General features: G+C 41.5%; 56 protein-coding genes, 3 rRNA genes and 1 riboswitch (1 of these 60 running past the window's edge). Of the genes, 40 read left to right on the forward strand and 19 right to left on the reverse strand.

From position 1 onward, the window contains the following. From AOG27_RS17200 to ung, 15 genes are all read left to right on the forward strand, one after another. Positions 1 to 216 (forward strand): 23S ribosomal RNA (locus AOG27_RS17200); the annotation flags it as partial. A 124-nt stretch (positions 217 to 340) separates the two neighbouring features. Next, positions 341 to 455, forward strand: a 5S ribosomal RNA gene (gene rrf, locus AOG27_RS17205). Between the two features lie 155 nt (positions 456 to 610). Then, positions 611 to 725: ribosomal RNA gene (rrf, locus tag AOG27_RS17210) — 5S ribosomal RNA — on the forward strand. Between the two features lie 290 nt (positions 726 to 1,015). Further along, positions 1,016 to 2,050: an IS110 family transposase gene (locus tag AOG27_RS17215; protein ID WP_152967166.1), complete on the forward strand. Its 1,035-nt coding sequence runs from the start codon at positions 1,016 to 1,018 to the stop codon at positions 2,048 to 2,050. Positions 2,051 to 2,740: 690 nt separating this feature from the next. Beyond that, a complete protein-coding gene (locus AOG27_RS17220) occupies positions 2,741 to 3,169 on the forward strand; it encodes an FKBP-type peptidyl-prolyl cis-trans isomerase (protein WP_054554236.1) in 429 nt (142 codons plus the stop codon). Positions 3,170 to 3,253: 84 nt separating this feature from the next. Beyond that, positions 3,254 to 3,871, forward strand: a complete 618-nt coding sequence (locus AOG27_RS17225; RefSeq protein WP_054554237.1) for a histidine phosphatase family protein — start codon at positions 3,254 to 3,256, stop codon at positions 3,869 to 3,871. A 12-nt stretch (positions 3,872 to 3,883) separates the two neighbouring features. Next, positions 3,884 to 4,022, forward strand: a riboswitch (cobalamin riboswitch). Between the two features lie 80 nt (positions 4,023 to 4,102). Continuing rightward, positions 4,103 to 4,933, forward strand: a complete 831-nt coding sequence (locus tag AOG27_RS17230) for an ABC transporter ATP-binding protein (protein ID WP_054554238.1) — start codon at positions 4,103 to 4,105, stop codon at positions 4,931 to 4,933. After that, a complete protein-coding gene (locus tag AOG27_RS17235) occupies positions 4,926 to 5,915 on the forward strand; it encodes a FecCD family ABC transporter permease (RefSeq protein ID WP_152967167.1) in 990 nt (329 codons plus the stop codon). The genes AOG27_RS17230 and AOG27_RS17235 overlap by 8 nt, the downstream gene beginning before the upstream one ends. Positions 5,916 to 5,918: 3 nt before the next feature. Continuing rightward, the gene (gene cobT, locus AOG27_RS17240; RefSeq protein WP_054554240.1) at positions 5,919 to 6,980 is read left to right on the forward strand and encodes a nicotinate-nucleotide--dimethylbenzimidazole phosphoribosyltransferase; all 1,062 of its coding nucleotides are present in this window, start codon (positions 5,919 to 5,921) and stop codon (positions 6,978 to 6,980) included. After that, a complete protein-coding gene (locus AOG27_RS17245) occupies positions 6,934 to 7,788 on the forward strand; it encodes an adenosylcobinamide-GDP ribazoletransferase (RefSeq protein WP_235372651.1) in 855 nt (284 codons plus the stop codon). The genes cobT and AOG27_RS17245 overlap by 47 nt, the downstream gene beginning before the upstream one ends. Continuing rightward, positions 7,785 to 8,312, forward strand: a complete 528-nt coding sequence (gene cobU / locus AOG27_RS17250; protein ID WP_054554242.1) for a bifunctional adenosylcobinamide kinase/adenosylcobinamide-phosphate guanylyltransferase — start codon at positions 7,785 to 7,787, stop codon at positions 8,310 to 8,312. Before AOG27_RS17245 ends, cobU begins: the two co-directional genes overlap by 4 nt. After that, positions 8,312 to 9,796: a cobyric acid synthase gene (locus AOG27_RS17255; RefSeq protein ID WP_054554243.1), complete on the forward strand. Its 1,485-nt coding sequence runs from the start codon at positions 8,312 to 8,314 to the stop codon at positions 9,794 to 9,796. The genes cobU and AOG27_RS17255 overlap by 1 nt, the downstream gene beginning before the upstream one ends. A 9-nt stretch (positions 9,797 to 9,805) precedes the next feature. Beyond that, positions 9,806 to 10,405 (forward strand): cob(I)yrinic acid a,c-diamide adenosyltransferase, encoded by a 600-nt coding sequence (gene cobO, locus AOG27_RS17260; protein WP_054554244.1) that lies wholly within the window; start codon positions 9,806 to 9,808, stop codon positions 10,403 to 10,405. A 1-nt stretch (position 10,406) separates the two neighbouring features. Further along, positions 10,407 to 11,264: a cobalamin-binding protein gene (locus AOG27_RS17265; protein ID WP_054554245.1), complete on the forward strand. Its 858-nt coding sequence runs from the start codon at positions 10,407 to 10,409 to the stop codon at positions 11,262 to 11,264. Next, on the forward strand, positions 11,261 to 11,953 hold the full coding sequence (gene ung / locus AOG27_RS17270) for a uracil-DNA glycosylase (protein WP_054554246.1): 693 nt from the start codon (positions 11,261 to 11,263) through the stop codon (positions 11,951 to 11,953). Before AOG27_RS17265 ends, ung begins: the two co-directional genes overlap by 4 nt. Here ung and AOG27_RS17275 read toward each other — a convergent pair whose 3' ends face one another. Together AOG27_RS17275 and tal are read right to left on the reverse strand one after the other, a co-directional pair. Next, the gene (locus AOG27_RS17275; protein WP_054554247.1) at positions 11,954 to 12,142 is read right to left on the reverse strand and encodes a DUF3545 family protein; all 189 of its coding nucleotides are present in this window, start codon (positions 12,140 to 12,142) and stop codon (positions 11,954 to 11,956) included. Positions 12,143 to 12,328: 186 nt separating this feature from the next. Beyond that, entirely contained in the window at positions 12,329 to 13,279 is a 951-nt protein-coding gene (gene tal, locus AOG27_RS17280; RefSeq protein ID WP_054554248.1) for a transaldolase, read from the reverse strand. 222 nt (positions 13,280 to 13,501) lie between these two features. On the opposite strand from tal, the gene yaaA reads away from it, so the two are divergent. Further along, complete coding sequence (gene yaaA / locus AOG27_RS17285; RefSeq protein ID WP_054554249.1) at positions 13,502 to 14,281, forward strand: peroxide stress protein YaaA; 780 nt, start codon at positions 13,502 to 13,504, stop codon at positions 14,279 to 14,281. A 117-nt stretch (positions 14,282 to 14,398) separates the two neighbouring features. Next, positions 14,399 to 15,334 (forward strand): mechanosensitive ion channel family protein, encoded by a 936-nt coding sequence (locus AOG27_RS17290; RefSeq protein WP_054554250.1) that lies wholly within the window; start codon positions 14,399 to 14,401, stop codon positions 15,332 to 15,334. 91 nt (positions 15,335 to 15,425) lie between these two features. Here the strand turns inward: AOG27_RS17290 and AOG27_RS17295 are convergent, their stop codons facing one another. Next, the gene (locus tag AOG27_RS17295) at positions 15,426 to 16,220 is read right to left on the reverse strand and encodes a DUF3800 domain-containing protein (protein ID WP_054554251.1); all 795 of its coding nucleotides are present in this window, start codon (positions 16,218 to 16,220) and stop codon (positions 15,426 to 15,428) included. A 312-nt stretch (positions 16,221 to 16,532) separates the two neighbouring features. On the opposite strand from AOG27_RS17295, the gene AOG27_RS17300 reads away from it, so the two are divergent. After that, complete coding sequence (locus AOG27_RS17300) at positions 16,533 to 16,811, forward strand: type II toxin-antitoxin system RelE/ParE family toxin (protein WP_054554252.1); 279 nt, start codon at positions 16,533 to 16,535, stop codon at positions 16,809 to 16,811. Beyond that, complete coding sequence (locus AOG27_RS17305) at positions 16,811 to 17,104, forward strand: HigA family addiction module antitoxin (RefSeq protein WP_054554253.1); 294 nt, start codon at positions 16,811 to 16,813, stop codon at positions 17,102 to 17,104. Before AOG27_RS17300 ends, AOG27_RS17305 begins: the two co-directional genes overlap by 1 nt. Positions 17,105 to 17,372: 268 nt before the next feature. On the opposite strand, the gene serA is transcribed toward AOG27_RS17305, so the two are convergent. The 5 genes from serA to AOG27_RS17330 form a co-directional block, all read right to left on the reverse strand. Next, complete coding sequence (serA, locus tag AOG27_RS17310; RefSeq protein ID WP_054554254.1) at positions 17,373 to 18,602, reverse strand: phosphoglycerate dehydrogenase; 1,230 nt, start codon at positions 18,600 to 18,602, stop codon at positions 17,373 to 17,375. A gap of 14 nt (positions 18,603 to 18,616) precedes the next feature. Beyond that, positions 18,617 to 19,270 (reverse strand): ribose-5-phosphate isomerase RpiA, encoded by a 654-nt coding sequence (rpiA, locus tag AOG27_RS17315; RefSeq protein WP_054554255.1) that lies wholly within the window; start codon positions 19,268 to 19,270, stop codon positions 18,617 to 18,619. Between the two features lie 54 nt (positions 19,271 to 19,324). Next, a complete protein-coding gene (locus AOG27_RS17320; protein ID WP_054554256.1) occupies positions 19,325 to 19,921 on the reverse strand; it encodes a 5-formyltetrahydrofolate cyclo-ligase in 597 nt (198 codons plus the stop codon). A gap of 13 nt (positions 19,922 to 19,934) precedes the next feature. Further along, positions 19,935 to 20,501, reverse strand: coding sequence for a hypothetical protein (locus AOG27_RS17325; protein ID WP_054554257.1), 567 nt, complete (start codon positions 20,499 to 20,501; stop codon positions 19,935 to 19,937). A gap of 118 nt (positions 20,502 to 20,619) precedes the next feature. Beyond that, positions 20,620 to 22,137: a S10 family peptidase gene (locus tag AOG27_RS17330; protein WP_054554258.1), complete on the reverse strand. Its 1,518-nt coding sequence runs from the start codon at positions 22,135 to 22,137 to the stop codon at positions 20,620 to 20,622. A 500-nt stretch (positions 22,138 to 22,637) separates the two neighbouring features. Here AOG27_RS17330 and AOG27_RS17340 point away from each other — a divergent pair, with 500 nt between their 5' ends. The 5 genes from AOG27_RS17340 (at position 22,638) to mrcB (ending at position 28,364) form a co-directional block, all read left to right on the forward strand. Then, on the forward strand, positions 22,638 to 23,867 hold the full coding sequence (locus AOG27_RS17340; RefSeq protein ID WP_054554259.1) for a diguanylate cyclase domain-containing protein: 1,230 nt from the start codon (positions 22,638 to 22,640) through the stop codon (positions 23,865 to 23,867). A gap of 181 nt (positions 23,868 to 24,048) precedes the next feature. Further along, positions 24,049 to 24,387, forward strand: a complete 339-nt coding sequence (locus tag AOG27_RS17345) for a P-II family nitrogen regulator (protein WP_054554260.1) — start codon at positions 24,049 to 24,051, stop codon at positions 24,385 to 24,387. Positions 24,388 to 24,396: 9 nt separating this feature from the next. Then, entirely contained in the window at positions 24,397 to 25,626 is a 1,230-nt protein-coding gene (locus tag AOG27_RS17350) for an ammonium transporter (protein WP_054554261.1), read from the forward strand. A 160-nt stretch (positions 25,627 to 25,786) separates the two neighbouring features. Continuing rightward, positions 25,787 to 25,948 carry a YqaE/Pmp3 family membrane protein gene (locus tag AOG27_RS21300; protein WP_082401591.1) on the forward strand — a complete coding sequence of 54 codons (162 nt, stop codon included), beginning with the start codon at positions 25,787 to 25,789 and terminating at the stop codon, positions 25,946 to 25,948. 91 nt (positions 25,949 to 26,039) lie between these two features. Continuing rightward, positions 26,040 to 28,364, forward strand: coding sequence for a penicillin-binding protein 1B (gene mrcB, locus AOG27_RS17355; protein ID WP_054554262.1), 2,325 nt, complete (start codon positions 26,040 to 26,042; stop codon positions 28,362 to 28,364). Here mrcB and AOG27_RS17360 read toward each other — a convergent pair. From AOG27_RS17360 to AOG27_RS17385, 6 genes are all read right to left on the reverse strand, one after another. Then, positions 28,348 to 30,186 carry a methyl-accepting chemotaxis protein gene (locus tag AOG27_RS17360; RefSeq protein ID WP_152967168.1) on the reverse strand — a complete coding sequence of 613 codons (1,839 nt, stop codon included), beginning with the start codon at positions 30,184 to 30,186 and terminating at the stop codon, positions 28,348 to 28,350. The genes mrcB and AOG27_RS17360 overlap by 17 nt on opposite strands. 118 nt (positions 30,187 to 30,304) lie before the next feature. Further along, a complete protein-coding gene (gene hemL, locus AOG27_RS17365; RefSeq protein ID WP_054554264.1) occupies positions 30,305 to 31,585 on the reverse strand; it encodes a glutamate-1-semialdehyde 2,1-aminomutase in 1,281 nt (426 codons plus the stop codon). Positions 31,586 to 31,657: 72 nt separating this feature from the next. Next, the gene (locus AOG27_RS17370) at positions 31,658 to 32,674 is read right to left on the reverse strand and encodes an aspartate carbamoyltransferase (protein ID WP_054554265.1); all 1,017 of its coding nucleotides are present in this window, start codon (positions 32,672 to 32,674) and stop codon (positions 31,658 to 31,660) included. A gap of 104 nt (positions 32,675 to 32,778) precedes the next feature. Next, the gene (locus AOG27_RS17375) at positions 32,779 to 33,213 is read right to left on the reverse strand and encodes a CopD family protein (RefSeq protein WP_054554266.1); all 435 of its coding nucleotides are present in this window, start codon (positions 33,211 to 33,213) and stop codon (positions 32,779 to 32,781) included. Positions 33,214 to 33,233: 20 nt separating this feature from the next. Beyond that, positions 33,234 to 34,916: a chloride channel protein gene (locus tag AOG27_RS17380; RefSeq protein ID WP_054554267.1), complete on the reverse strand. Its 1,683-nt coding sequence runs from the start codon at positions 34,914 to 34,916 to the stop codon at positions 33,234 to 33,236. Positions 34,917 to 35,046: 130 nt separating this feature from the next. Then, positions 35,047 to 37,422 carry a diguanylate cyclase domain-containing protein gene (locus tag AOG27_RS17385; protein WP_054554268.1) on the reverse strand — a complete coding sequence of 792 codons (2,376 nt, stop codon included), beginning with the start codon at positions 37,420 to 37,422 and terminating at the stop codon, positions 35,047 to 35,049. 179 nt (positions 37,423 to 37,601) lie between these two features. Here AOG27_RS17385 and erpA point away from each other — a divergent pair, with 179 nt between their 5' ends. The 3 genes from erpA to AOG27_RS17400 all read left to right on the forward strand — a co-directional run bounded on the left by erpA (position 37,602) and on the right by AOG27_RS17400 (position 42,209). Then, positions 37,602 to 37,940, forward strand: a complete 339-nt coding sequence (gene erpA, locus AOG27_RS17390; protein ID WP_036966451.1) for an iron-sulfur cluster insertion protein ErpA — start codon at positions 37,602 to 37,604, stop codon at positions 37,938 to 37,940. Between the two features lie 100 nt (positions 37,941 to 38,040). Beyond that, the gene (locus AOG27_RS17395; protein WP_054554269.1) at positions 38,041 to 39,132 is read left to right on the forward strand and encodes an efflux RND transporter periplasmic adaptor subunit; all 1,092 of its coding nucleotides are present in this window, start codon (positions 38,041 to 38,043) and stop codon (positions 39,130 to 39,132) included. Between the two features lie 2 nt (positions 39,133 to 39,134). Further along, positions 39,135 to 42,209, forward strand: a complete 3,075-nt coding sequence (locus tag AOG27_RS17400; protein ID WP_054554270.1) for an efflux RND transporter permease subunit — start codon at positions 39,135 to 39,137, stop codon at positions 42,207 to 42,209. A 42-nt stretch (positions 42,210 to 42,251) separates the two neighbouring features. Here the strand turns inward: AOG27_RS17400 and AOG27_RS21645 are convergent, their stop codons facing one another. Next, positions 42,252 to 42,425, reverse strand: coding sequence for a hypothetical protein (locus AOG27_RS21645; protein WP_171043836.1), 174 nt, complete (start codon positions 42,423 to 42,425; stop codon positions 42,252 to 42,254). A 312-nt stretch (positions 42,426 to 42,737) separates the two neighbouring features. Between AOG27_RS21645 and AOG27_RS17405 the strand changes: the two genes are divergently transcribed. After that, positions 42,738 to 42,977 (forward strand): helix-turn-helix domain-containing protein, encoded by a 240-nt coding sequence (locus tag AOG27_RS17405; protein ID WP_054554271.1) that lies wholly within the window; start codon positions 42,738 to 42,740, stop codon positions 42,975 to 42,977. A 108-nt stretch (positions 42,978 to 43,085) separates the two neighbouring features. Here the strand turns inward: AOG27_RS17405 and AOG27_RS17410 are convergent, their stop codons facing one another. From AOG27_RS17410 to AOG27_RS17425, 4 genes are read right to left on the reverse strand one after another with little or no spacing between them, the layout of a single operon-like run. Continuing rightward, entirely contained in the window at positions 43,086 to 44,474 is a 1,389-nt protein-coding gene (locus AOG27_RS17410) for an AmpG family muropeptide MFS transporter (protein ID WP_054554272.1), read from the reverse strand. A gap of 36 nt (positions 44,475 to 44,510) precedes the next feature. Beyond that, on the reverse strand, positions 44,511 to 45,128 hold the full coding sequence (locus AOG27_RS17415; protein ID WP_054554273.1) for a peptidylprolyl isomerase: 618 nt from the start codon (positions 45,126 to 45,128) through the stop codon (positions 44,511 to 44,513). Positions 45,129 to 45,130: 2 nt separating this feature from the next. Beyond that, positions 45,131 to 45,682 carry a YajG family lipoprotein gene (locus tag AOG27_RS17420; protein ID WP_054554274.1) on the reverse strand — a complete coding sequence of 184 codons (552 nt, stop codon included), beginning with the start codon at positions 45,680 to 45,682 and terminating at the stop codon, positions 45,131 to 45,133. Between the two features lie 13 nt (positions 45,683 to 45,695). Then, entirely contained in the window at positions 45,696 to 46,829 is a 1,134-nt protein-coding gene (locus AOG27_RS17425; RefSeq protein ID WP_054554275.1) for a methyltransferase, read from the reverse strand. 41 nt (positions 46,830 to 46,870) lie between these two features. On the opposite strand from AOG27_RS17425, the gene AOG27_RS17430 reads away from it, so the two are divergent. The 12 genes from AOG27_RS17430 to AOG27_RS17485 all read left to right on the forward strand — a co-directional run. Further along, a complete protein-coding gene (locus AOG27_RS17430; RefSeq protein WP_054554276.1) occupies positions 46,871 to 47,458 on the forward strand; it encodes an alpha-ketoglutarate-dependent dioxygenase AlkB family protein in 588 nt (195 codons plus the stop codon). Between the two features lie 73 nt (positions 47,459 to 47,531). Further along, on the forward strand, positions 47,532 to 47,843 hold the full coding sequence (locus tag AOG27_RS17435; RefSeq protein ID WP_054554277.1) for a BolA family protein: 312 nt from the start codon (positions 47,532 to 47,534) through the stop codon (positions 47,841 to 47,843). Positions 47,844 to 48,087: 244 nt separating this feature from the next. After that, positions 48,088 to 49,281 (forward strand): enoyl-ACP reductase FabV, encoded by a 1,194-nt coding sequence (fabV, locus tag AOG27_RS17440; RefSeq protein ID WP_054554278.1) that lies wholly within the window; start codon positions 48,088 to 48,090, stop codon positions 49,279 to 49,281. Positions 49,282 to 49,629: 348 nt separating this feature from the next. Next, positions 49,630 to 50,973, forward strand: coding sequence for a Na(+)-translocating NADH-quinone reductase subunit A (locus AOG27_RS17445; RefSeq protein ID WP_054554379.1), 1,344 nt, complete (start codon positions 49,630 to 49,632; stop codon positions 50,971 to 50,973). A gap of 4 nt (positions 50,974 to 50,977) precedes the next feature. Further along, positions 50,978 to 52,180: an NADH:ubiquinone reductase (Na(+)-transporting) subunit B gene (locus AOG27_RS17450; protein WP_054554279.1), complete on the forward strand. Its 1,203-nt coding sequence runs from the start codon at positions 50,978 to 50,980 to the stop codon at positions 52,178 to 52,180. After that, positions 52,173 to 52,925: a Na(+)-translocating NADH-quinone reductase subunit C gene (locus AOG27_RS17455; RefSeq protein ID WP_054554280.1), complete on the forward strand. Its 753-nt coding sequence runs from the start codon at positions 52,173 to 52,175 to the stop codon at positions 52,923 to 52,925. The genes AOG27_RS17450 and AOG27_RS17455 overlap by 8 nt, the downstream gene beginning before the upstream one ends. After that, a complete protein-coding gene (locus AOG27_RS17460; RefSeq protein WP_054554281.1) occupies positions 52,925 to 53,557 on the forward strand; it encodes an NADH:ubiquinone reductase (Na(+)-transporting) subunit D in 633 nt (210 codons plus the stop codon). The genes AOG27_RS17455 and AOG27_RS17460 overlap by 1 nt, the downstream gene beginning before the upstream one ends. Before the next feature lie 10 nt (positions 53,558 to 53,567). Then, on the forward strand, positions 53,568 to 54,176 hold the full coding sequence (gene nqrE / locus AOG27_RS17465; protein ID WP_016708692.1) for an NADH:ubiquinone reductase (Na(+)-transporting) subunit E: 609 nt from the start codon (positions 53,568 to 53,570) through the stop codon (positions 54,174 to 54,176). A gap of 19 nt (positions 54,177 to 54,195) precedes the next feature. Next, positions 54,196 to 55,422: an NADH:ubiquinone reductase (Na(+)-transporting) subunit F gene (nqrF, locus tag AOG27_RS17470; protein ID WP_054554282.1), complete on the forward strand. Its 1,227-nt coding sequence runs from the start codon at positions 54,196 to 54,198 to the stop codon at positions 55,420 to 55,422. 112 nt (positions 55,423 to 55,534) lie between these two features. Then, on the forward strand, positions 55,535 to 56,566 hold the full coding sequence (locus AOG27_RS17475; protein WP_054554283.1) for an FAD:protein FMN transferase: 1,032 nt from the start codon (positions 55,535 to 55,537) through the stop codon (positions 56,564 to 56,566). Between the two features lie 336 nt (positions 56,567 to 56,902). Next, on the forward strand, positions 56,903 to 57,103 hold the full coding sequence (gene nqrM / locus AOG27_RS17480; RefSeq protein WP_054554284.1) for a (Na+)-NQR maturation NqrM: 201 nt from the start codon (positions 56,903 to 56,905) through the stop codon (positions 57,101 to 57,103). 62 nt (positions 57,104 to 57,165) lie between these two features. Next, positions 57,166 to 57,671, forward strand: partial view of a transposase gene (locus tag AOG27_RS17485; RefSeq protein WP_054554285.1) — the 5' portion only. The gene runs 472 nt beyond the window's last position; the window shows 506 of its 978 coding nt (coding positions 1–506); its start codon is at positions 57,166 to 57,168; its stop codon lies beyond the right edge, outside the window.

The raw sequence follows: 57,671 nt of genomic DNA on the forward strand, positions 1-57,671 counted from the left end.
TTCGGGTTGTCATGCCAATGGCACTGCCCGGTAGCTACGTTCGGAACTGATAAGCGCTGAAAGCATCTAAGCGCGAAGCAGGCCTCGAGATGAGTTCTCACTAGACTTTTAAAGTCTCTGAAGGGCCGTTGAAGACTACAACGTTGATAGGCAGGATGTGGAAGTGGTGTGAGCCATTAAGCTAACCTGTACTAATTACCCGTGAGGCTTAACCATACAACGCCAAACGCGTTTTATGACAGCGTAACGAACAGAAGTTAAGTTACTAAAGTAGACATTTACTCGATATCAGAATTCCAGATTTTAGTTAATTGCCAAGGCGATTAACGAACCAAATTTGCTTGGTGACAATAGCGTTTTGGACCCACCTGACCCCATGCCGAACTCAGTAGTGAAACGAAACAGCGCCGATGATAGTGTAGCAGCTGCTATGTGAAAGTAGGTCATCGCCAGGCTCCAAATTAAAGTGTTAGGTTTCTCTTAGCAGCTGCTATGTGTCTCTCTACCGCTGTGGGCACTTGGTCATATCCAGGCTCCAAATTCAGTCGCAAGACTTTAAATAAAGTCGAAAGACTATAAATAAAATAATAAGAAAATTGAAAAGAATTTTCTTGGTGACAATAGCGTTTTGGACCCACCTGACCCCATGCCGAACTCAGTAGTGAAACGAAACAGCGCCGATGATAGTGTGGCATTTGCCATGTGAAAGTAGGTCATCGCCAGGATCCTATTAAAGAAAGCCCGATTCGAAAGAGTCGGGCTTTTTTGCGTCTGGGAGCTGTCAGCTTTCAGCCGTCAGACGTCAGCTGAAACACAGAGATATCAGAGGTTAGAGATTAGATGTCAGAGTTAGCGAGTTGCAAGTTAGCAAGGGTAAAGTTGAACTGTTAGGTTGTTTAGTACAGAGACTCCCTCAGCAACATCCCCGTAGGAGATGTATGGACTCCTCCCCCAAACAGGGTGAGTACGGTATAAAGAGATTGGACAATTACTTTTACCAATAAGGAATCCATACATGTCAAAATTTAACCTAATTAGTATCGACTTGGCAAAAAATGTTTTTCAAGTCGCTAAGTTTCTTCATCAAAACCTACAAAGTAATAAAGCGGTGAGCAGGAAAGAGCTACTGTCGATACTCACCACCTCTCCTCGTTGTAAAGTTGTTATGGAATCGTGTGGCGGTGCTCATTATTGGGCATGCAAAGCGCGTAGTGTTGGTCATGAAGTCGTGATTCTAGACCCTCGATTTGTCAAAGCATTCAGAGTTGGCCAGAAAACGGATGCAAATGATGTAATTGCAATAGCTGCCGCTTCTTTCTCGCCTAATGTTCGCCCGTGTAAATCACTGACACAAGCACAGCAAAGCTTACAGTCAATAGAGCGAATGCGCGCCTTAGCTGAAAAGCAGAAACGACAGCTGGCTAATCAAATCAGAGGCTTATTACTTGAATTTGGGATTGTAATCAAGCAATCAGAATGCGCGTTTAGGCAAGCTATTCCTGAGATTTTAGAAGATAGCGATAATGGGTTAACCGCTGGTTTAAGGCAGTGTCTAGCTCAGTGCTATGAATTATTTAAAGCGCAATCAACATTAAAAGAAACATTAAATGAGTTACTGACAGGTTTGGTAAAACAAGATGAGCAATGTGAACGCTTACTGGAACTTGAGGGTGTCGGGCCTATCACAGCGGTTGGTTTATTAATAAGCTTAAGTGACACAACCCATTTTACGAGCGGACGCAATGCGGCAGCCAATGTTGGTGTCACCCCTCGCCAACACTCAAGTGGTGGAAAAGTGCGAATAGGTCATATAGCCAAATACCGTGGCGAGATAACATTACGCAGCCACTTGTTTCTGGGAGCCAGAGCGGTCATCAGTCAGCTAAAGCATCGAGAGCCAAAAACGAAAAAAGAACAATGGCTCAAAGCATTAGTTGAAAGACGAGGTGTGAAGTGTGCCGCCATTGCATTAGCAAATAAAACAGTTAGGACAGCGTATGCCATGCTTAAAAAGGGCACGAGTTATGAACCCAGTTTACTAGCCAATTAATATTTAGCCTTCAATAACAGAAACAACAGTATTGACCAAGAACCTGCGTTAAGCGGTTAGACCCACCCTTGATAGCCTGTAAAGTGCCTGGCGTGTTAAAACACCGAGTAGGAGAAGAGGCACAAGGGCGCGAATACATCAAAGGGCCGAGGTAGCTCCTCATTATGAGCCCGCATATAAGCACGCAGTCTGACAAAATTAACGAAGGGTATTGTGCAATAGGAGGAGTCCATATAAGGCACTTCAGTGCCGAATTAATAAAGCAAAACATTCATGGCTAAAGCCATTCCTACAAGTACACTTTACCTAGAGCCTAGAGCCTAGAGCCTAGAGCCTAGAGCCTAGAGCCTAGAGCCTAGAGCCTAGAGCCTAGAGCCTAGAGCCTAGAGCCTAGAGCCTAGAGCCTAGAACCTAGAACCTAGAACCTAGAACCTAGAACCTAGAACCTAGAACCTAGAACCTAGAACCTCCGGCAGAGGGAGACTCTGCCCCAAACACCCACACCGCGCGGCTGAACGCTGACGGCTGAAAGCTGATAGCTCTGTGTTGGGTTTCGCTGTGCTCTACCCAACCTACGCCAGATCCTCAAACTTTCCCCTTCTAACTTGCAACTTTACTCTCGCAAACTTGCTTCCCTTACCTTGTTATGCGATAAAGCGTTTTATATTTGTAATACAATTAAGGTTTATTGTGTCTCGTAAGAAAAAGACCAAGTCAAAAGGCTCTTCAGGTTTAAATCGTAAAAATAGTGAAGCATTTATTGCTAAGTTCTCATCGCATCCAGATACACATCTATGCCCGTCGGGTTTAATGTATAAAGTGATTGATGAAGTTGAAGGTGATCGAGTAACAGAGTTCGATACTGTGGTTATTAACCAACGTATTATGCTTGCTGATGGTAATGTGATTGCCGACAGTTATAAAGCGGTTATGCCTGAGGTGTTCGCATTATCCGAAGCTATAGAAGGGTTAAGAGAAGGTTTGTTATTAATGAATATCGGCTCTCGTTATGAATTTGTGATCCCCCCAGAGCTTGCTTGGGGTAAAAAAGGTAACGGTGGCAAAATTGGCGCAAATGCAGTGCTGCATTTTGATGTTCGTTTAATGCGTTTAGCTTAACTCTCTGAGCATAACAGCCTTAGCATAAGTCGACAGAGTATTTAAAACGCGTTAACGTTCACTAATGGTTTACTGAGGAACATTATGGACGCATTTACTTCACGAGTTTACTTTCTTCGCCATGGCGAAATAGCTACGCCTGGAATTCTTTCTGGGCAAATCGATGTCGATTTATCAGAGCTTGGTCATAAGCAAATGCGCCAAGCCTCTGCTGAGCTCATAAATTTAAATGCCATATATAGCTCACCACTAAAGCGTTGCTCAGTCCACGCTGATTATTTAGCAAATCAGCACTCACTGCATGTACAGTATTATAACGCGCTGAAAGAGTTTAATTTTGGTGATTGGGATGGCCAAGATTACCAACAGCTTTGGCAGCAAACAAGTAAGCCTCATATTGGTGATTTTTGGCAGCACCCATGGCAAGTAAAAGTACCAAATGGTGAATCTATGGCAGACTTTTACGCCCGGGTAGAGGCATGGTGGCAAACATTTTTACAATCACTATGTGAATCTAAGCATGAACAGTCATTGGTAATTAGTCATGCTGGAGTGATCAAACAAATTCTCGCTATTGTTTGTCAGATGCCAAAACAATCAGCCACGCATTTAAATGTTTTTCATCTTCCTTATGCAGGGCTTATTACACTTGATGTATATATAGATGAACAAGGAGAAGCTTGGCCTAAAATTGTTTTTTAGCCATCTAGAGCGATATTCATTGAATTATTTACTTAGCCCGCCATAATACTCATATGCTATGGAATGGAGTGAAATTCTCCAGCTGTTCCCGCAACTGTAATCCATCTAAATAATGGTCAGCCAGATACTTAGCACTAACAATTAATCATCGAGCGGGTCAACTCACGTCATTTTCTGGTACTTACCAGTGCTTTCTTGTGCGTTGCGATTGCTCGTCAAGAGAGAATAAGCTTGCAACAAAATAGCCTTAGCGCTGCGCCATTAATATCAGTGTCTGATTTAAGTTGGGGTACTGCGAATAAAACTATACTTAAATCAATTAACCTTGAGTTAAAAGCAGGGCAGTTTATCGGTCTACTCGGCCCTAATGGTGCGGGTAAATCAAGCTTGCTGCGTTGCCTTTATCGTTACTTGAAACCTCAGCAAGGGGTTGTGCTGCTAAGCGGTCAAGATATTTGGCAAATCAGTGCTGATGAATATGCAAAGCAGGTTGCAGTGGTTTTACAAGAGTCTCCATCGCAGTTTAATTTGTCTTTGTTCGATGTAGTGAGTTTAGGCTTAACACCTCATAAGCGACTTTTCAGCGGCACGTCTGCCAATGATAAGCAGCGAATATATCAAGCTATAGAGCAGGTTGGTTTATCTCATCACAGTGAACAAGCATTTGATTCGCTCTCTGGTGGCGAAAAGCAAAGAGCGCTCATTGCACGCTCTATCGTACAACAACCTAAGTTGCTCATCATGGATGAGCCTACCAGCCACCTTGATGTTAAATACCAAATTCAAATAATGGAGTTAGCAAAGTCCCTTGATGTGACTGTGCTTGCCTCGTTTCATGACTTAAATCTCGCAGCAAGTTTGTGTGATGAACTCATCGTGATTGATGAGGGGTGCTTGGTTTGTCAGGGGCAACCAAAAGCGGTACTTACTGAGCAGCTGTTGAGTGATGTATTTGGTGTCTGCGCAGCGGTATCTGCTCACCCGCAATCAAGTATTGATAAGTTTATTCCGCACATCACTTATTTTTATGGCTATCAGACACAGGAGCATCAACATGACTGATGCAATGCGTTTAAGTATCTGTGTTGTCGTAGGGCTTATTAGTTGTTTTTTAGCATTGAGCTTTGGTGCTGCAAATACGCCACTGAGTGATGTTTTTAATGGTTTGTTTAGCCAAGGTAGCGATGAATTTGTGCAGCGTATTATTTGGCAGTTACGTATGCCCAGAACAATGCTGGCATTTTTAGCAGGTTCTGGGCTGGCTCTTGCAGGATTAATTTTGCAGACCGTAACCCGAAACCCGCTTGCTGACCCTTACTTGTTTGGTATTTCTTCTGGGGCTTCATTTGGTGTGGTGTGCTTTATAGCCCTAACCGGTGTGAGTTTTGGCTTTAGTATGTCAGTTGCAGCATTTGCCGGAAGCTTACTTTCTATGCTGTTGCTTATTGCTATTGCAGGGCGTCGCCATGTTGGCCAAGTTGAAGCCATGTTACTCGCTGGTGTTGCTTTATCTTTCTTATTTAGTGCTCTGACTAGTCTGCTGCTTTATTTTAGCGATCCACAAGCCATCACCGCTATCTTGTTTTGGACGATGGGCAGTTTTTCTCGTGCTCAGTGGGACACTCTTTGGCTGCCGTTTGCCGTTATTATTGCCTGTATGACTTTGATGATTGCATTTCGTCGTCAGCTAAATGCGATGCTGCTTGGTGATGAAAGTGCAGCGACTTTGGGGATTCATGTACAACGCTTTCGGATCATGATGCTACTGCTAAGTTCATTAATAACAGCGGTGCTTGTTGCTATGTGTGGTGGCGTTGGTTTTGTCGGCCTGATGATCCCACATATTGTGCGCTACTTTTCGCCGCAAGGCAGCAGCCATAACTTAGTTATGACATCCTTGGTCGGTGGCATTTTTATGGTGTGGGTCGATGTGTTATGCCGAACCCTATTGAATAACCAAGAACTACCTGTTGGTGTGATCACAGCCGCTATCGGTAGTGTGTTCTTTTTATTCTTACTTTATTTTCGTAAACAGAGCAGGTAGCTAATGTTTAATATCATGCCTATTGATCAGCAATTTTCAGCTGTAATTCAACAAAAAATAGACCTTAAAACAAAGCCGCTAGGCGCTTTAGGTCAGCTTGAAAGTTGTGCCAAACAATTAACGCTTATTTTTTCAAAGCAGCTTGATAGTGAGCAGGCGCTAGTTGCCTTTAAACCGGTTATTTCAAACCCTTCTCTAGTTGTATTTGCAGGCGATCATGGTGTGGCAAGCCAAGGCGTGTCAATTGCTCCTAGCAGCGTTACATCACAAATGGTGGCAAACTTTGCAGCAGGAGGCGCAGCGATTAATGTATTTTGTCGCCAGCTTGGCTGGCAGCTGGAAGTTGTGGATGCAGGAACTCTCAATACTTCACACGATAAAAGAGTGCATAACCAGCGTTTAGGTGAAATCACTGCACCACTGAATACTGAAATGGCCATGTCACTTAGCCAGGTCGAAAAAGGGTTTGCATTAGCCAAACAGCGAGTTCATTCACTCTATGAGCAAGGTTGTAATACCATCGCCTTTGGTGAGATGGGTATTGGCAATACCACAAGTGCTGCGGCATTAATGGCTGCCATTTTGTCTTTACCTGCCAGCCAATGTGTTGGTAAAGGCACAGGTGTGAGCGACGAGGTTATAGCTAAAAAAATTAAAGTTGTTGAGCAAGCACTTCAATTACACCAAGCTCATTTTGATGACCCACTAATGACACTCGCTGCATTAGGTGGTTTTGAAATTGTTCAGATCACCGGTGCCATTTTAGCTGCTGCGGAACTTGGTATGGCGGTGATCGTGGATGGCTTTATTTGTACTGCAGCGGCGCTTGTTGCAACTCGCATTAATGCAAACGCTCGCGATTATATGTTATTTGCTCATGCTTCTGATGAGCAAGGGCACAAAGCAATGCTCAATGCCTTGCACGCAACACCTTTATTGCAGCTTGATTTAAGATTAGGAGAGGGCACCGGGGCTGCGCTTGCCTTACCTTTACTGCAAGCATCTTTGGCGTTTTACAATGACATGGCAAGTTTTGCCGATGCCAATGTTGAGCAAGTTGTCTGATATGAGCGCTGAACAACACACTTCTGACTCTACCCCAAGCCAGCTTCAACTATTTTTACTGGCACTTAGTTTTTTAACGCGTATACCCGTTAAGTTAAACTTTGCAGTATCGAGTCAGGCACTCAATCAGGCCAGCCGCTATTTTGCATTGGTCGGTGTGATATTAGGTGTACTTTTAGCGCTGAGCTTTTTGCTGCTAAGTTGGTTATTCCCTGCAGCCATTGCAGTTGCCTTAGTTATGGCGTTTAGCTTGATAATTACAGGGGCATTTCATGAAGATGGCCTTGCAGATGTCTGGGATGGCTTTGGTGGTGGTTGGCACGTTGCAGATAAGCTGAGCATTATGAAAGATAGTCGCTTAGGTACCTATGGTGCTGCGGCGCTTGTGATGGCCTTATTAATTAAGTACCAAACACTCGTCGCACTTAGTGAAGTAACCAGTACTGTGATTATTGCACTTGTTTTAGGGCAAAGCTTAAGTCGGGTTGTAGCAACAAGTTTAATTGCAGACATGGACTATGTAAGTCAGGACGCCACATCTAAAGTAAAACCCATTGCGATGCATTTAAGCACGCAGAGTTATCAAATACTGCTAGCAACTGGCGGTGCGGTGTTAGCAATTGCATGGTTGTTTTTTGGCTTCACTCTAGGGCAATTATTAATACTCATCAGTGTGCTTTGTGTTACTCGCTTACTATTAAAGCGCTGGTTTGAAAAACAGTTATCTGGCTACACCGGCGATTGCTTAGGGGCAGCCCAGCAAGTATCTGAGCTTGTTACTTACCTTTGCTTGGTGAGTTTATTATGAGCCAACAACATACTTTAATTTTAGGCGGTGCTCGCAGCGGTAAAAGCCGTTTTGCTGAGCAGCTGGCAACAGATTCAAACAAGCCGCTTATCTATATTGCCACAGCCAATGCGGGTGATGAAGAAATGACAGCCCGAATTAATAGGCATCAAGCAGAGCGCGCTAAGCATTGGCAGCTTGTCGAAGAGCCTTTGTATTTGGCTAAAGCACTACAACAATATAGCCATGCTGAAAACTGTATTTTAGTGGACTGTTTAACCCTATGGTTGAGTAATTGCTTATGCCAGCAGGGTGAAGCATTTTGGCTTGAGCAAAAAGCGGCCTTACTCGATGTGCTATCGCAATTGCCGGGTGAGGTGATTTTTGTCAGCAATGAAGTGGGTCATGGTATTGTGCCGCTCGGTGAATTAAGCCGTCAGTTTGTTGATCATTCAGGTTGGTTACATCAAGCCTTAGCACAGCAAGTTGCACGTGTTGAGTTTGTGATTGCAGGTCTTGCACAAACCTTAAAAAGAGAACAATGATGAAAACATTAATGGTGCAAGGCACGACCTCAGATGCAGGTAAAAGTACTCTTGTAGCAGCACTTTGCCGGATCTTTGCTAATCGAGGCATTAAGGTTGCGCCTTTTAAGCCACAAAATATGGCGTTAAATAGCGCCGTAACCGAAGGTGGTGGCGAAATAGGTCGCGCACAAGCTTTGCAAGCAGTAGCGGCAAAAGTCCCCGCAGAAGTCGATTTTAACCCTATCTTATTAAAACCTAACAGCGATACCGGGGCGCAGGTAATCGTTCATGGTAAAGCGCTGTCGAATATGGAAGCGGGCAGTTATCACGACTACAAAAAAGTGGCGATGGATGCAGTTCTTACTTCGCAGCAGCGTTTAAGTGAACGTTTTGAATTACTGGTTGTTGAAGGTGCAGGGAGCCCAGCAGAAATTAACCTGCGTGAAAACGACATTGCTAATATGGGTTACGCTGAGGCGGTTGATTGCCCGGTGATCATCATTGCCGATATCGATAAAGGCGGCGTGTTTGCTCATTTAGTCGGAACGTTAGCCTTGTTGTCTGAGTCGGAGCAAGCGCGCGTTAAAGGCTTTGTGATTAACCGTTTTCGTGGTGATATTGCGTTATTGCAAGGAGGCCTTGATTGGTTAGAGCAATACACCAATAAGCCAGTGCTTGGGGTGTTACCTTATTTACATGACTTAGCACTCGATGCAGAAGATGCCGTTGCTATAACTAATCAGGTAGATAAACCGCAATTACGCATAGCCGTGTTGCTACTTCCTCATATTAGTAATCACACAGACTTCGATGCACTGCGATTACAACCAGAAATTGATTTACAGTATGTACGTCATACCCAGGCTATTCCAAGTGTTGATCTGATTATTATTCCGGGCAGTAAAAATGTACTGAGCGATTTAGCGTTTTTAAAAAATGAAGGTTGGCATAAACAAATAACACGTCATTTACGCTATGGCGGTAAAGTGCTGGGAGTATGTGGTGGGCTGCAGATGCTAGGCAACTACCTTGCTGATCCACATGCAGTGGAGTCTAATTTAGGCAGCGCTGAAGGACTCGGACTTGCTGACTTTGAAACGCAATTAGGGCAACAAAAAGTACTAAGCCAAGTCTCTGGCATTCTTCATTTAAACAATCGCGATAAAGCAATTTCAGGTTATGAAATTCACGCCGGGATTAGTCAAGGGCCGGCACTTGATAAGCCATTTTTGAGTTTTAATGAACACCCAAGTGGATTCAAAGTAGATGGTTTTATTAGTGATGATAACCAAGTAGCAGGTACTTACTTACATGGCTTGTTCGATACCCCTGAAGGCGTATCTGAGCTAATAACTTGGCTTGCACCAAATAGCCAAATTAAGCCGATTGATATTAACTTAAACCGTGAACAGCAGTTAAACCGTTTAGCTAGTGTAGTAGCAGAGAATCTCGATATTGAACAAATCATCAATATTTATGAGAACTTCAATTTAGAGACATAAGGAACAACAATGAGCGAACAGAATCAAGATAAGCACCAACAACGCCAGCAAAAAGTAAAACAAAAAGTCGACGAACGGATTGCTGCTGCACAAAAAGAGCAGGGTATTTTTCAGGTTATAACTGGCAACGGTAAAGGGAAATCGACTTCTGGGTTTGGTACTGTTGCACGTGCGGTAGGTCACGGAATGAAAGCAGCTGTATGTCAGTTTATTAAAGGCACATGGGAGTGTGGTGAGCGTAACCTACTCGAAAAAGCGGGGGTTGAATTTGTTATTATGAACACCGGTTTTACTTGGGAAACACAAAACAAAGAGTCAGATACCGTTGCTGCGCAAGTGACATGGCAAGAAGCAAAAAGAATGCTGAAGGATGAGTCAATTAACCTCGTTATGCTAGATGAAATAACCTATATGATCACCTACGGCTATATTGATTTAGACGACGTGCTGGAGGCAGTTAGCTCTCGCCCTGCTATGCAATCGGTGATTATTACAGGTCGTGGTGCGCACCGAAAACTAACCGACTTAGCTGATACAGTCAGTGAAGTCAGAAACGTAAAACACGCTTTTGATGCAGGAATAAAAGCACAAAAAGGGTTCGATTATTAACATGAGAACCATCAAGTTTGCACTCGTAAGTGTTTTATTTTATTTACCAACATTGGCTCAGGCTAATGAAATAAAAGAGCCTCAACGTATTGTTGCCTTAGCCCCACATATCGTTGAAAACCTGTTTGCGATTGGTGCTGGAGAGCGCATTGTGGGTACTGTTGACTATGCAGACTTTCCTCAGCAAGCGAATGATATCGAACGGGTAGGTGGCTATTACGGGATTAACATGGAAAAACTGTTGTCGTTAAAACCAGACCTAGTTCTGGCTTGGAAAACGGGTAACAAAGCCGAAGATCTCGCTTACATTGAAAAGTTAGGTATTCCGGTAGCGTACAGCAATCCAAATCAGGTTGATAATGTGGCAGATGAACTACGTAAACTAGGCACGCTTACGCATTTGCAAACCAAGGCAAATAAAGTAGCCAAACAGTTTGAAACTAAACTCAATGCTATTCGCAGAGCGCAAGAAGGCAAACCGAAAGTGTCGGTGTTTTATCAATTATGGCCTGAGCCAATGATGACAGTTGGCGGAAATACTTGGATCAATCAGCTATTAACTATTTGTCATGCGGATAATGTGTTTGCTAATAGTGATACAGACTACCCGCGCATTAGTATTGAAAATGTATTGGTTGCCAATCCAGAGGTCGTGATTATTCCAGATGAAAAATCAAAAAAGCCTCAGCCTAAAATTGATTGGCGACAATGGCCTGAATTGCCAGCAGTGCAACATAACCAGTTTATTAGTGTAAACGCAGACTTATTGCACCGTTTTACAATCCGTATGCTTGATGGTTTGACCGACATGTGTGGTAAAATAGACGTTTCTCGTCAGCAAATACAGGCTTCAAAATGAACGATTGGCAAACATTTCTAGATACTGAGCTTGCTAAGCCCTACATGCAAGAAACCTTACAATATGTGGCCGATAGACGCGCAGCAGGCGTTACCGTTTATCCCAAAGACGAACAGGTATTCTCAGCTTTTGATGCTACCCCTTTGAATGAAGTTAAGGTGGTTATTTTAGGGCAAGATCCTTACCACGGAGAAGGGCAAGCCCATGGCTTGTGCTTTTCGGTATTACCAGAAGTTAAAAAGCTGCCCCCGTCTTTGAAAAATATGTACAAAGAGTTGGCTACTGATATAGAAGGTTTTGAGATACCTCATCATGGCTATTTGCAAAGCTGGGCCGAACAAGGCGTGTTCTTACTCAACACAGTATTAACGGTTGAGCAAGGGCAAGCTCATTCTCATAAGCATCTTGGCTGGGAAAAGTTTACTGATGCAGTAATTGCGCTTATCAATCAGCACTGTGACGGTGTGGTGTTTGTGTTATGGGGCGCACATGCTCAGAAAAAAGGTAAACACATTGATACCTCGCGTCATCATGTGATCCAAGGCCCGCATCCATCACCGCTTTCTGCACATCGTGGCTTTTTTGGTTGTCAGCATTTTTCAAAGACAAACCAGCTGCTTACTGATCAAAATAAAGCACCAGTAAATTGGTCTTTGCCGCAAATGCAAAAGGCCCTTGCGGGCCTTTAATTAAAAGTCTAATTCATCAAGCTCAACGCTGTCTGTGAAATAGTCTAACTCCTGTAGTTCTTTGCGAAGTCTATGCTTGTCTTTCAACGCTTCGATTTCGCGCCATTTTCTCTTTTTATTTTTTGTAGAGGTCTTTTTTGTTGTACTAGGACCTTCTAATATTTCTAAAATATCGTCTAGGCTATCCATGAACTTCTCCTATTGATTTTTTGAACCTCGGAAATACCTATACCACAGGCTGCTCAAAAATAGAATAAAAAAGTGACAATACTGTTACAGAACTGTGATTGATAGATGAATAGATCAAAGAAGGTGGTTTTTTAGAAACAAAAACGCCACCTAGCGGTGGCGTTTTAAAAAATACTGTAATCTAAATTACATTGCTTTAAAGCGTGCTTCTAATTCAAGCTGTGCTTGAGCAAAAGAACGAATACCCTCAGCAAGTTTTTCTGTTGCCATAGCATCTTGGTTATGTAACCAGCGGAACTGGCCTTCAGTTAGTGGTGCTGGTTTTTCTTCAACAGTAAAGTCGCTCTCTAGTAGGTACTCTTGTGCATCCGTTAATTGGCCTAACTCTTCTAAAAGAGCAGGGCTAATCGTTAACTTATCACAGCCAGTAAGTGCGATGATCTCGCCTGTGTTACGGAAGCTTGCGCCCATAACAACCGTTTTGTAATCGTGGCGTTTGTAAAATTCGTAAATGCTACGTACAGATTGCACACCTGGATCGTTTAGCGGATCTGTTGGTTTTTCCATGCCGTTAGCAACGTGCCAGTCTAAGATACGGCCAACGAATGGTGAAATTAAAAATACGTTCGCATCGGCACATGCGCGAGCTTGTGCTTCAGAGAATAACAGCGTTAAGTTACACTTAGTGCCTTCTTTTTCAAGCTGTTCTGCAGCTTTGATGCCTTCCCAAGTTGATGCAACTTTGATTAGGATTTTATCTTTGCTAACGCCTTCTTTTTCGTAAAGGCTCAGTAACGTATGTGCTTTGTCGATAGTCGCTTGGGTATCAAATGATAAACGTGCGTCTACCTCTGTAGAGATATAGCCCGGTACGATTTCGCTAATTTCTTTACCAATTAATACAGCAAAGTAATCACATGCTAACTCAAGTTGTTTAGCTGCATCTTGCTCGGTTTCTTTGGCATATTGCCACGCTTTATCTAAATAAGGCTTATACGCTTCAATTTCACTGGCTTTTAAAAGTAGAGATGGGTTTGTTGTTGCATCTTCTGGTTGGTGCTTTTTGATAGCTTCAATATCACCTGTATCTGCAACAATAGATGAATGCTGTTTAAGCCTTTGTAGTGCTGAAGTCATTTGCTTTCCTCATTCCAAGCAAGTTAAAAGAAAATCCATTATAGCGGCCTTTATGCTGCAACACTATGACAGTGTTTAATAGGTCAAATGTCCTTAATACAGAAAACTAGAACATTATGTATGAAAAGAACAGCGGATAAAGGCAGGACGAAACAAAACGTGCATTTTGATTCAATTAATGTTGAAATTGACATCAAACAAATTACAAGTCAATAGCTAAGTATGATCACTGTTATTTCACCTGCAAAAAATTTAGATTACGAAACACCAGCCACGACCGATAAATTCACTCAACCTGAATTACTCGAGCACAGCGAAGAGTTAATGTCAGTTTGCCGTGATTTAACACCAGCGCAAATTGGTAGCCTAATGAAAATCAGCGATAAACTAGCTGGTTTGAATGCGGCACGTTTCGCCGAGTGGTCACAGCCATTTACGCAAGACAATGCAAAACAAGCCGTGCTAGCCTTTAATGGTGATGTATACGGTGGCTTAGATGCGCAAACTCTAAGCGATGCTGATTTTGATTACGCACAGTCGCACTTACGTATTTTGTCTGGTCTTTATGGTGTGCTTAAACCATTAGATTTAATGCAAGCTTACCGCCTTGAAATGGGTACTAAGTTAGAAAACCCACGCGGTAAAAACTTATATGAGTTTTGGGGCAGTGTTATCGCCGAAAAGCTAAATACAGTGCTTGTTGAGCAAGATAGCAAATACTTGGTAAACCTTGCTTCGAATGAGTATTTTAAAGCGGTTGATAAAAAAGCATTAAATGCACAAATCATCACTCCACATTTTAAAGACTGTAAAAACGGCCAATATAAAGTGATCAGCTTTTATGCGAAAAAAGCCCGCGGCATGATGGCACGTTACATCATTGAAAATAAAATCACCCAATTAAGTGATTTAAAAGATTTCACCGTTGCAGGTTATTACTTTAGCAGCGATGCTACGGCAAAAGAATTAGAGCCTGTTTTCTTACGGGAAGAGCAGAACTAAACTTTTAGTAAAATGAATTAAAACAGCCGTGCTAAGCACGGCTTTTTTGTGCTTGTATGAAACTGGCGCTTATTTTGCAAAACAGCAGTTATGTTTCTTAATGTATCAGGTAGTCGCATGTTAAAAATACCAACCGTCGGTGAAGCCGAAAAGCTTATAGAAGAAAAGCTCGGTGGCTGGGTTGATATCATCATAAGCCATATCCCTAACTTTATTGTTGCAGTAATCATTACTATCGTGTTTTCACTGCTGGCACGTATCGTTGGTTCAATGCTTAGAAAGCTATTACGCCGTTCGTTAGAGTCTTCACAAATAGCAGACTTAATGTCATCGATAGTAAAAGTCATCGTATTATGTGTAGGCTTATTTGTAGCCCTTGATTTCTTGGGCCTCAGAGGCACGGTCACCTCATTACTAGCTGGTGCGGGTATCGTAGGCCTCGCTATTGGTTTTGCCTTTCAGGACATGACAGAGAACCTTATAGCGGGTATTGCCATGGGTATTCGCAAACCATTCAAAACGGGTGATGTGATTCGCACCGAAAGCGTGTTTGGTACCGTTAAGGCGATTAACCTTAGAAACACCCTCATTGAGAACTTTTATGGGCAACTTATCTTAGTGCCTAACAAGATTCTATTTAGAAATATACTCAGTAACTACAGCACCTTAGGTGTGCGTCGTATCGAGGTACCAGTAGGTATTTCGTATGCCGATGACCCCGAGCAAGCCGCTGAGGTGATTGTTAAAAAAATCAATGAGTTTGATTTTGTGATTAAACAAGAAGAAACCGCCGTTTATGCCGAAAGCTTTGGCGATAGCAGCGTTAACTTACTAGTTTGGTTTTGGATTAAATACCCCGGCGAAGCAGATTTCATGACCGTTCGTCACAAGGCTGTTGTGGCAGTTAGAAACGCCCTAAGCGAAGCTGATATGACCATCCCATTCCCAATCCGCACGTTAGATTTTGGCATCAAAGGCGGCGAGAAATTAAATGCCATGATAAGCGAAAAACAGCAAGATAAAGACGCTGAGGCACCGCAAACCGATAAGTAAAATTTACTGACTCATCGGCGTGATTTACACAGGGAAGTGTGTTTGAGGTGGAGTTCATTCGCAAAGAAAGTGATTAGTAATTAAAGTAAAGTTATTTGTTATTTCTCATATAATACTCAAACTCCTCTCTACTTATATTAGCTATTGAAAAGTTTGGTATAACTTGCTTTGTTGCAGGTATAGCTCTCGTTTCCGGAGGGAAATGCCAAATATTAAAGTCATTGTTCGGCATTGTATCGTATGCAAGAGAATCCCAACCTAGAATACTTGCCATTTTACTTATAGCTATTTTCTTAGCTAGCTGCATTTGTGCCGAAGGATTAAAAAACAATTGATAACTACTGTTAACTGCGCCAGTTAATATGTCTACTGTTTGTAAGCCCCAGTGATATTTAGAATCTTCCATTGCAACATGATGTACTTTTGAAGATGTTGGCAGCTTCGCTAACATATGATTTGTTACTATCTGCATTACTTCATTTTGTTTTGAATAAGAGCTAGATTTTTGATCTGCAAAAACAGTTATTTTTGCATTTTTCGAACGGCTACTCTCACGGATGAGGAAATCATAAGTCGTGTAAAAAGCTGTCTCCTCATTGCTATGCCACTTTCTATATGGTTGCTTATATACTGCTATAGCATGAAATGAAACAGGACTGGTTAATATGAATCTCAGTATATCTATACATAAATTTATCTGACCAGCACTTTTCCTAACTTTTTCCCATTTTATTTCACCTTGTAGACCACTTTTATCGTAAATGTCAGAAATTTTTTGATTGAATTCAGCGAAGTAGTGCTTGGGAATGGCAATTATACCTATCGTGTAGCAGGGACATCCTTTTGAGGTTCCACTTTCATCGGCAAATGCAAATATTTCATCCATGACTCAAATTCCTTTTGACTCTCAATAATTTGGTTGTTTATAAATTGTACAAATGAATAATAAAAACATTTTTAACAAATTAACTAAGGAATTACTACCGGAAAGTTATCTTCGTAGCTGATGTTCGCGCGAAATGAATTTTACGCCTACGGTGAGCCGTATCTGACTTAGCGCTTAAAATTTACGGCTTAAAGCTTTTAATTAATGCGGTGGTTTTTGCTCCGCTTCAAGTTTTAGTCCACGATTATTCCCCTAAGCGAGGGGATTATAATTAAAGTAGACACCTGTTGCGCAGCACGCTACACTTTAGCAATGATCAAGACATTCAAACATAAAGGCTTGAAAAAGTTCTTCGAGACTGGAAGCAAAGCAGGGATTCAAGCCAAACACGAGCGCCGTTTGAGAATGCAACTAGCCGCTATAGATACCGCTTCGATTATTGAAGATATCGATTTACCTGGGTTTAAGTTGCATCCATTAAAAGGCAATCGTGATGGTGTTTGGTCAATAACTGTAAATGGTAATTGGCGAGTAACATTTGAATTTAAAGATGGTAACGCCTACATATTAAACTACGAGGATTATCACTAATGACTATGCATAATCCACCGCATCCGGGTGAATTTATTTCCGATGTATATATGGAGCCTTTCGGTTACAGCTGTAGATTTGTCGCGAAACAGTTGGATGTCTCACCTTCAACTCTTAACAGAGTCCTTAAGGGGCAGAGCTCTATTACTCCTGAAATGGCATTAAGATTATCTAAGGCTTTGGGTAGAAGCCCTGAAAGTTGGCTATCGATGCAGGATAATTACAATCTTTGGCAAGCTAAACAAAACGTTAACCTAACCAAGGTACACCCTATTAGTTTTGCTGTAGCTTAATGAGAATAATCACAAGCTTGCTGCTACTTTGGCTGTTCACCTGAAATTTCTTGTGTGTTATTTATAAGAAATAAGACATCGCGCAAAATAAATTTCACGCCTACGGTAAGCTATTTATGGCTTAGAGCTTGAAATTTACGGTTTAAAGCTGGGTTCCCGTGTTGGGTTTCGCTGCGCTCAAACCAACCTACCTTAAAGTTTTGTCCTACAAAAAAAGCGCAAGCAGTTTAACTGGTTGCGCTTTTTTATTTATTCGGTATACCAATGATTAGTGAAGGATACGTGCTCTGATAGTCCCTTCAACAGCACTTAGCTCTTTAAGAGCGACTTCTGATTGGTCTGTATCTACATCAATTACTACGTAACCAATTGATTCATCAGTTTGTAAGTACTGGGCTGCGATATTAATGCCGTGCTGTGCAAACGCTTGGTTAATTTGCGTTAGAACACCTGGGCGGTTGTGGTGTACGTGTAATAAGCGGCTGCGGTTTGCAAGTTCAGGCAGTGACACTTCAGGGAAGTTAACCGCCGTAATGGTTGAACCATTATCTGAGTACTTAGCAAGTTTGCCCGCTACTTCAATACCGATATTTTCTTGTGCTTCTTGTGTTGAACCACCAATATGCGGAGTCAAAATCACGTTATCGAACTCGCGTAGCGGTGATACGAACTCTTCATCATTTGATTTTGGTTCTACAGGGAACACGTCGATTGCTGCGCCGCTCAGCTTTTTATCACGAAGTGATTCTGCTAGCGCGTCAATATCAACAACAGTGCCGCGAGAAGCATTGATCAAGATGGCGCCTTGCTTCATTACTTCAAGCTCTGCCATACCAATTAGGTTCTTCGTTTGTGGTGTTTCTGGTACGTGTAAGCTAATAACGTCAGCACGTTGTAGTAACTGAGTTAGGTTGTGAACTTGTGTTGCATTACCCAGTGTTAGCTTGTCTTCGATATCGTAAAACTCAACGTTCATGCCGATATTTTCAGCCATGATACCTAGCTGTGTACCAATGTGGCCGTAACCAATAATACCTAAGGTTTTACCACGAGCTTCAAATGAGCCGTTGGCTGATTTTAACCAACCTCCGCGGTGCGCTAGGGCATTACGTTCTGGAATACCACGAAGTAATAATAAGATTTCACCAAGCACTAATTCTGCAACAGAGCGGGTGTTTGAGAATGGTGCGTTAAATACCGCAATACCACGCTCACGAGCACCTTGCAGGTCTACTTGGTTAGTACCGATACAGAAGCAGCCGATTGCGACTAGCTTTTCAGCTGCTTCTAATACCGCTTCATTAATATGAGTGCGAGAACGAAGGCCTACAAAGTGCACATCTTTAATGCGCTCAATGAGCTCGTCTTCAGGTAAGGATGTTTTTACGTAATCAATATTACTGTAGCCATTACGCTTAAGCGTTTCTACAGCACTTTGGTGCACGCCTTCCAGCAAGAGAATTTTAATTTTGTCTTTTGCTAACGATACCTTACTCATATCCTCATTCCTATTTACTTTATTTGCGGCCCGTTTTTGGTGCCGATAATGACTTTATCTGCGCCGCGATGGGCAAATAAGCCGTTTGTTACTACACCAACAATCTGGTTGATTGTTAGTTCTAATTCTTTGGCGTTGCTGATATCTAAATTGTGCACGTCTAAAATGACGTTACCGTTATCTGTTACAACACCTTCACGGTAAACAGGGTCACCGCCTAGTTTTACTAGTTCACGCGCTACATAGCTGCGTGCCATAGGGATCACTTCAACCGGTAGTGGAAATGCGCCTAATGTTGTAACTTCTTTAGATTCATCAACAATACAAACAAATTGTTTTGCTACCGCTGAAACGATTTTCTCGCGTGTCAGGGCTGCACCACCGCCTTTGATCATCTCATTGTGTGGGTTGATTTCGTCTGCGCCATCAACATACACATCAAGGCTTGATACATCGTTTAGTTCGAATACTTCAATACCCAGTGCTTTTAACTTTTCAGTTGAAGCCTCAGAGCTTGAAACCGCACCAGTAATGGTGTCTTTTACTGTATCAAGTGCATCAATAAAGTGATTCACTGTAGAGCCTGTACCTACACCAACAATGGTATTTTCATTTACAAACTCTAGGGCTGCCCAGGCAGCGGCTTTTTTTAATTCATCTTGCGTCATAATTATGTGCTCAGTTAGCTGTCAGAGAGGGCCTATAGTATACAAACAGTTTGCTTACCATTGGTAGATTTTCTCTGGGGTTATAATGTGTTTTAACGGTACATCCCACGATTCAATTGGCAATGCTGAAACATGCTGACATTGATGGGCAAGGCCTATCAAAATCGGTTTTTGCCAGTTTTCTTGGTAATACCGAGCCAACGTTTTGTCATAAAACCCACCGCCCATTCCTAAACGGTTACCTTGATCATCAAATGCCACTAATGGCATAAGTAAAATATCAAGCTTATCTAAAGGACATATTTGACTGCAATTTAACTTGGGCTCCAAGATACCATAGCGGTTTGCAGTCATGGGTGAATTTTCTTCATACCTCTGAAAGTATAAAGTTGTGCCATTAAAGGGGTGAATTATAGGCAGATATAAATGCTGCTCTTGCTTCCATAACTCTTTAATTAACAATGAGGTGTCTAATTCGCCATCATTGCTAAAATAAATGCCGATATGGACATTTTTAGGTGTTTTTAGTGATTTTAAGTGTTGAGTAAAATTCACTTTTAGCGCAATGGCTGCATTTTTTTGTTGTTCAACAGTCAGTGAATTGCGCTTTTTTCGAATAGATTGTCTGATTTCTGCTCGTGTGTTGCTCATGTCAATATTAGTGTTAACTTTCTAAAAAGGAGAAAAGTTCAGGAAAAAGCTCCACTACACCCAAAATGATCAATAACACTATGACCATGGCAATAAGCGAATAGAGTAGGGTGTTTGAGCGTTTTTTAACGGGCTCTGTTAATTCGTCTTCAAGTAGCAAGTCATCTTCTTGCCAGCTATCGTCGCTATCAGCAACGCTGTTATTTTCAAGCTCAGGTAAGCGTTGCTCTAAGTCATCAAGTTTTTCTTCTAGGCGAATAAGGCTACTGGTGATGTAATCGAGGGCATCAAAAATACGTTCTTCACGCTCTTTGGTCTGTGCATCTGTATTGCTTGATTGGTTGCTGGTGGCTGCTTGGTTTATCGGTTGGAGCTTGGCTTTAATGCCAACACTTGCGAGTAATTTTGCTTGTTTTAGTGCTTTATCTTGCTCGCTTGGTGCAAATAATGGCTTATGCTCAAACAGGGTTGCAACTTTGTCTGTTGTTGTTTTTAGTTTTGCAGCTAATTGTTCTGTTGCTTGTGCTTGGTCGACACCGGCTTCAAGCCCTGCAAACATTACGCGAAATTTTTCTGCCATTTGCTGATTATCCAAATCCTTAAATCAATGACTTGAGTATATACCCAAAAAGATTAGTGGAAAAACAAAAGCCCGTATAAAACGGGCTTTTTCTATTATGGATTTGCAAATACGCTGTTTAGTATTTTGCTGCTTTGCCTTCGGCTGGTAGTGATTTAAGGATGAAATCACGTAAGTCGTTATTTGATGACTCAAGATCAGCATGGCGTAAATACATCATGTGACCACTGCGATAGCCTTTAAAGCTTAAGCGCTCTTTCATTTTGCCGCTTGGATCTAACTGCCACATTGTGTATTTAGCATCAAAGTAGTTTGTTGCACCGTCGTAGTAGCCAGATTGAATCATCACGTTTAAGTATGGGTTTTGTGCCATTGCTAAACGTAAGTTTTCACCTGTGTTGTTGCCTGAGCGATCCCAAGGGTGAACATTACCAAATAGGTTATATTTGATATCGGTTTTGTAGTTAAGCTCTTCACGTAGGTAATAGTTAATCGCTGGCGTGAATGAGTGTAACCATGAAGTAAGCTCAGCCCAGTAATCAGGTGACTCACCTGCATCACGTTTGTCGATACCTAAATAGCGAGAATCTAAACGGCCTACAGTTTGGCCGCGCTCGCGCAATAGCTCTTTCCAGAAGAAGTTATTTGGGATATCAAGGTTATTTTGCTCAACAAACTTTTCAGATAAACCTGCGTATTTTGCCGCTTGCTTGATAATGGCACGCTTTTCATCAGCAGGTAAGAAACCACCTTTAGCAATTGCAGGTAAGAACTTATTCACGGTGAACTGTTCAACTTCAGGGAGTAACTCGTCTAAGTCTTTTGCTTGTAAGTCTGCGCTAAGTGCTTTGTGGTACCAAGCGGTTGCAGCAAAGTAAGGTAGGCGGTTAGCAGCTTCTACAGGGCCTTCGCGCTTAATACCAATCTCAGTTGGTGATACTAAAATAACACCGTTGATGTACATCCATTGGCGATTTTGTAATTCGTGAGCAAGGCCAGATACACGAGTCGTACCATAGCTCTCACCAATTAAAAATTTAGGAGAGCGCCAGCGCTCGTTGCGAGAAACAAAGGTATTTAGCCACTCTGCTAAGTATTTGATGTCAGCGTTAACACCAAAGAACATTTTTTGTTGATCTGATTTACTTGGTAGCTCACCTTTTTCGTTTTCAAGAACACGTGAATAACCGGTGTTAACAGGGTTGATATAAACAATATCAGCCACGTCTAAAATTGAGTAAGGATTATCTTTTACGCCATAAGGTTGAACAGGGTAGCCTTCGTCATCAATTTTTAATACACGCGGTCCAGTATAGGCAAGGTGCATCCATACTGACGCAGAACCTGGGCCACCATTGAACGAAAAGACTAAAGGGCGTTTTGTTCTATCGTCTACTTTGTCGCGGGTATAATAAGTATATTGTAGCGTTGCAACCGCATCGCCTTGCTCATTCCAAACTGGTTGTGTCCCTGTGGTTGCGGTATATGAAAAGCGCTCACCATTAATGCGGGCTTTGTGTTCTGTCACCACTTTACTGTCAACGTCAATACGACGTCCATTATCAGCAAAGCTTGGAGTACTGAAGGCCAGTGTTAATGCTGTCACTGACAAGCCAATAAAACTAACAAGTTTCATGTTGATTCCTTATTATTCGAATTGCAGCTATTAAAAAGTAAAGCCAACTCGATGACAAACTAATGAGACTAGTCACCAATATTAGCTGTTAAATAAAAGAAGAAATGCAGGGTGAGTTACAAAAAAGTGCACTTTTTAGTAAAGATAGCTTGGTTAAATATTTAGCTAGATTAAAAAATGGCGTATATTGAGCAAGTTTATAAATGGTATACCCAAACCACCTCAAGATGCAGAATTCAGCGTTTCACAGGTGCTTAATATCAAGGCGTTACTTTGCAACAATGGCATCCCCTTTTAAAAAGTAACAACGATGAGAGTAAGTGCCTGTGTAACGCCCAACGGGTTGGTTTAAAAGCGATTTATACTGCGTTATTGATTTTAACAATAGAACCACTATTACTTGCAATCAATGCCTTGCCTAAATCGCTTTTAATTCCAACTGAAACTCGCACCTTGAGGTGGTTTGGGTATATACACGAGCTTAAGAAAGAGAAGTTGCAATGCAAAGAGTGTTAGTTGTAGAAGACAGTAAAGTAGTACAGCAAGTGTTACGGCATTTAGCAGCTCACTACCTTGATGTAGCTGTTGACTTTGCGTGGTCCTTAAAAGAGGGCGTAAACTATATCGCTAAGCATGACTACACATTAGCTTTGGTTGATTTAACATTACCTGATGCGATGAACGGCGAAGTGGCCAGATATACCCTCTCAAAAGATATTCCTACCGTGGTGCTAACATCTAAAATTGATGAATACATTCGTCAGCAAATGTTAGAACTAGGCGTGGTTGATTACGTAGTTAAAGACAACCGTGATTCATATCACTACGCGATTAAACTTGTTGCGCAATTGCTTAGAAATCATGGTTGTAAAGCGTTAGTGGCTGATGATTCGGTGTTAAGTCGTACTTTGATGAAGCAAATGCTTGAAAAGCAGCTTTTCAAAGTAAGTGATGCGCAAGATGGTGAGCAAGCACTACAAATGCTTAAAGACGACCCAGAAATTAAGTTATTGCTAACGGATTATGCGATGCCAACAATGGACGGCTTTGAGCTTGTTAAAGCGGTACGTAACTTTCGTGGCCGCGATGACCTAGCAATAATTGGCCTATCAGGTGCGGGTAAGCATGGTTTATCTGCGCGGTTCATAAAATATGGAGCTAATGACTTTTTAACTAAGCCATTTATGAACGAAGAGTTTCATTGCCGTGTGATGCAAACTATGGAGCAGTTGTCATTAATAGCCGATATAAAAGAAAGTGCATACCGCGATCATCTAACTGGTTTGCATAATCGACGTTATTTTTATCAATATGCTGAAAGAGTATTAAAAAATGTAGAGCAAGATAACGTGCTTGCCCTGCTTGATATCGACTTTTTTAAGAATATCAATGATCAGTTTGGTCACGAGGCGGGTGATCAGGCATTAAAGCAAGTAGCTTCATTTTTGAAAAGGAAGTTTGATGATTTTACAGTTGCTCGTATTGGTGGTGAAGAGTTCGCTGTAGTATTAAACAATATGGATCTCGAAAAGGCTCAGCCTAAGCTAAATACGTTTCGTGAACAGTTAGCTGAGCACGCCTTTTCAATTAATGGTGAACCTTACTCACTAACGATGAGTATTGGTATAACAAAATTCCATAAAGTATCCCTCACAGCTGCAATGCGCACCGCAGATAAAGCCCTTTATCAAGCCAAGCAGCAATCGCGAAATTGCTTAGTTCAACTATAGTTGTGTTAATTGCACCAGCGCAGGTTAATTGTTAAAAAAATGCACCATTAGGGTGCATTTTTTTTGTTCAAAAACGCAGTTTTGTTTTTAACTTATTGAAAGGATTAAATAAAAAATAGTGGCATAAAGGTTGGATTGTATAAGTCAACAGGATAACAATAAGCGTCCGAAGGGGGCCACTATGAAAATGATTAGTGCAATAATAAAGCCATTCAAACTTGATGATGTGCGTGAAGCATTGGCTGATTTAGGCATTGAGGGGATGACAGTTGTCGACGTTAAAGGCTTTGGCCGTCAACGTGGTCATACTGAGCTATATCGTGGAGCTGAATACCAAGTCGATTTTATTCCAAAGATCAAACTTGAAATTGCAACTCGTAGCGAAAATTGTCAACGCGTTGTTGAAACCATCACAAAAATTGCTTCAACAGGCAAAATTGGTGACGGCAAAATTTTTGTTTACGACTTAGACCAAATCGTTCGTATCCGTACGGGCGAACTTGATGAAGAAGCAATTTAAGGGGGAATTATGGAAAACACTATCGTAGAGTTGAAGTTCTCACTCGACACTTTTTACTTTTTGATGTCGGGTGTTTTAGTAATGTGGATGGCGGCTGGTTTCGCTATGCTTGAAGCAGGTTTAGTTCGTGCAAAAAATACTACAGAAATTCTAACTAAAAACGTTGCACTATTTTCTATTGCTTGCACTATGTTTTTATTAGTGGGTTACAACATCATGTATGTTGATAACGCAGAAGGTGGTTTCATCCCTTCATTTGGCGCATTAATCGGCACGCAAGCTGCTGATGCAGATCACTCTTTAGAGTCTGATTTCTTCTTCCAAGTTGTGTTTGTAGCAACAGCTATGTCAATCGTATCTGGTGCGGTTGCAGAGCGTATGAAGTTATGGGCATTCTTAATTTTTACTGTTATTTTAACCGGTTTCATCTACCCAATCGAAGGTTACTGGACGTGGGGCGCGGGCTTTTTATCAGAAATGGGCTTTGTTGACTTCGCTGGTTCTGCAATCGTTCACGGTGCAGGTGCTGCGGCAGCGCTAGCAGGTGTGCTTTTCTTAGGTGCGCGTAAAGGTAAATACGGTAAAAATGGTGAAATCTACCCAATTCCTGGTTCTAACTTACCGTTAGCAACATTGGGTACATTAATTCTTTGGATGGGTTGGTTCGGCTTCAACGGTGGTTCGCAACTACTTGTTTCTGACGCTGAAAACGCAACAGCAGTTGGCAAAATCTTTTTAAACACTAACGCAGCAGCAGCGTGTGGCGCAATCGCAGCACTATTTGTATGTAAAGTGTTATGGGGTAAAGCTGACTTAACAATGGTTCTAAATGGTGCATTAGCAGGTCTGGTAACGATTACTGCTGAGCCAGCATCACCAACACCATTACTTGCTTGTTTACTTGGTCTATTAGGTGGCTCACTGGTTGTATTTAGCATCGTTGCACTTGATAAAGCGAAAATCGATGACCCTGTAGGTGCTATCTCTGTACACGGTGTGTGTGGTGCATTAGGTATTATGCTAGTGCCACTTTCAAACTCTGATGCAACCTTTGTTAATCAATTAATTGGCTTAGTATGTATCTTAGGATTTGTATTCATCGCGTCATCAATCGTATGGGCAATCCTGAAAAATACCATGGGTATCCGTGTTACCGAAGAAGAAGAACTAAACGGTATGGATCAACATGACTGTGGTATTGATGCTTACCCTGAGTTTGTTTCAGTTCGCAGTAACTAATCTTAGTTCGTGCAATAGCACGCACATAAAAATATCATTGTGTGTTCAAATCGAAGCTCTACTTAGGTAGGGCTTTTTTGCGTTTAAATAAGTCTTTTCTGATAGGCGAAATAGTCGTTTTTTGACTATGCTTTTAATTCTGAATCAATAAGGAAAAATGATGGATAACAAACTCTTGCTTATAATTATTTCGCTGTTTTTACCGCCTGTAGCGGTATTTTTGAAAGCGGGTGCTGGTAAAGACTTAGTAATTAACATTATTTTATGCTTTATCTTTTTTATACCTGCAGTGATCCACTCTCTTTGGTTGTGTACACGCTAGTCGAGTTTAAGTGACTGTTAATTTTACAGGTGTTAATATTGCGCTGTTTAGGGCTTAATCCTGTAAAATTAACTGACCAATAGCGAACTCAATGGCTGATAAAAAAACTCCTGCAAAAAAGTCGTCTAGCAAACCTAAAGCGGCATCAAAAAAAACTACTGCTAAGCGCTCACGCACACCTCAAGTGCCTGCTAAAACAAGTTTATTGAGAAAACTTTGGTCAATTTTTTGGAAGCTTTCACTCGCAGTAATAGTTGCCATGGTGCTGTATCTAATTTATTTAGATGCAAAAATCACTCGCCAATTTGAAGGCAATAAATGGCAGTTACCTGCACAAGTATATGCCCGCGCAATGAGCTTTTATCCCGGGCAGTATTTGTCTCAGCAAGAGGTTATTTGGGAGTTAAACCGTTTAAATTACTCATCTGTGAATAAACTAAGCCGTACAGGTCAGTATGTTAAATCAGCAAACAGTATTAAAGTGTACCGTCGCGAGTTTGAGTTTTATGATGGCCTTGAAGATGCACACGTTATTGAGCTGCGTTTTTCAGGGCAGAAATTAGCAACTATCAAAGATAAGTTTGGCCGCCGTTTAAACAATGCTCGATTAGAGCCGGTTCAAATAGCTCGCATTGGTAATGATTCAAAACAAGATCGCGAGTTTGTGCCGCTAGATAAATTTCCGCCGATGCTAAAAGATACCTTGCTGGTGGTTGAAGATCGCAATTTCTATCAACACCATGGTGTATCTGTGTGGTCAATTATGCGCGCTTTATACAGCAATATTAAAGCCGGACGTACAGTGCAAGGGGGCAGTACTTTAACCCAGCAATTAGCAAAGAATATATACCTTACCCGTGAGCGTTCACTGGTGCGTAAGTTTAATGAAGCGCTTATTGCCTTGATATTAGATTACCGCTACAGCAAAGATGAAATTTTAGAAGCCTATCTGAATGAAGTGTATTTGGGTCAGTCTTACAATCAAGGTGTTCACGGTATGGGGCTTGCCGCTGAGTTTTATTTTTCAAAGCCTGTGGATGAGCTTGAATACGACCAAATCGCGCTATTAGTCGCTATGGTAAAAGGGCCATCGTACTATAATCCGCGCCGTTATAGTGAGCGCGCAATGGAGCGCCGTGATTTAGTGCTGCGCTTAATGGTTGAAAACAAGCTAATTGATACCCGTGAGTACCGCGCAGCATTAAAGCGCCCTATTGATATTGCACCAATGAAAGACAGCTTGCAAAAGTCGTATCCGGGTTACTTAGAATTAGTTAACCGAGAATTAAAGCGCCTACTACCTGATCAGCAGGTGTTAGATGCTGGGGTGCGTGTATTCACTTATTTTGACTTACAAAAGCAAACGGCCATGGAAGAGTCTGTTGAGGCAAGTCTACCTTATCTAGAAAGACGCCCTAAAACAGAAGAGCTTGAGGCTGCGATGATTTCTGTTAATGTCGAAAAAGGTGGGGTGTCGGCATTAGTTGCAGGCCGTGACGTACGTTATTTTGGTTTTAACCGTGTGCTTGATACCAAACGTAATATTGGCTCATTAGTTAAGCCAGCAGTTTATTTATCGGCATTTGAAAGTGGTCAGTTTAATGTTGCCACGTTGGTGGATGACTCACCGCTGCAAGTGACTAATGAGCAGGGTAAAGTGTGGCAACCTGAGAACTTCGACAAGCAGTTCCGCGGCCCTATGCCTCTTTATAAAGCATTTAGTAACAGTATTAATATCCCAGCCGTTAACACGGGTCTTGATGTTGGAGTTGATAAAGTCGCTGATACCTTGAAGCGTTTAGGTGTAGAAGGGCGTATTGATCAATATCCGTCGTTACTTTTAGGTGCACTTGAGCTTTCAAGTTTTGAAGTAGCGCAGCTTTATACAACGCTTGCTGCTGATGGTCAGTACCGTGAATTAACGTCTATCTCAGCCCTTACAGACTCAGTAGGTAAAGTGCTTTACAAGCATGATGTCAGCTCACAAAAACGCTTTGATGACGCATCAATCTACATGACTAAGTATGCAATGAAGCGCGTGACTAAAGATGGCACGGCTAAACGCCTAAATGCTCATTTCCCATCAATTCAGCTTGCCGGTAAAACAGGCACCAGTAACGAATTACGCGATAGCTGGTTTGCCGGTTTTGACCAAAACACCGTGACCGTTGCATGGATTGGCCGCGACGATAACAAGAGCACAGGTTTAACAGGCAGTGTTGGCGCACTAGAGGCCTACATTCGTTACCTTAAACCACTCAACCCTGAAGCTATAGCAGATACTCGTCCTGCATCTATCCGTTGGGCCTTTATTAATGAAGAAACTGGTCTGCAAGCGCCTCCGGGTTGTGGCAAAGTGGTGCAGCTACCTATACGTGCAAGCGAGTTTGAGCCGAGACCTAATTGTCAGCGCTAAACTTGGCCATTGAATCATTTAGCTCAACACACAGTTGAGCTAAATTTTGTACGCTATTCATTGCCATAAGTGCACTTTTCTCTGTGTCTCTGGCAAGTTCACTGACATCTTCAGCGTGGTGTAAAGCGTTTTGAATTGCAGTGCCTTGCTGACTGACTTGAACTGCTATTTGCTTTCCTTGCATGCCAATATCAGACATTGATGCTGCGACAGCTAATAAATTATTTTTAGTGTGCTCTGCACTTTGTGAACCTTGTTCCATCTTCTCTACGCTTGCTTGCATTTTATCTTGTGTTAGCTTTGTTGCGGATTGAAGTGAATTAATAATTTGGTGGATCTCATGAGTTTGTTGTTGAGTGCGTTTTGCAAGGGTTCTTACTTCATCTGCAACAACCGCAAAGCCTCGGCCTTGTTCACCAGCTCTAGCTGCTTCTATCGCAGCATTCAAAGCTAGTAGGTTGGTTTGCTCGGCAATTTCATTTATACCATTACTCACGCTACTAATCGCTTGGCTGTCTTTAGCAAGTAACTCTAAGGCAGCAAGACCCTCGTTGAACTCTTGTTGTAAATGACTCATGTGCGTGGCTAAATGTGCGCTTTCATCAGCACCTTTTTGTACTTTTTTGGCTGCAGATGAAGCTAAATCAACGGCTTGAGAGGCAGACACCTCGACATGTTCGGCAGCTTGGCTCATTTCTGATAAAGCTTGGCTAATAGTTGACACTCTTTGTTGCTGAACTTGTACATCTTGACTGGTTTTCTCAGAGTGACTCGTCACTGTATCTGTGGTTGTTATTACACTGCTCGTAGTGTGCTTGACTTCATTTACCATCAAAGAAAATGATGCCAATACATGATTAAACTCTTTTCCTATTGAGGTTAACTCATCTTTACCTGTTAACTTTAAACGCGCAGAGATATTACCTTGCGCGGCACTGTTAGCGGTTTCTGAAAAAAGCTTCAGGGTATCAACTACTAAACGATAAAATCCAAGCATCAAGTAACTGGCTATTATTAAAGATAATAGAGCCGCAGCGATAACAAGGTACAAAATGAATTGTTCATTGTTTAGCTTATAACTAATGATACTCGTAAGGGCAGGCTCAGTGTCAGCAATGTACTCATCTATACTTTGGTTTAGATTCGCTTTAAGGCTCAAAAATTGTGCTTTGCTTAATTCTATCGTATCAGGCTCCAACAGCCTTTGGTTAACTTGTTGCGAAAACTGAGATATGTTTTCTAGTAATGTTTCAGCACTTGGAGATAGTTGCTCTTTTATTTTATGGTCTTGTTGGAAGGCGATGGATAACGCATCTTTAAATTGCCCAGATAACTGGGGCATCGCTTTAATTTGGTTTGATAAAGCAATAAAGCTTTCTGGCGTAAACTTACCTTGATTTAATACTTTTTCAGCACTTTGGTAGGTGCTATTAAGATGGTAAATCAAGTTAGGCAAATGGGTGACTAAAGTACGATTTAAGTAATTAATAGTGAGGTTTTGACTAACAGCTAATTGCGACTCAATTGATACTGTTTCAAGTATGTTTTCTTCACTCGATGCATTGTGAGCATAACCTAAAGTTTGGGCGGAATTCAGCATGGCTTGTTGCTTGTTATCGACAAGATACGATAACAGCAAGCGGTAACTACTGATGCCTTTGTATTGTTGTTTTGAAACTTGGATATTTTCATTTAACAGACTGATTAGAAAAAATAAGCTCAGACACAGAGGAAAAACTAATAAACTAAACAATAAAGTAATTTTATGTTTGTACTTAAGTTGTGCCATTAAATTAACAGCAGGTATTATGAGTCTATTCACAGTTTTCTCGCTAAACAATACTAGTATAAAAAGAATAGACCGAAAAATAAGATATTTTCATTCAAATAAAAAAAGCCCTCACACTTTCATGTGAGGGCTTTTTCAAAATAATAGCTTTTTACAGCTTCGCGAATGCGCGCTCTGCGGCTGCAATGGTGTCGTTGATCTCTTTTTCAGAGTGCTCAGCGCACACAAAGCCTGCTTCAAACGCCGAAGGAGCGAGATAAACACCTTCTTCTAGCATTAAGTGGAAGAACTTTTTGAAGCGTTCTAAATCACACTCAGTCGCTTGTTGGTAGCTAGTTACTTTTTCTTTATCAGTAAAGAAGAAACCGTACATACCACCTGCGTAGTTTGTTGTAAGTGCAATACCTGCTTTTTTCGCAGCGGCTTCAAAGCCTTCACAAATTGCTTTGCTCTTTGCTTCAAGCTCGTCGTGCAGGCCGTCAGCACTTAAAAGCTCTAAAGATTTTAAACCGGCAGCCATGGCAATTGGGTTACCTGATAATGTGCCCGCTTGATAAACTGGACCAACAGGTGCGATGTAATCCATGATTTCTTTCTTACCGCCAAATGCACCCACTGGCATACCGCCACCGATCACTTTACCTAAACAGGTTAGGTCTGGTTTGATGTTGTAATAAGCCTGTGCGCCACCTAAAGCAACACGGAAACCTGTCATTACTTCATCAAAAATAAGCACAGATTTGTATTCATCACACACCTCACGCAGACCTTCTAAGAAGCCTGATACAGGTGGAATACAGTTCATGTTGCCAGCAACAGGCTCAACGATGATACAAGCGATGTCGTCAGCATATTTTGCGAAAATTGCTTTTACTTCATCAAGGTTGTTAAACGACACAGTTAAGGTGTGTTTAGCAAAGTCTTCAGGAATACCTGGTGAATTTGGTACACCCATAGTCAGTGCGCCTGAGCCTGCTTTTACTAGTAGTGAGTCTGCATGACCGTGGTAACAGCCTTCAAACTTTAAGATTTTGTCACGGCCAGTGAAACCACGTGCTAAGCGAATTGCACTCATTGTTGCCTCAGTACCTGAGCTTACCATACGTACTTTTTCGATTGATGGTACTAGCTCTTTTACTTTTTCGGCCATTAAGATTTCAGTTTCGGTTGGCGCACCATAGCTTAAGCCATTTTCTACGGCTTCTAATACCGCTTGCTTAATAGCTGGGTGGTTATGGCCCATGATCATGGGTCCCCATGAACCAACGTAATCGATATAACGGTTACCATCAGCATCAAAGGTAAAAGGGCCTTCAGCTTTAGTGATGAATAAAGGAGTACCGCCAACGCCATTGAAGGCACGAACTGGTGAGTTAACACCGCCTGGGATTGATTCTTGCGCGCGATTAAAAAGATCTTGGCTAATTGTCATGAATAGTCCTATTGGGTTGTCACGTTAAATGAGTTGGTTTGCGAGGGCTCAAAGAGCCCAAAACGAAGCAAGTTAGCTATTACGTTTACGGCTAAACCAAGGCACGTCGACTTCATATTGCTCAACTTTGTCGGCAACATCTAAGGTTAGAGCAAACAACGCCATGCGAATTAACACGCCATTTTGCACTTGGCGGAAAATTGCTAGGTTGTCGTTGCTATTTAAATCGTTATCTAGCTCGTTTGCCTCTAAACGGCTGTCACGAGGGAGTGGGTGCATCAATACTGAGTTTGGCTTACAGTGTGCGTTGTAAATTGCTTGGCTGATACGGAAACCACCACGGTATTTGTTAGCTTCTTCTTGTGAAGGGAAGCGTTCTTCTTGGATACGGGTTTGATACACAATATCGGCCGCCAAGTTGCCTTCCATCTTATCGACTACTTGAATTTTATGACCTGCGTTATCTACAGCATCTAAAATGTAGTCTGGCATTTGTAAGCCATCAGGTGCCACCATAGAGAACTTAACGTCTTTATAATGACAAAGTAATTTAGATAAAGAGTGCACAGTACGGCCATATTTTAAATCACCTACTAGGGCAATGTGCATACCGTCGATGCTTTGGTTGAAGCGACCTAGTTCACGCTCAATTGTTAGTAAGTCCAGTAGGGCTTGTGTTGGGTGCTCATTTGGGCCGTCACCGCCATTAATCACTGGCACGTCACACCCAGTGGCAAACTCAGCAACAGATCCTGCGTCAGGGTGGCGCATTGCGACTGCATCTGCATACGCTGAGATAACGCGAGCGGTATCATACAAAGATTCACCTTTTGCAAGCGCCGAGCTTTGCATACCTGTTGTTTCACGAACCAAACCACCTAGTAAGTTAAATGCTGTACCAAAACTTACGCGAGTACGCGTGCTTGGTTCAAAGAACAAGTTCGCTAAAATTGCGCCCTCTAAAACATTGGTGCGCTTTTGCTTTTTAGCATAAGGCTCCATTTTCTTAGCAACTGCAAAAATACGTTCAATACAATCTCGATCAAGCTGATTGACCGACAGGATATTTTCACCTTGGAAACTTAGCATGGGGTTTGTTCCTAATCATATTTATAGGGCGCTGGCACTCGGTATGGGAGGCCGCATAAATTTGCGCAGTACTATAGCAAATTTTTAACGTTCACAGCAGCAAATTATAAGTTAGGTTTAATAATTGCCAGTGCCACTATAGCTAAAAGGATGAGTACCGGAACTTCATTAAAAATACGGTAAAAGCGATCGCTACGAGTATTGCGATCATGCTTAAAGTCAGCCAGTAATTTAAAGCAATAGCCATGATATATATAAAGGATAATTACTAACACCAGTTTGTAGTGCAGCCACATGCTGTATCTAAACCAATCACGACCATATTCAAAAATGGTCAGTAAGCCAAATACCAATGTTAAAACGGCAAACGGCGTCACAAAAAACAGTAAGCGGCGTTCCATTACTTTCAGCATTGAGTTACAGGCTTTTTCTTCACTCATTGCGTGGTAAACAAAAAGACGTGGCAGGTAAAAAATACCGGCAAACCAAGCAATCATAAAAAATACGTGGAAGGTTTTATAAACTAATAGCGCAGTCATTTAAGCATCCATTTTAATTGTTATAACAAACTATTGCGTATGGTAAGAATATGTCTGATTTGGTCCCAACGCAAAAGGCCCATAATCTGTTGGTTATCAAGTAGGTTGTAAATATACACCGCACCGCTGCGTTTATCTTTTAGTAAGTCAAAAGCATCGGCTAATGTTGCTTGGCTACTAAGGCCGGCAAGGCTGATATATTTGATGTTACTTTCTTGGTCAGACATCAAACTTAAATCATATTCAGCAAGACGATAGCCATTCTCTTCATCATGAACAATCAGCGGGGTTTGGCTATCAAGGGCATCGAGCGATTCTTTAATTTGTTGTTTGTCGTCACTGTAAAGCAGTTTGAACTGCTCATCCATTTCATCCATCACGCCTACTTTTTGTAATGCTTCTGTGGCAGGCGATATTTGATACTCAAGCCCTTGGAAGTCAAGTTGCTGCATAAAAATAGAGCGGTTACCAAAAAACTGTAATGCTGTGACATAAGCCGTTGAGATCACCAACATGGCTGGCACAATGATCTCGGGGCTTGAGGTTAACTCCATAACCGTAGTGAGTGCAGCAAGTGGTGCGTGTAATGTAGCGGCCAATAACCCTGCCATGCCAAGCATGCTGTAGGTACCTGTGATATCTACTCCTGGGCTAATAAACTGCGCAAAGAAGGCCATTAAGGTGCCCATTAATACCCCAAGCCCAATAACAGGGCCGATGATCCCACCTGGAATACCTAAACCAATGGCAAATAAGGTGGCGAGTAATTTGGCAATCAAGATGGTTGTTAAAAACTGCACATCATCTGGTGATTCAATAGCAATAGTGATGGCGCTCATACCTGAACCCATTGCATGAGGAACCATATAAGCAATTAACCCTGCAATTAACCCTGCCAGTAATAGGCGAGGAAACATGCTAAGCGGTTTAAAAGTGCGGATTATAAGCATCAAGTTTTGGTTAAACGCATAGGCAACAGCCCCTAGTGCCATACCAAATATGATTAAAAATGGGTAATGCCAGCCACTCAATGGGTTCATGGTGATAAGCGCAAGCTCTGAAGCATCACCAAATACAAACTGAGTGGCTAAAGCACCAGTAACCGCAGCGAGCATAATGGGCACAAAAATATGCACTTTATATTCCCTAAGCACCACCTCCATAACAAAGATAACGGCTGCAAGTGGGGTGTTAAATGAGGCTGCAATTCCGGCTGCAACGCCACAACCGGTGAGGGTACGCATTGCATTGTGTGGAAGGTGTAGTTTATCGGCCAGTAAACTGGCACCTGTTGCACCCATATGTACCGACGGGCCTTCTCGGCCCACCGAAAAACCACTGATCAAGGCTAAAGCACCACCAACAAATTGGTTAACCGTGTTATAGAGTGGCATATGACCGTAGTATTTTTTTATTCGATGAATGACAAATGGAATACCAAGTCGATAATGTTTAAATCCAGTTGAAGCTGCAAAAAGGGCAATTAATAAGGCTGCGCCGACTGGTAATAAAACACGTTCAAGAGTAGGAAGCGTAGAAAAGTCATCAGGCTTTTCTAAGAATAAGCTTTGGAAAAACATGATTGTAAGGCGAAAGAATATGATCAGCACTGCCGCAATTAACCCTGCACTCACACCAAGTAAGCACAATTGCACAGATGTTTTAGGCTTTGCTAGTCGACGTCTTAGTCTCTCAAGCCACATGCATATTTCCTCACAGCACTTTTGAGCCGCAGTTTACCAAATCAAACTCACTAAGTCGTTGGCATTTTATATTTTTATCTTCTTTTTGGGAAAATCGAGCAGATTATAATGTTTAATGACTGAGCCAAGGTTATGGTTGCATACTTATCACTGTCATAGGAGAGTTATGTTTTTGCTTGTACATGCGCTCATCAGCTTTATTTAATAAGTCGTCAAGTGATTTTGCATCATCAGGATATAAAGCATAACCAACACTTGCGCCTACATTTAAATAACCCACCTCAGATGCAATTGGCGTTGATATTGAGTTAATAAAACGTGTTAGAGCTCGCTCAATCTGATTTTGATTTTCTATATCAGTAATGACTATGACAAATTCATCACCCCCAATGCGTGCAACACAATCTGTTTTTCGGGCTGTTTCAAGTAACCGTTTAGCAATTTCAACAAGCACGAAATCACCAACTAAATGACCATGGGTGTCATTGATGGGCTTAAATTTGTCAAGGTCAAAGTATAAACAACCAACCTTACCACCTGTGCGTTCAACACGGTCAAACTCATGATTAATAAACTTACTTAAAGCGCTTCTATTTGCAAGACCGGTAAGATGATCTGTTTGTGCCAACATTCGTATCTGTTGCTCAGCCAAAACCCGCTTGGTAATATCAAAATTGACGCCGATCATCCGTTTTCCGTGGATTCTTCCGTCGGCATTGATATAGCGAGTTCTGCCAGAAGATAAAACGATACGAAACTCAGCATGAAATTCTTCATTGTTTAGTATCGAAAGCTTGAGCTTATTTGTAACGTCCTCATAATCATCTGGGTGTAAGGTGCTCGCCCATGTTGAGTAATTGCCTTTAAAAGATGTTTTTGGAATTTCGAACAAGGTATGCATCCAGTCATCCCAGATTAATTCATTGGTTTCAAAGTTCCACTCCCAAATTCCAATGTGTGCTGCATCTGCAGCCATTGACATCCGTTGATGTAAGTTCTCAAGATCTGTTTTTGCTTGTTTTAATTCAGTAACATCTTCAGATACATCCAGTAAGTAGCGAGCTTTTCCTTGAGCGTCTCTAATTGCGAGCTTTCTGGTTCGAAGATAATGCGTTCGACCATTTATGGTCATAGGCTTCTCAGTTACAAAAAGTGTTTCGTTACTTTTTAGTACATCCCTATCAGTTTGAATAAAATTCACGGCGTCCTCATCGCTAAAAATATCAAAGTCATTTAAGCCAATGAGTTGCTCTTTAGTTTTACCTAAAAGTTGCTCACCTGCTTTATTGACATGGCTAAATGTTAGATGCTCGGCCTCTTTTACGAACAGCATAATAGGTAAGTTATCGAAAATTGTTTGTGTAAACGCTTCTTGGTTTTGAATGTCGCTTAGGTCTTTAATAGTTGCAACGTAAGAGCCCGCTTCTTTTTTGCCAATGGAGCTAATTGTGAGAGTGATAGGAAAGTAGCATTTATCTTTACGTAACCCCTTTAATAGGCGGCTCTTATTTGTACTCACGTTTTCTTTTTTTTGCTGTGGGTCGCAGAATATCTCATCTAACTGCGATGATTGTTTTGGGATTAAAGTGTGGATATGTTTACCGATTAGGTGGGTTGGTTCATAGCCAAAAACAGGAAGAACTGCTGGGTTAGCGAATTCAATTACTCCTACGTTATTAAAGCTAATAACGACATCTTGAACTGTATTCAGCACGGCTTCAAGTTTGGCTGATAGTAAACTTCGTGCTCTAAGTTCGACAATTCCTAATACAAACAGACTTAGGGCTAATAAGACGGATATAATTAATTTTGCAAGCGCAGCGTTATCATGGCCAGATGTATAAATGGTATAATCAGTCTCAAATACAGTCATTGAAATCATACCAATGTAGTGCATGCTTGAAATAGCACTCCCCATAATGACTGCAACGAGAATGTTTATACGTGTTTGGTTTACCTCACGCTCATTTCTAAAATCATTAATCCATAGTGCAATGCCAGAAAGAACAATTGCGACTAAAATCGATAATGAAAATAACCAAGGTTCATAGGCCATGTGGGCTGGCATCATCATTGCCATCATGCCAATAAAGTGCATACAACCAATACCAGCCCCCATAAGTACACTTCGAAAAACTAGCCCTTTGCCACGCCCAATAGTGGGGGAAAGAACAATATAACTTGCAAAAACGCTTGGCAAAATAGAGATCAAAGTGACCGTGATGTTGTATTCAACAGCGATAGGAAGTTTATAGGCGAGCATACCTACAAAATGCATACCCCAGATACCAATACCTAAAAAGCACGATGCTAACAAAGTCCATACAAGGCTTTCATTTCTTAATTGAGAGCTTTTTATTTTTGCTGATAGTAAAAATGAAATGTAAGAAGCAAAGACCGCAGTAAGTACGGATAAGCAAACGAGTAAACTATCGTACTGCGCAGGGATTGTTTGCGAGCTAGTTAAGCTTGGACTAATGAAATGCAGCTTTAAATGATCTATCACTGTGATGGTCCCTCATCGCATAACTTTTACATGGGTAAAAAGTACTACAATTAAATGTTAGTTCAATGCGAATATGTTAGCCAATCCTATACTAAAATATTTTCAATGGGAGGCGATACTTGATTAAAATACTCGGGTATTAGATAATTGCGACCATTATAGGTTTTGAGGGTTTTGGTATGTCAGATGAGTTGCCAATCAAGTTCAGCGATGCAGCAGCTGTTCGCGTTAAACAGTTAATCGAGGAAGAAGAAAATCCTGATCTAAAGCTACGTGTATACGTTACGGGTGGTGGTTGCTCAGGTTTCCAATATGGTTTTACTTTTGATGAAAAAGCTAACCCTGGCGATTTAGAAATTGTTAAAAATGGTGTAACGCTAGTTGTTGACCCTATGAGTATTCAATACCTAGTTGATGGTACCGTTGATTACACAGAAGGCCTTGAAGGGGCTCGCTTTTTTGTGAATAACCCGAACGCAACTACAACCTGTGGTTGCGGAGCCAGCTTCAGCGTTTAATTATTTATGAAAGCCACTTGATGTGGCTTTTTTATTGCTTTAACTTCTCATAATATCCTGCCTCTGCTAAATTTTACGCATTATTAGAAGGAATTTTGCGTTGCCAAATATAACTACAACTATAGAAAAGAAACCCTATATTTTAGCTATCGCCATTGTTTTGGTGATTATATTGTGGATGCTATCCGGCGATAGCAAAGCAGATCAAAACGCGCAGCAAAGTAAAGAACAAGCCCAAGAGCGCTTGCCTAAAGTGCAGGTGATGTCATTAGTTGCTAAGAAAATAAATAAAAACCTGACCTTTTACGGTAAATCAGAGCCTGACAAAATCGCAAATATTAGCGCTAGGCAAGCAGGACAAGTACTCGAAATCTTGGTTGAAGAAGGTCAGTTTGTAAAACAAGAACAGGTTATTTTACGCCTCGATAAGTCTGATTTAGCCGCCCAAATTACATCAGCAGAAGCCTTAGTGGCACAGTATCAAACTGAATACGAAGGCGCCCTTAAGCTAAATCAGCAAGGTTTACAGAACAAAGTATTAACCATGCAAGCGCAAGCTATGTTGCAACAGGCTAAAGCAACCTTAGTTAGCCTTGAATTAAAACTAGAGCGCACTGAAGTACGCGCTGCTTTTGATGGCGTTATTAACAAACGTTTAGTCGAAATTGGTGATTATGTTGGCATAGGCGACCCTATTTTACAGCTCGCTGATTTAGACCCGTTAATTGTTAGAGCCGATGCAACCCAAAAAGAAGTGCAAGGCTTAGAAGTCGGGCAAGCTACTTTTGCTCATGTTTTAAATGACAAAACCTATCCTGGTCGTATTCGTTATATTGCATCTGTTGCTGATGACAGCACGAATACATTTCGTATTGAAGCAGCGTTTGAAAACCCAGGAATGAAATATAAAGCAGGTTTTTCGACTCAGCTTAATATTGAGTTGCCAACTGAGCCTGCAATGTTATTAAGCCCAGCTTTTATGGCCCTTGATGAGCAAGGTAATATCGGCGTAAAAGTCGTGAATGACGATAATATTGTTGAGTTTAAATCGGTGAATCTGGCTAAAAGTACCGAGCAGGGGGTTTGGCTTTGGGGTTTAGGCGAACAAGCAAATGTCATTACCCTTGGTCAAGGTTTTGTGCGTGCCGGTGATAAAGTTGAGCCCGTGTTTACTGAAGCTACGAGCAACTAAGTATGAAAAACTTAATCGAAGCGTCGTTGACTCACACGCGTACAGTTTTATCTATTTTCATCTTGTTGCTGATCTCGGGCTGGGTGACATATCAAACCATCCCTAAAGAAGCGAATCCTGATGTCACCATTCCTTTTATTTATGTGTCGATTATTCATGACGGTATTTCCCCTGAAGATGCTGAGCGGCTATTAGTTAGGCCAATGGAGATTGAGCTCCGCTCGATTGAAGGCGTAAAAGAAATGTCAGCGGTGGCAAGTGAAGGGCATGCCTCTGTGACCCTTGAATTTATCGCGGGTATGGATCCCAAAGAAGCCTTAGCTGATGTACGAGATAAAGTCAGCTTAGCTAAGGCGAAACTGCCTTCTGAATCAGAAGAACCAGAAGTTCATGAAATTTTGATGGAAGACGAGCAACCGACTATTACATTAACTTTGTCCGGTGATGCGCCAGAACGAGGTTTGTTAACCCTTGCTCGTAATCTTAAAGATGAACTAGAAAGCATTTCTAGCGTATTAGAAGTTGATGTAGGTGGTGATCGCGAGGACATGGTCGAAATTGAGGTCGATCCACTGGCGATGATTTCTTATGGTCTTGAACCGAGTGACATCATTCAACTGCTATCAAATAACAACCGCTTAGTTGCTGCCGGTACACTTGATACTGGTAAAGGACGCTTTGCTGTAAAAATCCCGTCGGTATTTGAGACGATTCAGGATGTCATGGAGCAACCCGTGAAAGTCGTTGGCGATAGGGTGGTACGTTTTATGGACGTAGCAAAAATTCGTCGAGCGTATAAAGACCCAACCTCAATCGCACGTATTAATGGCCGCCATGCGGTTTCGCTGGAAGTAAAAAAACGTGCTGGTGAAAATATTATCGATACGGTCGATCAAGTAAAGCAAGTGGTCAATGAGGCCAAGAAAATATGGCCTGATCATATACGCGTTGATTACACCGGCGACATGTCAAAAGACGTAAAGATGATGCTTTCTGATCTGCAAAATAATGTGCTGTCTGCCGTATTATTGGTGGTTATCGTTATTGTGGCGGTACTTGGTGCGCGCACGGCATTTTTAGTGGGTATTGCCATTCCCGGTTCATTCCTAACGGGGATTTTAGTGATCTCTGTGTTTGGTTTAACGGTGAATATCGTGGTGCTCTTTGCGCTCATCATGGCTGTCGGTATGCTGGTGGATGGCGCAATTGTTGTTAGTGAGTTTGCTGATAGAGCAATGAGTGAAGGCAAACAGCGCAAGGTTGCATATAAACTGGCTGCAGAACGAATGGCATGGCCAATTATCGCCTCTACGGCAACAACATTAGCGGCCTTTGCCCCGCTGATATTTTGGCCGGGAATGATGGGCGAGTTTATGAAATACTTGCCGATTACACTTATTGCTACCTTGTCTGCGTCATTACTTATGGCACTGGTGTTTGTACCAACTATTGGTGGACTAATAGGTAAATCAAGGCCGCTTTCTGAGCAGCAAAAACATGATTTAGAGTTAGCAGAATCTGGCGATTTAACGCAAATTAAAGGGATGCTAGGGCGTTATATTCGAGTGCTTGATTATGCAACAGAGCGTCCTTGGTGGAGCCTTGCTGCTGCAATCGTGTTTTCTATTCTGGTGTTTTTTGCCTTTGCTATTTCTAAGCTTGGCGTTGAGTTCTTTCCTGATGTTGAGCCAAATGGCGTCAATATCAAAGTACGTTCTTACAGTGACTTATCCATCTTTGAAAAAGACGTGATCATGAAAGATATTGAGTCGCGCATCCTAAAAGTGGAAGGTATAAAAACCTTGTACGCCCGTACTGGTGGTAAAGATCAAGTAGGCACGTTTAGAATGAATCTAAAAGATTGGGATGAGCGTCCGCCCGCAGAAGATATTATCAGCCAAGTTAACGAAATCACGGCAAGTTATGCCGGTGTAGAAATTGAACTTCGTAAAGATGAAAACGGCCCGGGTGGTGGTAAAGCGTTAAGCATTGAGCTGAGCTCTCGGTTTGTTGATGTGCTTAACAGTGAAGCTAAACGAGTAAGGCAAGCTATCGAGAATGATGGCGCGTTTCGAAATGTTGATGACAGTGCTTCAAAACCAGGTATTGAATGGCAACTTAAATTGAACCGTTCGGATGCGGCTCGTTTTGGTGCCGATGCCAGTATGTTAGGGGCAAATGTTCAGCTTATTACCAATGGCTTGAAATTAGGGGAATACCGTCCAGATGATGTGGATGACGAGATTGATATTCGCGTTCGTTTCCCCCATGACAAACGTGATTTAGGACGTCTTGAAACGTTACGTGTAAAAACCATACACGGGCAAGTGCCAATTAGTCACTTTGTTGAGCGTCAAGCAGCGCCTAAAGTCGATACTATCCGTCGTGTAGATTCTCAGCGCGTTGTTACCGTTAATGCAGACATGAAGCCGGGTGAACAACTTGCCAAGGCATTGCCGCGCTTACAAGCGCAATTAGAAGAGCAAGGATTAGACCCTCGCGTGAAAATTAAAGTACGTGGTGAAACTGAAGATCAAGATGAATCAGAAGCCTTTCTTGAGCAGGCTTTTGTGGTTGCTCTATTTGTGATGGGTATCATTTTGGTGACGCAATTTAATAGCTTTTATCAAGCATTTTTGATTTTAAGTGCTGTGCTATTTTCAACTGTGGGTGTGTTCTTAGGTTTAATCGTATTACAGCAACCGTTTGGTATTGTGATGTCAGGTATTGGGGTTATTTCGCTTGCAGGTATTGTGGTTAATAACAATATAGTATTGATTGATACCTATAATGTTTTACGAAGCCAAGGTCTGGCTGCCAAAGATGCGATTTTGCGAACCGGTGCACAGCGTTTGCGTCCGGTATTGCTAACGACTGTTACCACCATTTTGGGATTGATGCCAATGGTACTCCAAGTGAATATTGATTTATTTAACCGTCACATTGATTTTGGTGCGCCATCTACTCAGTGGTGGGTGCAATTGGCAACAGCCGTTGCGGGTGGTTTAACATTTGCCACGGTGTTGACACTTGTGCTTACACCGTGTTTGTTAATGCTGCGAGATCGTCGTAGATAGTAATAGGTAAATTCGTTACCGATTAATTAAAAATGAGTGACCTTAGTGTTGGGTCACTTTAATCATCAGTAAAAAGAAGCCTAAAACTAGCGCTGATGCGACCAAAATGTATACAAAGCCATTTTTACCTTGCTTAATTGGTACTCGATTGTGTTTTAAAAATAGGTACCATGCTACACACAGTACAATTGGCAACAAAAATAATATACGAAACATTTCTTAGCCTTTTTCAGTATTTACGTACACTTTAAGCATAAATATGCAGAATTTAAAGCGATACTTTCATCTTGTTTGACTTCCAATTGATCAATTTTTTGGTACAGTTAACCAGTTAACTATAGAGCACATGCTTTAATTTTAGCTACACTAAGACATGTATACTAATAAGGTCCATACCTAAAAGGTGGACATTTGTATAATTAATAATTCAAAGTGAAAATTATTAGTATATAATGTATCCAAGAGTGAGACGGGCAAATTTCACTCTTAAGTTTATTAATTTAAATCATCTAGTAGGAGATGTATTTTATGATGGGTAAAACAGTTTCTTCTGAAGAAAACTCGAAATTAACGAAATGGCTTAAAACTAAACGCCACGAGAAAGGTCACACAATGCGTAGCCTTGCGCAGGTTTTAGGTACGCCGCATTCTTTTATCGGTAAAATTGAAAACCAAGAACGTCGACTAGATGTTATTGAGTTCATACGTTATTGCGATGCTTTAGAAGTTGACCCGTACGAAGGTCTTAATTTGCTAAAAGACGCATAATTTTTTAGTGCTTTGTGGTGAAATGACACTACTAAAGTAATACAAATAGTGCAGGGAGGCGCTATTAAAATTTCACCATTTATCTCTCCTCTAAAATTACTTTCGTATCTAACTTGTTAAATCCCTTTGATGATAGTTGTTTTCTAGTGCATAAAGCTTATGCCTAATTAAAAATAAGAAAATTAATGAAGGTAAAACCATAAGTGCTGTCACTACAAAGAACATCGCCCAATTTCCTCCTAACCAGTCATCAATGACCACGCCGCTATAACTTGAAAGTAAAGTTCTACCTAAATTACCTAATGAAGCAAGTAGCGCATAGTGAGTGGCACTAAATGCTCGGTCGCAAAGCATAGATATAAACGCCACCATGGCAACCAGAGACCAAGCCTGTGTAAAACCATCAATAATGATTGCAAACGCGTAAAGGCTCAATTTAGGGCCTGCTATAGCAATCCAAGCGAAGGCGAGATTTGAGGCTGCCATCGCAATACCACTAATAAATAAGCCTTTAACAATGCCATATCGTTGGTTAAACAAACTACCTAGAAAGGTGAAAGCGATAGTAAGTACTGCCGTACCTACTTTTGAGAAGGTAGCAATATCGCTATTCGAGAAGCCCACTTCTTTATAAAACACGATAGACATTCGCCCTAAGAAGGCCTCGCCGATTTTAAATAAGAAAATAAAAGCTAATAAAGCCAATGCTGTTTTTACCCCGTTACGGGCGAAGAAGGTTCTAAAAGGATCAAAAACGGTTACAGCAAGCCATGCAATAACTTTAGCAAAGCGAGTTTGCGTACTACCAGCCAGCTTTTGTTGATAGGTTTGCTCAAGCTCTGCTTGAACTGCATCGCGATTTGATTCTGGTTCTTTCGCCCAAAATACGCTGCTCATTAATAGCAGCATCACGACAGATAGGAAAAAGTAAACTTGTGGCCAATCAATTGAAGGAATGTCGGCCATATAAAACGGTAGGGCGCCTAATAGAGCATAGCCGCTCCACCAACCTGAGGTTGCCATTGCTGCCGCTGCGGTGGCTTTATGGCTCTCATTTTCTGCCAAAGTGTCGATACGAAATGCATCAATAGCAATGTCTTGAGTTGCAGATGCTATTGCAATCATTAAACACAGTGCGGCAGCAAACCAAAGGTTGGCTTTGATATCGAGCCCTGCAAGCGAAAAGGTTCCAATAAAAATGACTGACTGGCAGAGTAAAATCCAGCTACGGCGCTGGCCTAGCCAGTTAAATAAAAAGGGTAACTTTACACGGTCAACGAGCGGTGACCATAAAAAGTTAATGCTATATGCACCAAACACGATGCCAAACAACCCAATCATGCTGCGGCTTAGGCCTTCATCTTTTAGCCAGGCCGACATGACAGAGCCAATCAATACCCACGGAAAGCCGCTGCTAATACCAAAAATAAATATATTAATTAAACGTTTATCTTTGAAGTATGAGAAATACTCTGAAAAAGAAAGGGTTTTTGTCATAGTGTTGCCAGTTTAAGGGGCGTGCGCCCCTATTTATTATTGATTAGCGTCAAGCACTTTTACGTTTAAGATAACAACAGGATCTTTGGGTACAAAGCTGTAACCAATTTTTTCATTGAAAGCAGTTTCGACACGCATGATTTTGTCTAGAGTTTCGTAGCCATCCATGACCATACCAAATACAGCAAAGCCCCAATCACGACCTGGATTAAGATGGTCGTTGTCGTCCATATTAAAGAAGAATTGACGCGTACCTGAGTGTGGTTTACGGTCTTGATATGCCATTGCGATACTATACATATCGTTTTTTAACCCGTTGCCACTTTCATTGAAAATAGGGTCACCTTCGTACAGACCATCGTAGTCTTTATCGTAACCACCGCCTTGAATTACAAAATCACGTTCGTTGTCTTCATCACGTTCAACACGGTGAAATACACTACCTTGATAGCTACCATCGGCAACGTAAGTTAGAAAGTTATTTACTGTGATTGGTGCGCGTGAACGATCCATTTCGACCACAATACTGCCAAGCGTAGTGACAATTTCTACGCGTGGAAACATATTGTCTTTTTGAATAAACTTACCTTCAGTCGCTGCGAATGAACTGTGAGCAAAAAACAATAAAAAACTAAGTAATAAAATGCGTTTCATGGTTAACCTTCTAAATAGGCGATTAATTCTGGGTCAGATACAATGCGTGTTATAACCTGTTCAGTCAACTTATTAAGTTGACCTTCTATTTTTGCACGGTCATGACTGAGTGGTCCTTCAAGATTTGCGTTGCCGCGGTATATCTTACTAAAGTTACTTGTACTTTTAATCACTCTTAAACCAAACTCCACATTTGCAGCACTACTGTGCGTCATCATCTTTTCGGTGACAGTTGCTTGCAACTTATGAATATCTAATTCAAAACGTGTAGTTGCTAAGTTTGAAATGTTTGCACCATTTCGGCTCAGAGCACTGTCTAAGGCACTTTTCACAGAATCAGCTATTCCAGGGCTTGCAAGCGTTTTTACTTTGTCTGAACCAATGATTTTAAGAGTCACATTGTCACCACGTAAGTCAATTACGCTGGTGCTAACATTACTGTTAATAGTTGAAATTTTCCCGCCTTGATAAACGGGGTTCAAAATTAACTGATTTGGCTGATTGCTACACGCAGATAGGGCGGCTAGCAAGCATAAAGGAAGTATTTTTTTCATTTAGTTAGCTCCATTAATTATTCTTTGTAGCACTTAGTACGACAAACTTTTTATTAGATCCTAATAGCTTACAATTGCCGAACATGCGTTTTAACTTTTCATGATAGTCTAGATGACGATTACCAATAATTCTTAATTCACCACCGTGCTTTAATGTTTGTTTTGCCTGTTTGAACATTTGCCAAGCGATATGATCGGTGACCGCTTGCGCTTGGTGGAATGGTGGGTTACATAAAACAAGGTCAACACTGTTAGGTTGAAAATCGGTTAAACAGTCGTTTTGAACAAACTCACACTGGTCTAATTGATCAGGTAAATTGTGAGTTATGTTCAATTTGGCTGATTCAACGGCCATATAGGACTCATCAACGAAGGTTACATGGGCTTTAGGGCAACGTTTGAGAGTCATCAACCCAACAACACCATTACCACAGCCTAAATCAATGATGCTGCGGGCTTTACTTGTTTGTGGCAAATAGTTAAAGAAAAAGCGCGCGCCGATATCTAATGAGTCCCGAGAAAATACATTGGCATGATTTTGAATTTCAAATTCACTGCCTTCAAGTGGCCAGTTAACAGGAAAGGGGGCTACTTTATTAAGACCACTGGTTTTACTGATAATTAAGCGGGACTTTTTAACCGCTAAGCTGGTTGATGTTTCACCGATATACTGACTAAAAGCCTTTATAGTTGAGTTATGAATGTCTTTCGTTTTTCCAGCTGCAATAACATCAATGTCAGCAGGTAAAGCTGCACTGATTGCGGCAAGTTGATGCTGAAGATAGCCTAAATTGCGTGGCACTTTTAATATCACTAAATCAACCTGATTAGGTAATGCTGCTAACGAGTCCAGTTGCGTTAAAGAATCTGTTGATAACTCATTGGTTTGTAAATTATAGCGGGTAGCTTGATGACCAATATACGAGTCGTTAACTGAATAAACTGTTAACGTATTAAAGGCACAGGATAAGGCGCCAAAACTGTCATTGAGTATCAGGATTGAATTTGCATCTGGGTAGTGCTCTTGTACATAATTGACAAGGTACTCATCGCCTGAGTCCCATGCTTGAAGACTGCGATTTTTTTGATCTAACGGAAAGCGTTCTAGGGTATAGGTGTTATCACCGAGCTGTGCTTGGGTGGTCATCATGATTTTACGAAAGTATTAATGTATAGGTAAATTCTAACATGCAACAGCCAAACGCCAACCCTAATCATCTACCTGATGGGTTTTCTTACCAAGCCAATACATTGAGTGCGCAAAAAAGCCTCGAATTATTTTACTTTCTTCAGCAGCAGCTCAATTGGCAGCAACCGGCTATAAAAGTGTACGGAAAAAGCCATGTGATCCCGCGTTTGCAATGCTTTATTGCTGATCAGAACGTAAATTATGGTTACTCGGGTTCAAAATTAATCGTTGAGCCTTGGCCAGAGATACTTGATGCTATGCGTGTACGCTTATCAAGAACTTTGCAGATACCATTTAATGCGCTTTTAGTTAATTTGTATCGAGATGGTCATGATTGTATGGGCTGGCATAGTGACGATGAGAAAGAACTTGGTGAACAACCAACAATCGCGTCTGTATCACTAGGGGCCGAACGTGTATTTAAAATAAAGCACAAATATAAAAATGAACAATATAGCATTGTGCTGCAAAGTGGTAGCTGTTTAATCATGAATGGTTTTAGTCAGCGCGATTACCAGCATAGTTTGCCGAAGCAGCAAAGACTCAAACACCCTCGAATTAATCTTACCTTTCGTTCAATTATATAAAATCATTGGTAAATTGAGCCATGCCCTTGATATAGTAGCTGGCAATTATTTTCTTATGAAAGGTCTATGACACATGTCAATGCAACAACAAATTGAGCAAAAGCTTGCTGCGGGTATCGAATGTAAACACCTGAATGTTGTCAATGAAAGCCATATGCATAGTCGTGGAACTGAGTCGCATTTTAAAGTGGTGGTTGTGAGTGAAGAATTTGCAGGTAAACGTTTACTTGCCCGTCACCGTCAAATTAATGAGCTATTAAAAGATGAATTAGCAAATCACATTCATGCATTAGCGATTCACACATTTACTCCCGAAGAGTTCAGTGAACAACATGGACAGGCACCTGAATCACCAAAGTGCTTAGGCGGCTCAAAGTTCGACTAAATTAGCAGGACAGTCACTCAAAGTTAGAAAGACAGTCACTCAAAGTTAGCAGGACAGTCACTCAAAGTTAGCAGGACAGTCACTCAAAGTTAGAAGGACAGTCACTCTAGACTGCTGGTTACTTGGGTGTTTTAAGCTCGAAAAATTTACGTGGGTCTGAAAAGTTTTACTGATCAGACCTGTATTTTAACTATTAGCCTTTAAACTAGCGCTAATTTTTATTGTGATAGATATAGGATGATCAATGGTCATTAAGCCGAAAATTCGTGGATTTATCTGCACTAACGCGCATCCAGTAGGGTGTGCTGAGCACGTACAAGAACAAATTAATTATGTGAAAGCGCAAGGACCACTGAGCAATGCACCTAAGAATGTATTAGTGATAGGTGCGTCTACAGGTTACGGCCTAGCATCACGTATCACGGCTGCATTTGGTGGCGGTGCTAAAACGTTAGGTATTTTCTTTGAAAAAGAAGGTAGCGAACGCAAAACGGGTTCTGCAGGTTGGTACAACACAGCAGCATTCCAAGCAGCCGCTGAAGAAGCTGGTTTATGGTCTAAAAATATCAATGGCGACGCGTTTTCTAACGAAATTAAGCAAAAAGCAATTGATACTATCAAAGCTGATCTAGGTAAAATTGATTTAGTTGTTTACAGCCTTGCTTCACCTCGTCGTACTGATCCAAATACAGGTGAGACTTACTCATCTACGCTTAAGCCTATTGGCTCAGATATCACTACGAAGAACCTGAACACTTCAAAGCGTGTGATTGATGAAGTAACGGTTGAAGCAGCAAGCCAAGAAGACATCGACAATACAATTAAAGTAATGGGCGGTGAAGATTGGGAAATGTGGATTGACGCATTAAAAGAAGCAGATGTACTTGCTGATAACTTCAAAACGACTGCTTACACTTATATAGGTAAAGAGTTAACGTGGCCAATTTACGGTCATGCGACAATTGGTAAAGCGAAAGAAGATCTTGACCGTGCAACTCAAGCAATCAAAGAGTCTACAAAAGACTTAAATGGTGAAGCGTATGTTTCTTCATTAAATGCGGTTGTGACACAAGCAAGCTCGGCAATTCCAATTATGCCTTTATATATCTCTGCTTTATTCAAAGTAATGAAAGCAGATGGTACTTACGAAGGTACCATTGAGCAAATTCATTCACTATTTACTGAAAACCTTTACGGTGAAACACCACGTTTTGACGAAGGTGGTCATTTATTCCAAAACTACAAAGAGTTAGAAGATGATGTTCAAGCTCGTGTACAACATGTTTGGGATACAGTGGATACAGATACAATTGACGAATTAACGGATTACGTGGGTTACCATAATGAGTTTTTACGTTTATTCGGTTTTGGTATCGACAGTGTAGATTACGAGCAAGATGTGAATCCTGATGTTGCGATTTCACAGCTGATCGATTAATCGCTGAACAAACTTGATTTTGTAAAGTCGCTTTTTTAAGCGACTTTTTTGTTTCTGGATGAAAATAAAACTTCATCAATAGCACTTTGGTCTATATTGAATTTTATTCAAAAGGTTTTTGTAGTCTAAATAACCGTATCTGTCGTATAAATTTCATATTTGCTCTCGCATAGTCACCCTGATTGATGTTAAAATTCGGGCAATATATGTGAGGAGTTTACTGCGTTGCTTGTTTGGGGTGTTAAACAGGCTATTCTTTGATACTTAGAGTTTAACTTGAGCATATCAAATGGCGACGTGGTTGGTACGATTTTTCAGTTTCTTTCCGTTAATGTAATGCAAGTGCGTATGATCAACATAAAAAAAGGTCTGGATTTACCGATAGAGGGCGCACCTCAGCAAGTTATTCACGATGGTTCTGCCGTCAAACGTGTAGCTGTGCTAGGTGAAGAATATATTGGTATGCGTCCAACCATGCATGTTCGCGTGGATGACCAAGTCAAAAAAGGCCAGGTACTTTTTGAAGACAAAAAGAACCCAGGCGTCTTATTTACTGCACCAGCTTCTGGGGTAGTTAAAGAAATCAATCGTGGTGCTAAACGTGTGCTGCAATCTGTTGTTATTGAAGTTAATGGCAGTGAGCAAATCACCTTTGACTCTTTCAAGGCCGACGAGCTTTCGGGCTTAGACCGTGAAAAAGTTAAAGAAGTACTAGTTCAGTCAGGTCAATGGACAGCACTACGTGCTCGCCCATTCAGCAGAGTAGCTGCTTTGGATGCAAATCCTAGCTCTATCTTTGTAACGGCTATCGACACTAACCCGCTAGCTGCAGATCCTGCAGTAATCATTGCTGAAAACACTCAAGCATTTGAAGCAGGTTTAGCTGTGGTATCTCGTTTAACTGACGGCAAAGTATTTGTTTGTAAACAAGCTGGTAGCCAAGTGCCTAGTTCATCAATCCCTCAAGTAGAAGTACATGAGTTTGGTGGCAAGCATCCGGCAGGTCTTGTTGGTACACACATTCATAACTTAGACCCAGTTTCTGCAAGCAAGCAGGTTTGGCACTTAGGTTACCAAGACGTAATCGCGTTTGGTAAATTATTCCTAACAGGTGAAATCTTCACAGACCGTGTTGTTTCGCTTGCTGGTCCTCGTGTTAAAAACCCACGCTTAGTGAAAACTCAGCTAGGTGCATCTTTAGATGATTTAGTTGCTGGTGAATTAGAAGACGGTGATAACCGTGTAATTTCTGGTTCTGTATTATCAGGCGCTATCTCTCAAGGTCCACATGCGTTCTTAGGTCGTTACCATGTTCAAGTATCTGTATTACTTGAAGGTCGCGAAAAAGAGCTATTCGGTTGGATCGCACCAGGTGCTAACAAGTTCTCAGTAACACGTACCTTCTTATCTCACCTTGCTCCTAGCCGTCTATTTAACATGACGACTTCAACAGGTGGTTCGAAGCGTGCCATGGTTCCAATTGGTAGCTATGAGCGTGTTATGCCTTTAGACATCCTACCTACACTATTATTACGTGATTTAATCGCACGTGATCTTGATGGTGCTATTTCGTTAGGTGCGCTAGAGCTTGATGAAGAAGATTTAGCATTATGTACCTTCGTTTGTCCAGGTAAATACGAGTACGGTTCAATCCTACGCGATTGCTTGACTACGATCGAGAAGGAAGGCTAGAGAGATGGGTTTAAAGAAATTTCTAGAAGATATTGAGCCGCATTTTGAACCGGGTGGTAAACACGAAAAATGGTATGCGCTTTACGAAGCTGCAGCGACTATTTTCTACACGCCTGGTTATGTAAATAAAGGCAAAACACACGTTCGCGATAACATCGACCTAAAACGTATGATGATTTTAGTGTGGATGGCGACGTTCCCTGCAATGTTCTTTGGTATGTTCAACATCGGTCATCAGGCCGCAGGTGCTTTAGCACAAGGTTTTGAACTAGCAAACACATGGCAAGTTGGTCTGTTCCAATTATTCGGTGGTGAATTAACTGCTGACTCTGGTTGGGGCGCGAAAATGTTTTACGGTGCCTGCTTCTTCCTACCAATATACGCAGTAACATTTGCTGTGGGTGGTTTCTGGGAAGTACTATTTGCTTCAGTGCGTAAGCACGAAGTAAATGAAGGTTTCTTCGTAACATCTGTATTATTCGCACTAATCCTACCTGCGACGATTCCTTTATGGCAAGTTGCACTAGGTATTACGTTTGGTGTTGTAATCGCTAAAGAAATCTTTGGTGGTACAGGTCGTAACTTCCTTAACCCTGCTCTTGCCGGTCGTGCGTTCTTATTCTTCGCATACCCAGCGCAAATTTCAGGTGACACAGTATGGACAGCAGTAGATTCATTCTCTGGTGCAACTATGCTTGGCCAAGCTGTTGTTGGTTCACTTGATTACAGCAACATGGAGTTATGGTGGAATGCGTTCTACGGTTTCATTCAAGGTTCTATGGGTGAGACGTCAACACTAGCACTATTAATCGGTGGTTTATTCCTAATTTACGTGCGTATCGCTTCATGGCGTATCGTACTAGGTGTATTCCTAGGTATGGTTGCAACGGCATTCTTACTAAATACAATTGGTTCAGAAACTAACGCTGTATTTGCAATGCCTTGGCACTGGCACTTAGTGCTTGGTGGTTTTGCATTTGGTATGTTCTTCATGGCAACAGACCCAGTATCTGCATCATTCACAGACAAAGGTAAGTTCGCTTACGGTGCGTTAATCGGCTTTATGGTTGTAATGATCCGTGTTGTTAACCCGGCATTCCCAGAAGGTATGATGCTAGCAATCTTATTTGCTAACTTATTTGCACCATTATTCGATCACTTTGTAGTGCAAGCTAATATCAAGCGGAGGTTGGCACGTAATGTCTAGTAATAACGAATCAATCGGCAAAACGCTAACCGTTGTTGTTGCACTATGTTTAGTGTGTGCAATTATCGTATCGTTTGCTTCAGTTCAGCTTCGTCCTTTACAGCAAGCTAACAAAACACAAGATATCCAACGTAATATCTTAGCGGCTGCAGGCATTGAAGTATCAGGTACTGTGTCAGATACCTTTAACTCAAAAATTGAAGCACGTGTTGTAGACATGAACACAGGTGAGTTTGTTGAAGGTGCTGATCCTAACTCATTTGACTTCGAGAAAACAAAATTCGACCAAGCTCGTAGCTTTGCGTTGAAAGCAGAAGGAATTAAAGACATCGCTGGTATTCAGCGTATGACAAAAAATTCACCTGTATATATTTCGAAGAAATCTGATGGTTCTACAGACGCAATCATTCTACCAATCCAAGGTTATGGCCTTTGGGGTGTAATGTACGGCTTCTTAGCGCTTGAAAGCGATGGTGAAACAGTTAAAAACATCAACTTCTTCAAGCACAACGAAACGCCAGGTCTAGGTGGTGAAATCCAAAATCCACAATGGACTGCTAAATGGCAAGGTAAAGAGTTACCAATCAATATCATGAAGAGCGGTGCGAAGAACGAACATCAAATCGATGGTCTTTCTGGTGCAACATTAACTTCAAACGGTGTTGATCACACAGTTGACTTCTGGACTGGCGAGCATGGCTTTGGTCCATTCCTTGCGAAAGTACGTGAAGGAGCGTTGAAATAATGGCTGATACTAAAGAAATGAAGTCGGTCCTATTTGGCCCGGTATTCGCAAATAACCCGATCGCATTACAAGTACTTGGTATTTGTTCTGCGCTAGCGGTAACATCAAGCTTAAAAAATGCACTAATCATGTCAATCGCATTGACACTAGTAACTGCGTTTTCTAGCTTGTTTATTTCGTCAATTCGTAACCACATCCCATCATCTGTACGTATCATCGTGCAAATGACGATCATCGCATCACTTGTAATCGTTGTTGACCAAGTACTGCAAGCATTCTCTTATGCAACTGCTAAAGAGCTTTCAGTATTCGTTGGTCTAATCATTACAAACTGTATCGTAATGGGTCGTGCTGAAGCATACGCAATGAAGTCACCACCGTTAATGTCTTTCTTAGATGGTATCGGTAACGGTTTAGGCTACTCAGTAGTACTACTAACTGTTGGTTTCATCCGTGAGTTATTCGGTAAAGGTTCACTATTCGGTGTTGATATTATCCCATTAGTACAAAATGGTGGCTGGTATCAACCAATGGGTCTATTGATTTTACCACCGAGTGCATTCTTCATTATTGGTTTATTCATCTGGGTACTTCGTACCTTCAAGAAAGACCAAGTAGAAGCAAAAGCGTAAGGGGCGAGCAGTGGAACATTATATTAGTTTATTTGTAAAAGCGGTTTTCATTGAAAACTTAGCTTTAGCCTTCTTCCTAGGTATGTGTACTTTCCTTGCTGTATCAAAGAAAGTAACAACGTCAATCGGCCTAGGTGTGGCAGTTATCGTGGTACTAGGTATCTCAGTACCTGTAAATAACTTGGTTTATCACGCTGTTCTTGCACCAGGTGCATTAGAGTGGCTTGGCTACCCAGAAGCAGACCTTAGCTTCTTACGTTTCTTGACTTTCATCGGTGTTATTGCAGCACTTGTACAAATTCTTGAAATGGCATTAGATAAGTTCTTCCCTGCACTTTACAACGCGTTAGGTATCTTCTTACCACTGATCACAGTTAACTGTGCGATCTTCGGTGCGGTATCTTTCATGGTTGAGCGTAACTATAACTTCGGCGAGTCTGTTGTTTATGGTATCGGTTCAGGTGTGGGCTGGGCACTAGCAATTACTTTACTTGCTGGTATCCGTGAAAAAATGAAGTACTCAGACGTTCCTGATGGCTTACGTGGTTTAGGTATTACTTTCATCACTGTTGGTCTTATGGGTCTTGGCTTTATGTCATTCTCTGGTATTTCACTTTAATAGGTAGCGAGGATAAATCATGAATGAGATTTTCTTAGGCGTTGGTGTTTTCATCGCTATCGTTGTTATTTTAGTTTTAGTTATCATTGGTGCTAAATCTAAATTAGTAGCAAGCGGCGATATCATCATCGGAATTAATGGCGACCCAGAAAAAGCTATTAAAACATCTGCAGGTAGCAAGCTATTAGGCGCGCTAGCTGATTCAGGTATCTTCGTTTCATCTGCATGTGGTGGCGGTGGCTCTTGTGGTCAGTGTCGTGTACACATCAAAGAAGGTGGCGGCGATATCTTACCAACAGAACTTGATCACATCTCTAAAGGTGAAGCTCGTGAAGGCTGCCGTTTAGCGTGTCAGGTAAATGTTAAGAACGACATGGAAATTGAACTTGAAGAGTCAATTTTCGGTGTTAAGAAGTGGGAATGTACTGTTATCTCTAACGATAACAAGGCAACGTTCATCAAGGAACTTAAGTTACAAATTCCTGATGGCGAGTCTGTACCTTTCCGTGCCGGTGGTTATATTCAAATTGAAGCACCAGCTCACCACGTTAAATACGCTGATTTCGATATTCCAGAAGAGTATCGTGGCGACTGGAACCACTTCGGTTTCTTCGATCTGGAGTCTAAAGTAGACGACGAAACAATTCGTGCATACTCAATGGCTAACTACCCAGAAGAAGAAGGCATCATCATGCTTAACGTGCGTATCGCTACGCCGCCGCCAAGAGACCTAAGCCTTCCATGTGGTAAAATGTCTTCGTACATTTGGTCATTAAAAGAAGGTGATAAAGTGACTATTTCTGGCCCATTCGGTGAGTTCTTCGCGAAAGACACTGATGCAGAAATGGTATTCGTAGGTGGTGGTGCAGGTATGGCACCAATGCGTTCACATATCTTTGACCAACTTAAGCGTTTACAATCTAAGCGTAAGATGAGCTTCTGGTATGGTGCGCGTTCTAAGCGTGAAATGTTCTACGTAGAAGATTTCGACGGCTTAGCAGCAGAAAACGATAACTTCGTATGGCACACAGCACTGTCTGATCCACAACCAGAAGATAACTGGGAAGGTTACACAGGCTTCATTCATAATGTACTTTATGAAAACTACTTGAAAGATCATGAAGCGCCTGAAGATTGTGAGTTCTACATGTGTGGTCCTCCAATGATGAACGCGGCTGTTATCAACATGCTTAAAGATCTTGGTGTAGAAGACGAAAACATCTTATTAGATGACTTCGGTGGCTAACACCATACACAAAACAATTAGTTTTGGTTAGAATACAGGCCTCGTAGCACTTAGTGTTACGAGGCTTTTTTATTTCTATACCGAACTCCGTGGTATCTACAAGGTGAATGCTATGAATAGAGTGTTTTATCGCCAAGGCTTGATGGCCTTTTTCCTATTAACTATGACTTTACTCATGGCTGGCTGCGGTCAATCAGATAAGGCTGAAGAGCTTTATTTTGAAGGTAAGACAATGGGCACCACTTATCACATTAAGGTGTTTGCAGAGTCTTCAAAGGTTGCAGGTGTTGATTTACACCCGGAAATTAAGCAAGTGCTTAAAGATGTAAATCAATCTATGTCGACTTACATTCCTGATTCAGAAATTAACCAGTTCAACCAGTTACCAGCAGGGCAGGTAATGCCAATAAGCGCTGATTTTAGAAACGTGGTAGCTGAATCAATTCGCCTTGGCGAATCAACAAAAACGTTAGATGTGACTATGGGGCCACTTATTGACTTGTGGGGCTTTGGTCCAGATAAAAAGCCGACTAAACGCCCAAGCGATGAAGCCTTGGCCGCAATGGTTGCCAAAATTGGTGTTGATAAGCTTGAACTTACAGATGCTGGTCTTATGAAGACGATTGGTGGTTTAGAGCTGTCGTTTTCGGCTACAGCCAAAGGTTACGGCATTGATAAAGTAGCACAAGTGATAGAAAGCCATGGTTTCACTAATTATATGGTTGAGATTGGTGGTGAGCTTCGTGTGTCGGGTATTAAGCCAAACAACATCACTTGGAAAATAGCTATTGAGCAGCCTGATGCTGAGCCTGGCGTGCGTAAAGTACATAAAGTAATTGAGCCGGGTACTAATGGTATTGCGACATCCGGTGATTACCGAATTTTTTACGAAATGGATGGTGTTACCTATAGCCACTTAATTGACCCTGTAACAGGTATGCCGAGCCGTCATGATTTGGTATCAGTTACTGTTTTACACCCATCAGCGATGACTGCAGATGGCTTAGCGACGGCAATTACAGTAATGGGCATGGAAAAGGCGCAGAAATACGCCGAAGAGCACGATTTGCCGGTGTATTTAATTGGTAAGTCAGACAATGGCTTAGTGACATATTCTAGCCCCGCTTTTAAACCTTATTTGTAGCAGGGCAAGAAGCCGTGTATACCCAAGCAGCCTCAAGATGTAGAACTCAGCGTTCCACAGGAGCTTAATATCAAGGCGTTATTTTGCAACAATGGCAGTCCCAGAACTAACAACGATGAGAGTAAGCGCCTGTGAAGCGACCAAAGGATTGGTTTAAAAGCGATTTATACCGCGTTATTGATTTTAACAATAGAACCACTATTGCTTGTAATCAATGCCTTGCCTAAATCGCTTTTAATTCTAACTGAAACTCGCACCTTGAGGTCGTTTAGGTATATAATACATGCAGCCTAATTAGTTGGGCTCGATTTAATTGCTGACGATAGGGGCAAAGCAATGTCACTTTTTCTTCTTACATTTGGTCTACTTATTTTAATTGTGGCGGCGATGGCTGTCGGCATGATTGTGCAAAAGAAATCTATGGCCAGTAGTTGTGGTGGCCTAGGCGCTGTTGGTATCGACAAAGCCTGCGACTGCGACGACCCATGTGACAAGCGTAAAAAGCGCATGGCAAAAGAACAAGTCTGGAATAAATAAGATATTGTCTAAACTTTGATTACATTTAATGCATTTCAAATTATCAGTTCAAGGAATGAACGATGGCTTTAGCAAGGAAGCGGCAAATCTGTTTGTCAAACACCAAATATTATCATTGTGTATCTCGTTGCGTCAGACGCGCTTACCTTTGTGGAGAAGACGCACTCACAGGCAAATCATATGAACACCGCAGAGGGTGGGTTGAACAGCGTCTGCTTGCTCTTGCAAAGGTATTTTGCATTGATGTGTGTGCTTATGCGGTGATGAGTAACCATACACATGTTGTGCTTTATGTTGATGATAAAAAAGCAAATAGGTTATCGGATAAGGCCATCCTTTTACGCTGGTATAAGCTCAGTAAAATGACGCCTTTAGGTCAAAAAGCCCTTCATGGTGAGCCGTTAAGTGATGGTCAACAAGTCTTCTTAAATAAAGAGGTTGCAGAATACAGAGCGCGCCTTTCGAGCATTAGTTGGTTCATGCGAATGCTAAATGAATATATTGCCAGACGGGCAAATAAAGAAGATGAATGTACTGGGCATTTTTGGGAAGGGCGCTTTAAAAGCCA

It is taken from the genome of Pseudoalteromonas lipolytica, from assembly GCF_001306915.1.
Lineage (GTDB): Bacteria > Pseudomonadota > Gammaproteobacteria > Enterobacterales > Alteromonadaceae > Pseudoalteromonas > Pseudoalteromonas simplex.

Bases quoted from the DNA above. Each gene is read 5' to 3' on its own strand.
- AOG27_RS17215 (WP_152967166.1), top strand. From the start codon at position 1,016: ATGTCAAAATTTAACCTAATTAGTATCGACTTGGCAAAAAATGTTTTT.
- AOG27_RS17225 (WP_054554237.1), top strand. From the start codon at position 3,254: ATGGACGCATTTACTTCACGAGTTTACTTTCTTCGCCATGGCGAAATA.
- AOG27_RS17235 (WP_152967167.1), top strand. From the start codon at position 4,926: ATGACTGATGCAATGCGTTTAAGTATCTGTGTTGTCGTAGGGCTTATT.
- cobT (WP_054554240.1), top strand. From the start codon at position 5,919: ATGTTTAATATCATGCCTATTGATCAGCAATTTTCAGCTGTAATTCAA.
- AOG27_RS17245 (WP_235372651.1), top strand. From the start codon at position 6,934: ATGACATGGCAAGTTTTGCCGATGCCAATGTTGAGCAAGTTGTCTGAT.
- cobU (WP_054554242.1), top strand. From the start codon at position 7,785: ATGAGCCAACAACATACTTTAATTTTAGGCGGTGCTCGCAGCGGTAAA.
- AOG27_RS17255 (WP_054554243.1), top strand. From the start codon at position 8,312: ATGAAAACATTAATGGTGCAAGGCACGACCTCAGATGCAGGTAAAAGT.
- cobO (WP_054554244.1), top strand. From the start codon at position 9,806: ATGAGCGAACAGAATCAAGATAAGCACCAACAACGCCAGCAAAAAGTA.
- AOG27_RS17265 (WP_054554245.1), top strand. From the start codon at position 10,407: ATGAGAACCATCAAGTTTGCACTCGTAAGTGTTTTATTTTATTTACCA.
- ung (WP_054554246.1), top strand. From the start codon at position 11,261: ATGAACGATTGGCAAACATTTCTAGATACTGAGCTTGCTAAGCCCTAC.
- AOG27_RS17275 (WP_054554247.1), bottom strand. From the start codon at position 12,142: ATGGATAGCCTAGACGATATTTTAGAAATATTAGAAGGTCCTAGTACA.
- tal (WP_054554248.1), bottom strand. From the start codon at position 13,279: ATGACTTCAGCACTACAAAGGCTTAAACAGCATTCATCTATTGTTGCA.
- yaaA (WP_054554249.1), top strand. From the start codon at position 13,502: ATGATCACTGTTATTTCACCTGCAAAAAATTTAGATTACGAAACACCA.
- AOG27_RS17290 (WP_054554250.1), top strand. From the start codon at position 14,399: ATGTTAAAAATACCAACCGTCGGTGAAGCCGAAAAGCTTATAGAAGAA.
- AOG27_RS17295 (WP_054554251.1), bottom strand. From the start codon at position 16,220: ATGGATGAAATATTTGCATTTGCCGATGAAAGTGGAACCTCAAAAGGA.
- AOG27_RS17300 (WP_054554252.1), top strand. From the start codon at position 16,533: ATGATCAAGACATTCAAACATAAAGGCTTGAAAAAGTTCTTCGAGACT.
- AOG27_RS17305 (WP_054554253.1), top strand. From the start codon at position 16,811: ATGACTATGCATAATCCACCGCATCCGGGTGAATTTATTTCCGATGTA.
- serA (WP_054554254.1), bottom strand. From the start codon at position 18,602: ATGAGTAAGGTATCGTTAGCAAAAGACAAAATTAAAATTCTCTTGCTG.
- rpiA (WP_054554255.1), bottom strand. From the start codon at position 19,270: ATGACGCAAGATGAATTAAAAAAAGCCGCTGCCTGGGCAGCCCTAGAG.
- AOG27_RS17320 (WP_054554256.1), bottom strand. From the start codon at position 19,921: ATGAGCAACACACGAGCAGAAATCAGACAATCTATTCGAAAAAAGCGC.
- AOG27_RS17325 (WP_054554257.1), bottom strand. From the start codon at position 20,501: ATGGCAGAAAAATTTCGCGTAATGTTTGCAGGGCTTGAAGCCGGTGTC.
- AOG27_RS17330 (WP_054554258.1), bottom strand. From the start codon at position 22,137: ATGAAACTTGTTAGTTTTATTGGCTTGTCAGTGACAGCATTAACACTG.
- AOG27_RS17340 (WP_054554259.1), top strand. From the start codon at position 22,638: ATGCAAAGAGTGTTAGTTGTAGAAGACAGTAAAGTAGTACAGCAAGTG.
- AOG27_RS17345 (WP_054554260.1), top strand. From the start codon at position 24,049: ATGAAAATGATTAGTGCAATAATAAAGCCATTCAAACTTGATGATGTG.
- AOG27_RS17350 (WP_054554261.1), top strand. From the start codon at position 24,397: ATGGAAAACACTATCGTAGAGTTGAAGTTCTCACTCGACACTTTTTAC.
- AOG27_RS21300 (WP_082401591.1), top strand. From the start codon at position 25,787: ATGGATAACAAACTCTTGCTTATAATTATTTCGCTGTTTTTACCGCCT.
- mrcB (WP_054554262.1), top strand. From the start codon at position 26,040: ATGGCTGATAAAAAAACTCCTGCAAAAAAGTCGTCTAGCAAACCTAAA.
- hemL (WP_054554264.1), bottom strand. From the start codon at position 31,585: ATGACAATTAGCCAAGATCTTTTTAATCGCGCGCAAGAATCAATCCCA.
- AOG27_RS17370 (WP_054554265.1), bottom strand. From the start codon at position 32,674: ATGCTAAGTTTCCAAGGTGAAAATATCCTGTCGGTCAATCAGCTTGAT.
- AOG27_RS17375 (WP_054554266.1), bottom strand. From the start codon at position 33,213: ATGACTGCGCTATTAGTTTATAAAACCTTCCACGTATTTTTTATGATT.
- AOG27_RS17380 (WP_054554267.1), bottom strand. From the start codon at position 34,916: ATGTGGCTTGAGAGACTAAGACGTCGACTAGCAAAGCCTAAAACATCT.
- erpA (WP_036966451.1), top strand. From the start codon at position 37,602: ATGTCAGATGAGTTGCCAATCAAGTTCAGCGATGCAGCAGCTGTTCGC.
- AOG27_RS17400 (WP_054554270.1), top strand. From the start codon at position 39,135: ATGAAAAACTTAATCGAAGCGTCGTTGACTCACACGCGTACAGTTTTA.
- AOG27_RS21645 (WP_171043836.1), bottom strand. From the start codon at position 42,425: ATGTTTCGTATATTATTTTTGTTGCCAATTGTACTGTGTGTAGCATGG.
- AOG27_RS17405 (WP_054554271.1), top strand. From the start codon at position 42,738: ATGATGGGTAAAACAGTTTCTTCTGAAGAAAACTCGAAATTAACGAAA.
- AOG27_RS17410 (WP_054554272.1), bottom strand. From the start codon at position 44,474: ATGACAAAAACCCTTTCTTTTTCAGAGTATTTCTCATACTTCAAAGAT.
- AOG27_RS17415 (WP_054554273.1), bottom strand. From the start codon at position 45,128: ATGAAACGCATTTTATTACTTAGTTTTTTATTGTTTTTTGCTCACAGT.
- AOG27_RS17420 (WP_054554274.1), bottom strand. From the start codon at position 45,682: ATGAAAAAAATACTTCCTTTATGCTTGCTAGCCGCCCTATCTGCGTGT.
- AOG27_RS17425 (WP_054554275.1), bottom strand. From the start codon at position 46,829: ATGACCACCCAAGCACAGCTCGGTGATAACACCTATACCCTAGAACGC.
- AOG27_RS17430 (WP_054554276.1), top strand. From the start codon at position 46,871: ATGCAACAGCCAAACGCCAACCCTAATCATCTACCTGATGGGTTTTCT.
- AOG27_RS17435 (WP_054554277.1), top strand. From the start codon at position 47,532: ATGTCAATGCAACAACAAATTGAGCAAAAGCTTGCTGCGGGTATCGAA.
- fabV (WP_054554278.1), top strand. From the start codon at position 48,088: ATGGTCATTAAGCCGAAAATTCGTGGATTTATCTGCACTAACGCGCAT.
- AOG27_RS17445 (WP_054554379.1), top strand. From the start codon at position 49,630: ATGATCAACATAAAAAAAGGTCTGGATTTACCGATAGAGGGCGCACCT.
- AOG27_RS17450 (WP_054554279.1), top strand. From the start codon at position 50,978: ATGGGTTTAAAGAAATTTCTAGAAGATATTGAGCCGCATTTTGAACCG.
- AOG27_RS17455 (WP_054554280.1), top strand. From the start codon at position 52,173: ATGTCTAGTAATAACGAATCAATCGGCAAAACGCTAACCGTTGTTGTT.
- AOG27_RS17460 (WP_054554281.1), top strand. From the start codon at position 52,925: ATGGCTGATACTAAAGAAATGAAGTCGGTCCTATTTGGCCCGGTATTC.
- nqrF (WP_054554282.1), top strand. From the start codon at position 54,196: ATGAATGAGATTTTCTTAGGCGTTGGTGTTTTCATCGCTATCGTTGTT.
- AOG27_RS17475 (WP_054554283.1), top strand. From the start codon at position 55,535: ATGAATAGAGTGTTTTATCGCCAAGGCTTGATGGCCTTTTTCCTATTA.
- nqrM (WP_054554284.1), top strand. From the start codon at position 56,903: ATGTCACTTTTTCTTCTTACATTTGGTCTACTTATTTTAATTGTGGCG.